Source organism: Mycolicibacterium septicum DSM 44393 (assembly GCF_000455325.1).
Classification (GTDB): Bacteria; Actinomycetota; Actinomycetes; order Mycobacteriales; family Mycobacteriaceae; genus Mycobacterium; species Mycobacterium septicum.
In genome coordinates this window covers 153,102-209,315 of record NZ_HG322952.1, presented here as the reverse complement: position 1 = coordinate 209,315, position 56,214 = coordinate 153,102, and the positions used below count along the sequence as shown (strand labels likewise).

The 56,214-nt window shown below is 68.2% G+C and carries 54 protein-coding genes and 3 pseudogenes (2 of these 57 running past the window's edge); 30 read left to right on the top strand and 27 right to left on the bottom strand.

Features of this window, described 5'->3' with window-relative positions; translation table 11 throughout:
- Positions 1-647, top strand: partial view of an N-acetyl-1-D-myo-inositol-2-amino-2-deoxy-alpha-D-glucopyranoside deacetylase gene (gene mshB, locus TX88_RS20925; protein WP_044519829.1) — the 3' portion only. Its footprint begins 211 nt before the window's first position; 647 of the gene's 858 nt are visible here — the last part of the coding sequence; the start codon falls outside the window, past its left edge; the stop codon is at positions 645-647.
- 112 nt (positions 648-759) lie between these two features.
- A complete protein-coding gene (locus TX88_RS20920; RefSeq protein WP_044519828.1) occupies positions 760-1,182 on the top strand; it encodes a hypothetical protein in 423 nt (140 codons plus the stop codon).
- Here TX88_RS20920 and TX88_RS32860 read toward each other — a convergent pair whose 3' ends face one another.
- A complete protein-coding gene (locus TX88_RS32860; RefSeq protein ID WP_162563191.1) occupies positions 1,183-2,502 on the bottom strand; it encodes a hypothetical protein in 1,320 nt (439 codons plus the stop codon).
- Between the two features lie 202 nt (positions 2,503-2,704).
- Here TX88_RS32860 and TX88_RS20910 point away from each other — a divergent pair, with 202 nt between their 5' ends.
- On the top strand, positions 2,705-5,296 hold the full coding sequence (locus TX88_RS20910) for a bifunctional FO biosynthesis protein CofGH (RefSeq protein ID WP_044519827.1): 2,592 nt from the start codon (positions 2,705-2,707) through the stop codon (positions 5,294-5,296).
- Positions 5,297-5,523: 227 nt separating this feature from the next.
- Positions 5,524-6,072 (top strand): YceI family protein, encoded by a 549-nt coding sequence (locus TX88_RS20905; RefSeq protein ID WP_044519826.1) that lies wholly within the window; start codon positions 5,524-5,526, stop codon positions 6,070-6,072.
- A gap of 82 nt (positions 6,073-6,154) precedes the next feature.
- On the opposite strand, the gene TX88_RS20900 is transcribed toward TX88_RS20905, so the two are convergent.
- Positions 6,155-8,170, bottom strand: a complete 2,016-nt coding sequence (locus tag TX88_RS20900; protein WP_110918115.1) for an NADPH-dependent 2,4-dienoyl-CoA reductase — start codon at positions 8,168-8,170, stop codon at positions 6,155-6,157.
- Positions 8,171-8,434: 264 nt separating this feature from the next.
- On the opposite strand from TX88_RS20900, the gene fdxA reads away from it, so the two are divergent.
- Both fdxA and dapC read left to right on the top strand, forming a co-directional pair.
- Positions 8,435-8,758, top strand: coding sequence for a ferredoxin (gene fdxA, locus TX88_RS20895; RefSeq protein WP_044519824.1), 324 nt, complete (start codon positions 8,435-8,437; stop codon positions 8,756-8,758).
- 29 nt (positions 8,759-8,787) lie between these two features.
- Complete coding sequence (dapC, locus tag TX88_RS20890; RefSeq protein ID WP_044519822.1) at positions 8,788-9,888, top strand: succinyldiaminopimelate transaminase; 1,101 nt, start codon at positions 8,788-8,790, stop codon at positions 9,886-9,888.
- A 6-nt stretch (positions 9,889-9,894) separates the two neighbouring features.
- Here dapC and TX88_RS20885 read toward each other — a convergent pair whose 3' ends face one another.
- The 4 genes from TX88_RS20885 to TX88_RS20870 all read right to left on the bottom strand — a co-directional run bounded on the left by TX88_RS20885 (position 9,895) and on the right by TX88_RS20870 (position 14,858).
- A complete protein-coding gene (locus tag TX88_RS20885) occupies positions 9,895-10,512 on the bottom strand; it encodes a response regulator (protein ID WP_044519821.1) in 618 nt (205 codons plus the stop codon).
- Positions 10,509-11,705, bottom strand: a complete 1,197-nt coding sequence (locus TX88_RS20880; RefSeq protein WP_049925235.1) for a sensor histidine kinase — start codon at positions 11,703-11,705, stop codon at positions 10,509-10,511. The genes TX88_RS20885 and TX88_RS20880 overlap by 4 nt, the downstream gene beginning before the upstream one ends.
- Before the next feature lie 9 nt (positions 11,706-11,714).
- Entirely contained in the window at positions 11,715-13,199 is a 1,485-nt protein-coding gene (locus TX88_RS20875) for a carotenoid oxygenase family protein (protein WP_044519820.1), read from the bottom strand.
- Positions 13,200-13,286: 87 nt separating this feature from the next.
- Positions 13,287-14,858 (bottom strand): helix-turn-helix domain-containing protein, encoded by a 1,572-nt coding sequence (locus TX88_RS20870; RefSeq protein ID WP_044519819.1) that lies wholly within the window; start codon positions 14,856-14,858, stop codon positions 13,287-13,289.
- A gap of 83 nt (positions 14,859-14,941) precedes the next feature.
- Between TX88_RS20870 and pruA the strand changes: the two genes are divergently transcribed.
- Positions 14,942-16,570: an L-glutamate gamma-semialdehyde dehydrogenase gene (pruA, locus tag TX88_RS20865; RefSeq protein WP_044519817.1), complete on the top strand. Its 1,629-nt coding sequence runs from the start codon at positions 14,942-14,944 to the stop codon at positions 16,568-16,570.
- Position 16,571: 1 nt separating this feature from the next.
- Positions 16,572-17,531 carry a proline dehydrogenase family protein gene (locus TX88_RS20860; RefSeq protein WP_044519816.1) on the top strand — a complete coding sequence of 320 codons (960 nt, stop codon included), beginning with the start codon at positions 16,572-16,574 and terminating at the stop codon, positions 17,529-17,531.
- 9 nt (positions 17,532-17,540) lie between these two features.
- On the opposite strand, the gene TX88_RS20855 is transcribed toward TX88_RS20860, so the two are convergent.
- The 3 genes and pseudogenes from TX88_RS20855 to TX88_RS35235 form a co-directional block, all read right to left on the bottom strand.
- Positions 17,541-18,572, bottom strand: coding sequence for an isopenicillin N synthase family dioxygenase (locus TX88_RS20855; RefSeq protein WP_049925232.1), 1,032 nt, complete (start codon positions 18,570-18,572; stop codon positions 17,541-17,543).
- Positions 18,573-18,606: 34 nt separating this feature from the next.
- The gene (locus TX88_RS35240; protein WP_044521480.1) at positions 18,607-19,161 is read right to left on the bottom strand and encodes an NUDIX domain-containing protein; all 555 of its coding nucleotides are present in this window, start codon (positions 19,159-19,161) and stop codon (positions 18,607-18,609) included.
- A 3-nt stretch (positions 19,162-19,164) separates the two neighbouring features.
- Positions 19,165-19,632 (bottom strand): annotated as a pseudogene (locus tag TX88_RS35235) (DUF309 domain-containing protein); the annotation flags it as partial.
- A 78-nt stretch (positions 19,633-19,710) separates the two neighbouring features.
- Here TX88_RS35235 and TX88_RS20845 point away from each other — a divergent pair.
- The 4 genes from TX88_RS20845 (at position 19,711) to TX88_RS20835 (ending at position 23,080) form a co-directional block, all read left to right on the top strand.
- A complete protein-coding gene (locus TX88_RS20845) occupies positions 19,711-21,117 on the top strand; it encodes an acyl-CoA synthetase (protein WP_044519813.1) in 1,407 nt (468 codons plus the stop codon).
- A complete protein-coding gene (locus TX88_RS20840; protein WP_044519811.1) occupies positions 21,108-21,455 on the top strand; it encodes a VOC family protein in 348 nt (115 codons plus the stop codon). Before TX88_RS20845 ends, TX88_RS20840 begins: the two co-directional genes overlap by 10 nt.
- Before the next feature lie 66 nt (positions 21,456-21,521).
- Positions 21,522-21,776 carry a hypothetical protein gene (locus TX88_RS33435; protein ID WP_084622036.1) on the top strand — a complete coding sequence of 85 codons (255 nt, stop codon included), beginning with the start codon at positions 21,522-21,524 and terminating at the stop codon, positions 21,774-21,776.
- Positions 21,777-21,823: 47 nt separating this feature from the next.
- Positions 21,824-23,080, top strand: coding sequence for a glycoside hydrolase family 27 protein (locus TX88_RS20835; protein ID WP_044519810.1), 1,257 nt, complete (start codon positions 21,824-21,826; stop codon positions 23,078-23,080).
- A 9-nt stretch (positions 23,081-23,089) separates the two neighbouring features.
- Here TX88_RS20835 and dapD read toward each other — a convergent pair whose 3' ends face one another.
- Positions 23,090-24,034, bottom strand: coding sequence for a 2,3,4,5-tetrahydropyridine-2,6-dicarboxylate N-succinyltransferase (gene dapD, locus TX88_RS20830; RefSeq protein WP_044521479.1), 945 nt, complete (start codon positions 24,032-24,034; stop codon positions 23,090-23,092).
- 34 nt (positions 24,035-24,068) lie between these two features.
- Here dapD and dapE point away from each other — a divergent pair, with 34 nt between their 5' ends.
- The 3 genes from dapE to TX88_RS20815 all read left to right on the top strand — a co-directional run bounded on the left by dapE (position 24,069) and on the right by TX88_RS20815 (position 27,287).
- Complete coding sequence (gene dapE / locus TX88_RS20825; RefSeq protein ID WP_044519809.1) at positions 24,069-25,133, top strand: succinyl-diaminopimelate desuccinylase; 1,065 nt, start codon at positions 24,069-24,071, stop codon at positions 25,131-25,133.
- Positions 25,130-25,495, top strand: a complete 366-nt coding sequence (locus TX88_RS20820; protein WP_044519807.1) for an Hsp15 family ribosome-associated heat shock protein — start codon at positions 25,130-25,132, stop codon at positions 25,493-25,495. The genes dapE and TX88_RS20820 overlap by 4 nt, the downstream gene beginning before the upstream one ends.
- A 169-nt stretch (positions 25,496-25,664) precedes the next feature.
- Positions 25,665-27,287: an ABC-F family ATP-binding cassette domain-containing protein gene (locus TX88_RS20815; protein ID WP_044519806.1), complete on the top strand. Its 1,623-nt coding sequence runs from the start codon at positions 25,665-25,667 to the stop codon at positions 27,285-27,287.
- Here the strand turns inward: TX88_RS20815 and TX88_RS20810 are convergent.
- The 4 genes from TX88_RS20810 to TX88_RS20795 all read right to left on the bottom strand — a co-directional run bounded on the left by TX88_RS20810 (position 27,268) and on the right by TX88_RS20795 (position 31,373).
- Positions 27,268-28,074, bottom strand: a complete 807-nt coding sequence (locus TX88_RS20810; protein WP_044519804.1) for a type VII secretion target — start codon at positions 28,072-28,074, stop codon at positions 27,268-27,270. The genes TX88_RS20815 and TX88_RS20810 overlap by 20 nt on opposite strands.
- Positions 28,075-28,149: 75 nt before the next feature.
- Entirely contained in the window at positions 28,150-30,237 is a 2,088-nt protein-coding gene (locus tag TX88_RS20805) for an ATPase AAA (protein WP_044519803.1), read from the bottom strand.
- Between the two features lie 10 nt (positions 30,238-30,247).
- The gene (locus TX88_RS20800) at positions 30,248-30,637 is read right to left on the bottom strand and encodes an anti-sigma factor antagonist (protein WP_044519802.1); all 390 of its coding nucleotides are present in this window, start codon (positions 30,635-30,637) and stop codon (positions 30,248-30,250) included.
- Positions 30,638-30,683: 46 nt separating this feature from the next.
- On the bottom strand, positions 30,684-31,373 hold the full coding sequence (locus TX88_RS20795) for a TetR/AcrR family transcriptional regulator (protein ID WP_209447079.1): 690 nt from the start codon (positions 31,371-31,373) through the stop codon (positions 30,684-30,686).
- 118 nt (positions 31,374-31,491) lie between these two features.
- Between TX88_RS20795 and TX88_RS20790 the strand changes: the two genes are divergently transcribed.
- From TX88_RS20790 to TX88_RS33430, 7 genes are all read left to right on the top strand, one after another.
- Positions 31,492-32,052 carry a cytokinin riboside 5'-monophosphate phosphoribohydrolase gene (locus TX88_RS20790; protein ID WP_044521473.1) on the top strand — a complete coding sequence of 187 codons (561 nt, stop codon included), beginning with the start codon at positions 31,492-31,494 and terminating at the stop codon, positions 32,050-32,052.
- Positions 32,053-32,144: 92 nt separating this feature from the next.
- Complete coding sequence (fadD6, locus tag TX88_RS20785; protein WP_044519801.1) at positions 32,145-33,923, top strand: long-chain-acyl-CoA synthetase FadD6; 1,779 nt, start codon at positions 32,145-32,147, stop codon at positions 33,921-33,923.
- A 118-nt stretch (positions 33,924-34,041) separates the two neighbouring features.
- Positions 34,042-34,866: a dihydropteroate synthase gene (gene folP / locus TX88_RS20780; protein ID WP_044521471.1), complete on the top strand. Its 825-nt coding sequence runs from the start codon at positions 34,042-34,044 to the stop codon at positions 34,864-34,866.
- Positions 34,863-35,813, top strand: coding sequence for a glucosyl-3-phosphoglycerate synthase (locus TX88_RS20775; RefSeq protein WP_044519800.1), 951 nt, complete (start codon positions 34,863-34,865; stop codon positions 35,811-35,813). The genes folP and TX88_RS20775 overlap by 4 nt, the downstream gene beginning before the upstream one ends.
- 30 nt (positions 35,814-35,843) lie before the next feature.
- Positions 35,844-36,221, top strand: coding sequence for a DivIVA domain-containing protein (locus TX88_RS20770; RefSeq protein ID WP_044519799.1), 378 nt, complete (start codon positions 35,844-35,846; stop codon positions 36,219-36,221).
- Positions 36,218-36,784 carry a DNA-3-methyladenine glycosylase I gene (locus TX88_RS20765; protein WP_044519798.1) on the top strand — a complete coding sequence of 189 codons (567 nt, stop codon included), beginning with the start codon at positions 36,218-36,220 and terminating at the stop codon, positions 36,782-36,784. Before TX88_RS20770 ends, TX88_RS20765 begins: the two co-directional genes overlap by 4 nt.
- 184 nt (positions 36,785-36,968) lie before the next feature.
- Positions 36,969-37,136 (top strand): DUF3117 domain-containing protein, encoded by a 168-nt coding sequence (locus TX88_RS33430; RefSeq protein ID WP_011211259.1) that lies wholly within the window; start codon positions 36,969-36,971, stop codon positions 37,134-37,136.
- A 20-nt stretch (positions 37,137-37,156) separates the two neighbouring features.
- Here TX88_RS33430 and glgA read toward each other — a convergent pair whose 3' ends face one another.
- Positions 37,157-38,320 carry a glycogen synthase gene (gene glgA, locus TX88_RS20760; protein ID WP_044519797.1) on the bottom strand — a complete coding sequence of 388 codons (1,164 nt, stop codon included), beginning with the start codon at positions 38,318-38,320 and terminating at the stop codon, positions 37,157-37,159.
- 100 nt (positions 38,321-38,420) lie between these two features.
- Here glgA and glgC point away from each other — a divergent pair, with 100 nt between their 5' ends.
- Positions 38,421-39,635, top strand: a complete 1,215-nt coding sequence (gene glgC / locus TX88_RS20755) for a glucose-1-phosphate adenylyltransferase (protein ID WP_044519796.1) — start codon at positions 38,421-38,423, stop codon at positions 39,633-39,635.
- A gap of 23 nt (positions 39,636-39,658) precedes the next feature.
- On the opposite strand, the gene TX88_RS20750 is transcribed toward glgC, so the two are convergent.
- Both TX88_RS20750 and TX88_RS20745 read right to left on the bottom strand, forming a co-directional pair.
- Positions 39,659-40,303 (bottom strand): DUF4126 domain-containing protein, encoded by a 645-nt coding sequence (locus tag TX88_RS20750; RefSeq protein ID WP_110918113.1) that lies wholly within the window; start codon positions 40,301-40,303, stop codon positions 39,659-39,661.
- Positions 40,304-40,349: 46 nt separating this feature from the next.
- Entirely contained in the window at positions 40,350-41,204 is an 855-nt protein-coding gene (locus tag TX88_RS20745) for a lysophospholipid acyltransferase family protein (RefSeq protein ID WP_044519795.1), read from the bottom strand.
- Between the two features lie 72 nt (positions 41,205-41,276).
- Between TX88_RS20745 and TX88_RS20740 the strand changes: the two genes are divergently transcribed.
- Complete coding sequence (locus TX88_RS20740) at positions 41,277-41,846, top strand: TetR/AcrR family transcriptional regulator (protein WP_044519793.1); 570 nt, start codon at positions 41,277-41,279, stop codon at positions 41,844-41,846.
- On the opposite strand, the gene TX88_RS20735 is transcribed toward TX88_RS20740, so the two are convergent.
- The 5 genes and pseudogenes from TX88_RS20735 to TX88_RS20715 form a co-directional block, all read right to left on the bottom strand.
- Positions 41,834-42,508, bottom strand: coding sequence for a methyltransferase family protein (locus TX88_RS20735; protein WP_044521469.1), 675 nt, complete (start codon positions 42,506-42,508; stop codon positions 41,834-41,836). The two genes, TX88_RS20740 and TX88_RS20735, sit on opposite strands and share 13 nt — an antisense overlap.
- Positions 42,509-42,528: 20 nt before the next feature.
- On the bottom strand, positions 42,529-44,148 hold the full coding sequence (locus TX88_RS20730; RefSeq protein ID WP_044519792.1) for an ABC transporter permease: 1,620 nt from the start codon (positions 44,146-44,148) through the stop codon (positions 42,529-42,531).
- A pseudogene (locus TX88_RS20725) lies at positions 44,145-44,966 on the bottom strand (ATP-binding cassette domain-containing protein); the annotation flags it as partial. The gene TX88_RS20730 and the pseudogene TX88_RS20725, both read right to left, overlap by 4 nt.
- A gap of 65 nt (positions 44,967-45,031) precedes the next feature.
- Positions 45,032-45,703: a TetR/AcrR family transcriptional regulator gene (locus tag TX88_RS20720; RefSeq protein ID WP_044519789.1), complete on the bottom strand. Its 672-nt coding sequence runs from the start codon at positions 45,701-45,703 to the stop codon at positions 45,032-45,034.
- A gap of 120 nt (positions 45,704-45,823) precedes the next feature.
- Positions 45,824-46,468 carry an O-methyltransferase gene (locus tag TX88_RS20715; RefSeq protein ID WP_044519787.1) on the bottom strand — a complete coding sequence of 215 codons (645 nt, stop codon included), beginning with the start codon at positions 46,466-46,468 and terminating at the stop codon, positions 45,824-45,826.
- A gap of 174 nt (positions 46,469-46,642) precedes the next feature.
- Between TX88_RS20715 and sigE the strand changes: the two genes are divergently transcribed.
- From sigE to tatB, 4 genes and pseudogenes are all read left to right on the top strand, one after another.
- Positions 46,643-47,422 (top strand): RNA polymerase sigma factor SigE, encoded by a 780-nt coding sequence (sigE, locus tag TX88_RS20710; RefSeq protein WP_044521466.1) that lies wholly within the window; start codon positions 46,643-46,645, stop codon positions 47,420-47,422.
- A gap of 77 nt (positions 47,423-47,499) precedes the next feature.
- Positions 47,500-47,898, top strand: coding sequence for an anti-sigma E factor RseA (rseA, locus tag TX88_RS20705; RefSeq protein WP_044519785.1), 399 nt, complete (start codon positions 47,500-47,502; stop codon positions 47,896-47,898).
- 78 nt (positions 47,899-47,976) lie between these two features.
- A pseudogene (gene htrA / locus TX88_RS20700) lies at positions 47,977-49,474 on the top strand (serine protease HtrA).
- Between the two features lie 2 nt (positions 49,475-49,476).
- Positions 49,477-49,905 carry a Sec-independent protein translocase protein TatB gene (gene tatB, locus TX88_RS20695; RefSeq protein WP_044519784.1) on the top strand — a complete coding sequence of 143 codons (429 nt, stop codon included), beginning with the start codon at positions 49,477-49,479 and terminating at the stop codon, positions 49,903-49,905.
- Here the strand turns inward: tatB and TX88_RS20690 are convergent.
- From TX88_RS20690 to TX88_RS20675, 4 genes are all read right to left on the bottom strand, one after another.
- On the bottom strand, positions 49,902-51,044 hold the full coding sequence (locus tag TX88_RS20690; RefSeq protein ID WP_044519783.1) for an Mrp/NBP35 family ATP-binding protein: 1,143 nt from the start codon (positions 51,042-51,044) through the stop codon (positions 49,902-49,904). The genes tatB and TX88_RS20690 overlap by 4 nt on opposite strands.
- A 60-nt stretch (positions 51,045-51,104) precedes the next feature.
- Positions 51,105-52,436, bottom strand: a complete 1,332-nt coding sequence (locus TX88_RS20685; RefSeq protein ID WP_044519781.1) for a lytic transglycosylase domain-containing protein — start codon at positions 52,434-52,436, stop codon at positions 51,105-51,107.
- A gap of 139 nt (positions 52,437-52,575) precedes the next feature.
- On the bottom strand, positions 52,576-53,121 hold the full coding sequence (locus TX88_RS20680; RefSeq protein WP_044519779.1) for a DUF1003 domain-containing protein: 546 nt from the start codon (positions 53,119-53,121) through the stop codon (positions 52,576-52,578).
- Positions 53,118-54,404, bottom strand: coding sequence for a magnesium transporter MgtE N-terminal domain-containing protein (locus TX88_RS20675; RefSeq protein ID WP_044519778.1), 1,287 nt, complete (start codon positions 54,402-54,404; stop codon positions 53,118-53,120). Before TX88_RS20675 ends, TX88_RS20680 begins: the two co-directional genes overlap by 4 nt.
- Positions 54,405-54,429: 25 nt before the next feature.
- On the opposite strand from TX88_RS20675, the gene TX88_RS20670 reads away from it, so the two are divergent.
- On the top strand, positions 54,430-55,395 hold the full coding sequence (locus TX88_RS20670; protein WP_084622143.1) for an HpcH/HpaI aldolase/citrate lyase family protein: 966 nt from the start codon (positions 54,430-54,432) through the stop codon (positions 55,393-55,395).
- A 41-nt stretch (positions 55,396-55,436) separates the two neighbouring features.
- Here TX88_RS20670 and TX88_RS20665 read toward each other — a convergent pair whose 3' ends face one another.
- Complete coding sequence (locus tag TX88_RS20665; RefSeq protein WP_044519774.1) at positions 55,437-56,066, bottom strand: DUF4190 domain-containing protein; 630 nt, start codon at positions 56,064-56,066, stop codon at positions 55,437-55,439.
- 128 nt (positions 56,067-56,194) lie between these two features.
- Here TX88_RS20665 and TX88_RS20660 point away from each other — a divergent pair, with 128 nt between their 5' ends.
- Positions 56,195-56,214, top strand: partial view of a YflT domain-containing protein gene (locus TX88_RS20660; protein ID WP_044521464.1) — the 5' end (the start) only. 487 nt of this gene lie beyond the right edge of the window; the window shows 20 of its 507 coding nt (coding positions 1-20); its start codon is at positions 56,195-56,197; its stop codon lies beyond the right edge, outside the window.

Here is a 56,214-nt window from a genome sequence, read left to right as displayed (position 1 = left end):
GCGAGCTGACCAAGGCGCTGAGCGCGCTCGGCATCGGCGCACCGCAGTTCCTCGGCGGCCCCGGTCGGTGGCGCGACTCGGGCATGGAAGGTTCACCGGCGCGCAAGCAACAGCGCTTCATCGACGCCGACTTCGGCGAGGCGGTCGGCGAACTGGTGCAGATCATCGAGAACCTGCGACCGCACGTCGTCGTCACCTACGACCCCGATGGCGGGTACGGGCACCCCGATCACAAGCAGGCGCACCGCGTCACCACCGCGGCCGTCGCGGCCGCCGGCTGGGACGTCCCCAAGTTCTATTGGACGGTCATGGCGAGCACCGCGATGCGGGCCGGGCTCAAGGGTCTGCAGGACGTACCCGAGGACTGGATCCGGATCGACGTGGGGGATGTTCCGTTCGGGTACGCCGACGATCAGATCGATGCGGTCGTCGACGCCACCGCGCAGCTGCCCGCCAAGGTCGCCGCGATGCGCGCCCACGCCACCCAGGTCACCGTCGCCCCCGACGGAGGCGTGTTCGCGCTGTCCAACAACCTTGCCCTGCCGCTGTTGGGCGAGGAGCACTACGTGCTGGTGTCGGGCAACCCGGGGGAGCGGGATGCGCGTGGGTGGGAAACCGACCTGCTGCACGGACTGAATCTGCAATAGCCAAAACTGGACGCGGTAAGCTCCGGTGAATCAGAGGCGTCGAAGGGACATTCATGGACCCCGATCTGGATCCGAACCTGCAGCACTGGCAGGACCGCGCGGACAACTTCCAGTGGGTGGTGGGTTCGCTTGTCGGTCTGCTCGACAGCATCCCGACCTGACCCCGCCCTCAGACCTTGTGCTGGGTCGCGTCGTCCTGGCACTCCTCGCGGTTGACGGCGTCATCTCGGCCGTCGTAGGCGCATTGCTGCTGCCGTCATATGTTGGGTCGATCCCGTTTCCGGTGAGTGCGTTGGTGGCCGGAGCGGTCAACACCGCCCTCGTGTGGGCGGCCATGTACTGGACCGATTCCATGCGGATGGCTGCGCTGCCGTTGTGGACCTGGCTGGCCACCGTCGTGGCGATGACCTTCGGCGGCCCGGGCGGAGACATCATTTTCGCCGGCCGAGGCGTGATGGCCTACGGCTCGCTGATATTCATCGCCGCCGGCGCGTTACCACCGGCGGCGATGCTGCGACTGAGTTACCGCCGCTGACTACTTCTTGTCGTTGTCCGACTTGCTGTTGTCCTTGGACTGCTGGGAATCCTTGGACGACACGGTCTTTTCCTTCTTGACCTTGGGCTTCGGCGCCACGTTCTTGACGGCGTTCTTGACCGCCTCACGGGTGTCGTCCGCGGCTTTCTTCACACCCGCCGCCGATTTGTCGACAGCAGAGCGGATGCCCTGTTTGCTTGAGACGACGGCGCGGCCCGGTGCCTTGTCGGCCGCTTCTGTCGTGTCGACCGCGGTTGCGTCCTGAGCCTTCCGCAGCGACTGGCGCACCGACTTGGGGACGACGCTGACGTCGTCGCTCTGTGCGGTCGTGATCTCCTGCGGTTCGGCGTCGTTCGAGACGGTCTTGGTGGTCTCGTCCAGGCCGTTGGTGAGGTGCTCCGATGCTTCCTTGGTGGTCGCGATGGTGCCTTCGATGGCCTTTTCGGCTTTTTCGACCGTGCTTCCGACGAGCTCGGTGATCGGATTCTCTCCATCGGCCGCCGCCTGCGCCTTGAGCCGGTCGGTGAGGGCCGCGAGGCCGGTTCCCTCGGTCAGCGACTTGACCGCCGTGGCGAAGTCGTCGCGAGCCTTGGTGATCGCATCGGTCAGGTGGGTGAGCGGGTTCTGGACGGCGCCTTCGAGGGCTGCTGTCGGTGCGGCGAGCGTGCTGGCCAGGAACGGTCCCTGCAGCGGCGGACGCGGCGGCAGTGGGATCGGGGGCAACGGGATGAATGTGCCGACGACGTCGATGCCCAGCCAGGCGACGGCCAGGACGGCATCCACGCCGAAGTCGGCGAGGTTCTGGATGATGCCGCCGTCACCGCGCAACCAGTCGGTGAAGTTGAAGACGCCGCTGGCGACGAGGGATTGGCCGAAGTTGTAGGCGTCCATCAGCAGGCCGCCGGCCCATCCGCCGACCCAGGGAATCCATCCGAGTGCGTATGCGCCGACTTCGAATCCCCACTGCACCCAGGGCTCGACCGTCACATAGACCTGGTCGATGGTGTTGGCCAGGTTGGGTGCGATCGCGATCGCGGTGGGCGCAGCCGTGGCACCGGTCGTGACGGCACCCGACGGAGCGACCCCCAGTGCCGGGGCGGCACCTGTCTGGTCGGGCAGCTTCGGGGCCACCGCAGCCGTCATCCGGCTGGCCGCGGCGAGCAGGTCGACCATGGCCTGGGTCAGCTGCGGCTGGGTGGAGGTCGGGTGTGCGGGGACGGCGATATCAGCAGGAGCTGCTTGTACCGGGGTGAGGGCGATGGCTGTGGCTGTCGCCGCGGCGGCTCCCGCGACCAGATACGAACGAACACTTGTAGACATCACGACTCCTCCGGTATCCCCTTCCCGACGGGAACAACTTACGTGGTCGGTAGCCCGTTGGTCGCTTCTTTAAGTTGTGTGTCCACTAAGGGCCTCACACCGTGCTGACACGCTGGGTCTATCGTGGCCGGTATGCCGGGCGCATTGGTTTCAGAATGTGAGACGCGTGGATGATTGTGCACAACGACGGGGTTACACGGGAGTGGCTCTGAACCCCCAGCACGGCGCCGATCTGCCCACCCCGGCCGTCCCACCGAAATCCACGGTGCCCAGCGCGCCGACGACTTCGGCCGCCCTGCGGCGGGTATTGCGCCGGGCCCGCGACGGCGTGACCCTCAACGTCGACGAGGCCGCCATCGCGTTGACGGCCCGCGGCGAAGATCTGGCTGATCTGTGTGCCAGCGCCGCCCGGGTGCGTGACGCCGGGCTCGAATCGGCGGGCCGGCGTGGAGCGAATGACCGGCTGCCGGTCAGTTACTCGCGCAAGGTGTTCATTCCGGTGACACACCTGTGCCGCGACACCTGCCATTACTGCACTTTTGTCACCGTGCCCGGCAAGCTGCGCGCACAGGGCATGGGCATGTACATGGAGCCCGACGAAATTCTCGACGTCGCGCGCCGCGGTGCCGAGCTGGGTTGCAAGGAAGCGCTGTTCACCCTCGGTGACCGCCCCGAGGACCGCTGGGACGAGGCCCGGCAGTGGCTCGACGAGCGCGGCTACGACTCCACGTTGGACTACGTGCGGGCCATGGCCATCCGGGTGCTGGAGGAGACCGGCCTGCTGCCGCATCTGAATCCGGGCGTGATGAGCTGGTCGGAGCTGTCGCGACTGAAGCCCGTCGCACCGTCGATGGGCATGATGCTGGAGACCACGTCGCGGCGCTTGTTCGAGGTCAAGGGCGAGGCCCACTACGGCAGCCCGGACAAGGATCCCGCGGTGCGGTTGCGCACGCTGGACGACGCCGGCCGGTTGTCGATCCCGTTCACGACCGGCTTGCTGGTCGGTATCGGCGAGACGCTGACCGAGCGGGCCGAGACCATGCATGCGATCCGCAAGTCCCACAAGGAATTCGGACACGTTCAAGAAGTGATCGTGCAGAACTTCCGGGCCAAGGACCACACCGCGATGGCGTCGACCCCGGATGCGGGGATCGACGACTTCCTGGCGACAATCGCGGTGACGCGTCTGGTGCTGGGGCCGAAGATGCGTATCCAGGCTCCGCCCAATCTGGTCTCGCGGGACGAATGCCTGGCCCTCATCGGTGCCGGCGTCGACGACTGGGGCGGCGTCTCACCGCTGACCCCCGATCACGTCAACCCCGAGCGGCCCTGGCCGGCGCTGGAGGATCTGGCCGACGTGACCGCCGAGGCCGGCTACGACCTGGTCCAGCGGCTGACTGCCCAACCCCAGTACGTGCAGGCGGGTGCGGCCTGGATCGACCCGCGGGTGCGTGGGCATGTGGACGCGCTGGCCGATCCCGACACCGGGTTCGCGCTCGACGTCAACCCGGTCGGACGCCCATGGCAGGAACCCGACGAGGCGTCCGAATCGCTGGGCCGTATCGATCTGCACTCCGCGATCGACTCCGAGGGCCGGCTCACCGAGACCCGCAGCGACCTGGACAGTGCATTCGGCGACTGGGAGTCGATCCGCGCCAAGGTGCACGAGCTGGCGGCCCGCGCGCCCGAACGCATCGACACCGATGTGCTGGCCGCCTTGCGCTCCGCCGAACGCGATCCGGGCGGCTGCAGCGACGACGAGTATCTCGCGCTGGCCACCGCGGACGGTCCGGCGCTGGAAGCCGTTACCGCACTGGCGGATTCGTTGCGCCGCGATGTCGTCGGGGATGACGTCACGTTCGTGGTCAACCGCAATATCAACTTCACCAACATCTGCTACACCGGCTGCCGGTTCTGCGCGTTCGCGCAGCGCAAGGGCGACGCCGACGCGTACTCGCTATCCACCGACGAGGTGGCCGACCGCGCCTGGGAGGCCCATGTCGCCGGTGCCACCGAGGTCTGCATGCAGGGCGGCATCGACCCCGAGCTTCCGGTCACCGGGTACGCCGATCTGGTGCGGGCCGTCAAGGCGCGGGTTCCGTCGATGCACGTGCACGCGTTCAGCCCGATGGAGATCGCGAACGGCGTGACCCGCAGCGGGCTGTCCGTCCGGGAATGGCTGACCAGCCTGCGCGAGGCCGGTCTGGACACCATTCCGGGCACGGCCGCCGAGATCCTCGACGACGAGGTGCGCTGGGTGCTCACCAAGGGCAAGCTGCCGACGTCGGAATGGATCAACGTGGTGACCACCGCGCACGAGGTGGGCCTGCGCTCGTCGTCGACGATGATGTACGGCCACGTGGACACCCCCAAGCACTGGGTCGGGCACCTCAACGTGCTGCGCGGCATCCAGGACAAGACCGGCGGATTCACCGAATTCGTGCCGCTGCCGTTCGTGCACCAGTCCTCGCCGCTGTACCTGGCCGGGGGCGCGCGTCCCGGGCCGACGCACCGTGACAACCGGGCCGTACACGCGTTGGCCCGGATCATGTTGCACGGCCGGATCCCGTCGATTCAGACCAGCTGGGTCAAGCTCGGCATCGAGCGCACGCAGGTGATGCTGCGCGGCGGTGCCAACGATCTGGGCGGCACGTTGATGGAGGAGACCATCTCCCGGATGGCCGGCTCGGAGAACGGCTCGGCCAAGACCGTGGCCGAACTCGTGGCGATCGCCGAGGGCATCGGCCGCCCCGCCCGTCAGCGCACCACTGACTACTCGCCCCTGGCGGCATAAGAAGGCATAAGAAGTAGCCCCTCTGCCCTTCTGCACCAGAAGTAGCCCCTCTGCACCGCGAGCGACCGTGTCTGTACGCCGACACGCCGCATTTTGCGTACCTGAGCGGTCGCTCGCGGAGCTGTGACAGAGAAAAATTCTGAATTTCGGGAATTGAATCGGACCACAGTCCGGTTAGTGCTTGGTGAAGGTGCCGGACCGACCGGCTCTCGAACCAAGGAGACATCATGACCGTCGCAGTAGCCACCGACCTGACCGCAGGCACCTGGGCCATCGACCCGGTCCATTCGTCGATCAACTTTTCGGTCCGCCACCTGATGGTGAGCAAGGTCCGTGGCAGCTTCGAGACGTTCAGCGGCGCCGTCACCGTTGCCGAGGATGGCACCCCGTCGGTCAGCGCCACCATCGACGTCAACTCGATCAACACCCGCAACGAGCAGCGCGACGCCCACGTGCGCTCCGCAGACTTCTTCGACGCCGAGCACTACCCGACCGCCACCTTCGTCTCGACCGCCGTGCGCCCCGATGGCGACGACTACGTCGTCGACGGCGACTTCACGCTCAAGGGTGTGACCAAGCCGGTTTCGCTCAAGCTCGAGTACAACGGTGTGAACCCCGGCATGGGCCAGGGCGCTGTCGCCGGGTTCGAAGCCTCGGTGGTGTTGAACCGCAAGGACTTCGGCATCGACATCGACATGCCGCTGGAGACCGGCGGCACCGTCGTCGGCGACAAGATCACCGTCACCCTGGAGATCGAAGCCCTCAAGCAGGCCTGATGCCCGCACCGTGAGCGACCGCAAAATGCCGAGAAATACGGCGTGTCTCCGTACAGACGCGGTCGCTCGCGGTGCAGGTGGACTACAGGCGAGCGGCCAACTCGGTGCCCTGACGGATCGCCCGCTTCGCGTCGAGTTCGGCTGCCACAGCGGCGCCTCCGATGATGTGGGGCTCGATGCCGGCGCCGCGCAACGCATCCTCAAGATCGCGGACCGACTCCTGCCCGGCGCAGATCACCACGTTGTCGACGGGGAGCACCCGCCGATCGCGGTGTTCGGAGCCGAAGCTGATGTGCAGCCCCTCGTCATCGATGAGCTCGTAGTTCACCTCGGAAAGTTGATGTACCCCTTTGGCTTTCAGCGAGGCCCGGTGCACCCAGCCGCTGGTCTTGCCGAGGTTGCGGCCCTGTGCGCCCTTGGTGCGCTGCAGCAGGTACACCTCGCGGACGGCCGGGGCGGGCAGGGGAGTGGTGAGCGCTCCGCGCGTTTCCTGCGGATCGGCCGCGCCCCACTCCGCCTTCCATTCCTTGAGGTTGAGCGTCGGTGACTCGTCGGTCGTCAGGAATTCGCTGACATCGAAACCTATTCCGCCCGCGCCGATCACCGCCACCGACTTGCCCACAGGCGCGCCGGTGATGGCCTGCGCGTAGGTGAGGACCTTCGGATGGTCGATGCCGGGAATGGCGGGTAGCCGCGGAGTAACCCCGCTGGCCAGCACCACGTCGTCGAAACCGGCCAGGTCGTCGAGCCCGGCCCGGACCCCCAGCCGCACGTCGACCTCGAGCTTGTCCAGCATCGTGGTGTAGTACCGGATGGTCTGGTTGAACTCTTCCTTGCCGGGAATCCTTCTGGCCAGGTCGAATTGGCCGCCGATCGCCGACCCCGCCTCGAACAGCGTGACCCGGTGGCCGCGCTGGGCGGCACTGACCGCGGCGGACAGCCCGGCCGGTCCGGCGCCGACGACGGCCACCGACCGGGCCCGGCGCGTCGGGCTGAGCACCAGCGATGTCTCCCGGCCGGCCCGCGGGTTGAGCAGGCACGAGACCTTCTTGTGCACGAAGGCGTGATCGAGGCAGGCCTGATTGCAGGCGATGCAGGTGTTGATCTCGTCGACGCGCTCCTCGGCGGCCTTGAGCACCCAGTCCGGATCGCTGAGGAAGGGCCGGGCCATCGAGATCAACTGCACGTGGGTATCGGCCAGCGTCTGTTCGGCGGTCTGCGGCATGTTGATCCGGTTGGAGGCCACCACCGGGATCGAGATGTGCTCGGCCAGCGCGCTGCTGATGTCGACGAATGCGCTGTTGGGTACCGAGGTGACGATCGTGGGCACGCGTGCCTCGTGCCAGCCGAATCCCGAGTTGACGATCGTCGCTCCGGCTGCCTCGACTTCGGTTGCCAGCGCGACGATTTCGTCCCAGCTCTGGCCGTCCTCGACGTAATCCGCCATCGACATCCGGTAGCAGATGATGAAATCGGAGCCCACCGCCTCGCGCACGCGGCGCACGATCTCGACCGGGAAGCGGCGTCGTTTCTCCGGGGTGCCGCCCCACGCGTCGGTGCGCTTGTTGGTCCGCGGTGCCAGGAACTGGTTGAGCAGATAGCCCTCGCTGCCCATGATCTCGACACCGTCGTAACCGCCCTCGCGGGCCAGCAGTGCGCAGCGGACGAAGTCGTCGATGGTGCCTTGGACATCGCGCAGCGCGCGTGGCCGGAATGGGTTGATGGGGGCCTTGATCGCGGACGCGCTCACCGAAAGTGGATGGTAGGCATAGCGTCCGGCGTGCAGGATCTGCAGCAGGATCTTGCCGTCGGCCTCGTGTACGGCGCCGGTGATCCGGCGATGCCGCCGTGCCTCTGACGAGGACACGAGCTGTGAGGCGAAGGGCAGCAGCCAGCCGGTCTTGTTCGGTGCGTAGCCGCCGGTGATGATCAGCCCGACGCCGCCGCGGGCCCGCTCGGCGAAGTACTCGGCCAGCTTCGCGGTGTCGCCGGCGCGGTCCTCCAGACCGGTGTGCATCGAGCCCATCACCACCCGGTTGCGCAGCGTGGTGAACCCGAGGTCCAACGGTGACAAAAGGTTCGGATAGGCCAACCCCATGTCGGCAGAGTAGGTGGGACCGGCGGTCCTATGCAACTAGTTGTATGGCGTCGCCGAAGGGGCAAGTAATAGGCCATGGCGACTAGGCGAGGTGTATCTGCGACGTTTAGTATCAGTTACTACGCGCCACCCTTAAATGGGTGGTGCGTGAAGTTAGGGCACACTGAGACGAGCGTCCAAGTATGGGCAACGCATACTGTGACGTCGAACTCATCAGAGTCCCGACCACCGAGCCCAGCAGCCCACTGGACAGGAGAGACATCAGTGACGTACGTCATTGCCGAACCCTGCGTCGACGTCAAAGACAAGGCATGTATCGAGGAATGCCCTGTCGATTGCATCTACGAGGGTGCACGCATGCTGTACATCCACCCCGACGAGTGTGTGGACTGCGGCGCGTGCGAACCGGTCTGCCCGGTCGAGGCCATCTACTACGAAGATGACGTGCCGGACCAGTGGAGCAGCTACGCGCAGGCCAACGCTGACTTCTTCTCCGAACTGGGCTCACCCGGCGGCGCTTCCAAGGTCGGCGAGACCGACAACGATCCGCAGGTGATCAAGGATCTGCCGGCCAAGGCCGAGGACTGAGCACAGTCGACACCGGCTTCGAGACTGACGTGGTGCGACAGCGTCGTTCGGCGGCACTGCCAGAGTTCCCGTGGGACACCCTGGCCGACGTCACGGCTCTGGCCCGGTCTCACCCCGACGGAATCGTCGACCTTTCGGTAGGCACTCCGGTTGACCCGGTGGCGCCGGTGATCCGGGATGCGCTGGCCGCCGCCAGCTCCGCCCCGGGCTATCCGACGACCGCCGGTACCCAGGCCCTTCGCACCGCCGCCGCCGCGGCACTGCAACGCCGCTACGGCATCACCGACCTGGCGCCGGACGCGGTGCTGCCGGTGATCGGCACCAAGGAGCTGATCGCCTGGCTGCCGACGCTGCTGGCGATCGGTGCAGGCGATACCGTCGTCGTCCCCGAACTGGCCTACCCCACCTACGAGGTGGGCGCCCTGCTGGCCGGGGCGCAGGTGCTGCGCGCCGATTCGCTGACCCAGCTGGGGCCGCAGCGTCCCGCGCTGATCTACCTGAACTCGCCCAGCAATCCCACCGGCCGCGTGCTCGGGGTGGACCACCTGCGCAAGGTGGTGGCCTGGGCCCGGGAGCGCGGCGTACTGATCGCGTCTGACGAGTGCTACCTGGGCCTGAGCTGGGAAGCCGAGCCGTTCAGCGTGCTGCACCCGTCGGTCTGCGACGGCGACCACACCGGCCTGCTGGCCGTGCACTCCTTGTCCAAGACCTCTTCGCTGGCCGGCTACCGCGCCGGTTTCGTCGCGGGGGACCCCGCCGTGGTGGCCGAACTGCTCGCGGTGCGCAAGCACGCCGGGATGATGGTGCCGACGCCGGTGCAGGGCGCGATGGTGGCCGCCCTCGATGACGACGAGCACGAAGCGATCCAACGCGAGCGGTACCTGAAGCGCCGTGCGGTCCTGCTGCCCGCCCTGCAGGCGGCCGGGTTCACCGTCGAGCACTCCGAGGCAGGCCTGTACCTGTGGGCCACCCGCGGTGAGCCGTGCCGCGACACCGTCAGCTGGCTGGCCGAGCGCGGGATCCTGGTCGCGCCGGGCGAGTTCTACGGGCCGGCCGGAGCGCGGTACGTGCGGGTCGCGCTGACTGCGACCGACGAGCGGATCGCCACCGCCGTGCAGCGGCTGGCCTGATCGGGCTCAGTCGAGCAATCCCAGAGACATCGCGGTGGTGACCGCTGCCGTGCGGTCGGACACCCCGAGCTTGTTGAACGCGCGCAGCAGATGCGTCTTCACCGTGGCCTCGCTGATGTGCAGGGCGCGGCCGATATCGGAGTTGGTAGCCCCCGTGCCCACCAGGGCCAGCACCTCCGCTTCGCGCGTCGACAGTGTCACCGACGGTGCACGGACCGCGTTCACCAGCCGGTCGGCCACGCCCGGGGCGAGTACCGTCTTGCCGCGCGCGGCGTCGCGCACGGCGCGGGCCAACTCGGCGCGGGACGCGTCCTTGAGCAGATAGCCGGTCGCCCCGGCCTCCACGGCGCGAAGGATGTCGGTGTCGCTCTCGTAGGTCGTGACCACGACGATGTGCGTCGACGGATTGTCGGCCAGGATCTGTGCGGTGGCGGTGACACCGTCGATCCCGGGCATCCGCAGGTCCATCAGGATGACGTCGGGTCGAAGCGTGTGGGCCAGCCCGATCGCCTCGGCCCCGGAGCCGGCCTCACCGATCACGGTCAGGTCGTCCTCGGCGTCGATCATGCCGCGCAGCCCCTCGCGGACCACCGGGTGATCATCGACCAGCAAGACGGTCGTCATGTCGGCACCGCCACGACCACCCGAACCCCGCCACCTTCCGGTGTGGACAGCGTCAGCGTGCCGCCGACCTGGTCGAGCCGGGCCCGCATCCCGCGCAGGCCGAACCCGTCGACGTGATCGGGTTGCAGGCCGATGCCGTTGTCGGACAAGGAAAGCCGCACCCCTCCCGCATCCGGTTGCAGCCGCACGTGCAGCACGCTGGCGTGGGCATGCCTGCGCACGTTCGCCATCGCCTCCTGCGCACTGCGCAGCAGCACCACATCGGCGGCCATGCCGAGCTGCGGTAGATCGTCGTCGATGCGGACGTCGACGGCGATCCCGGTCTCGGCGGCCAGGCCATCGGCCTGGCGGCGCAGGGCGGCGGACAGCGAGCCCTCCTCCAACGCGGCGGGCGTCAGCCCGGTCACCATCGTGCGGGCCTCGGCCAGGTTGTCCCGCGCGGTGCTGCGGATCAGCTCGACGTGGCGGGCGGCGGCGGCCGGATCGCTCTCGCTCTCGGCCTGCACGGCCTGGGCGAGCGCGACGATGCTGGTGAACCCCTGCGCCAGGGTGTCGTGGATTTCCCGGGCCAGCCGCTCCCGCTCGGTGGCCGCACCGGCCTCCCGCGAGAGCCGGGAGGTCTCGGCCCGGGTGGCCGCCAGTTCGGCGACTGTCTCTTCCAACTGCCTGCGCTGGCGCATGATGGTCATGATCGAGGTGCCGATGATGGGGGCCGCCACCGCCCCCGCCAGCGTTATCGCCGCCACTGCGGGCAGGCTCGACCACCCCAGCCCATGAACGGCCGCGGCCAGTGCCAGTGGAGCCAGGGTGACCAGGAAGGTGAGCGTCAGGGCAGCGGTGAGCGGGAGTGTGGCGAAGATCAGTGGGTACAGCGCCGGGATCGCCGTGACCGCCGCGTCGGCTGCCAGCATGGCGATGAGCCACAGTGCGATCATCACCGCGACGAACGCCGCGGCGCGAGCGCTCACCGGGCCGGCGGACGGATCCACATCACGAATAACGTTGCGGCCGAACGTCAGAACGATCACCACCATGGCGGCGAGTGCGCCGCAGGCCACAGGTACGTTCCCGCCGAGGGGCCGCTGCAGCACCACCACCGCCACCATCGCCGCGATGCAGAGGCCACAGACGTAGGCCTCCCACATCCAGTGCCAGCTCGACGGCTCACGCAGGCCAGGACCGTTCTCGGTCATCAGCCGATGCTAACGGTCCGACGCCACCCAATTGCCGTGGAAGCCGTGCGGAACCCTGACCGGAATATGCACGGTGCCAACAGGTGCCAGGGTCTGCCCGTCGAGCAGCACCAGATCGCTGCGGTTCTCGGCGCGGTCGTAGACGAATCCCATCAGCACACCCTCGTTCTCGGCGGCGTCCGGACCGGCCGGCACGAAGACGAACTCGCCGGGCTCGCGTCCCGGCCCGAACTCGACGCGCTCTGTGCCGCCCTCCCGAAGGTCGTGGCGCAGGACGGCAGTCGGCGCTCCGTCCGGCCCGACATTGATACCGACGGTGTAGCCGTACCGGTGGGGTAGGCCGACAAGCCGCTCGTCGACGCGGGGGAACTCCTGTGACTCGTCGTGAAGCCGCTGCTCGCGCACCCGGCCGGTTTTCAGGTCGATGGTCCAGCGGTCCAACGTGACCGAGTCGGTGAACAACTGATCCCCGGTGGTGAACACCGCTGGATGCCGCACCACATCGAGGACGATCTGCTCGCCGTCGGCCCCGGTGTGGTCGTAACCGTTGAGGGCGTGGAACACATAGCATGTCGGCACCTCGAACCACCGGATGTCGGCAGCCGAGCCCTCCCGCGGCATCACCCCCACGCGGGCGCCGCGCTCGGGTGCCCACCGGTAGGGCATCCCCGAAAACGGCAACCCCCGGTGTTCGGAACCGCGCATCGTTGCACGCAGCAGGAAGTCCGGCGCCACGTGCGTGGCGGCGAACTTGGTCAACAGCCGCGTCACGGTGCGGGCCGGGGCGCTCTTGACCACAGCGGACAGGTCCAGCACCACCGGCAGGTCGTAGAGCACGACGTAGTGTTCGGTCAGGGTGAAGTCGTGCATCATCGTCTGTGTGGGCAGGGGAATGTCGACGGCTCGCCGGACCTTTCCGTCCACCCCGGTGACGGTGTAGCTGACCAGGTTGCCGCGCATCGGGTTGTATGAGACCGCATGCAGCTCACCGGTTTTCGGGTCGTGCTTGGGGTGTGCGGTGAAGCCGCCGAACAGGGTGCCGCAGAAATCGGACGGGCCCACGGTGTCGAGTTCTTCGGTGAGTTCGTAGGGCCGCACGCCGGCCTCGGTGAGGACGAAGGTCTTGCCGGCGTGGCCGATGATGTTGGTGTTGGCGGCGAAGTCGAATCCCGCCGCGTGTGCGCCGCCCGCCCATTTCTCGCCGAGCTCGCGGGCCACCGACGACGACCGCACCCATCGGTTGCGGTACCAGGTCGCCGCGCCGTCGCGCAGCCGGATCCCGTGCGCCATGCCGTCGCCGAAGAACCAGTGGTAGCGCTGCGGATCGGGAGCTCGCAGCGGGTTGGGTCCGGTGCGCAGATAGCGCCCGTCGAGGTAGTCCGGAATGGTCCCGGTAACGGTGAGGTCGGTGACGGTGACCTCGTCGTGCACCGGTGCGAAGTTCCCGCTGAGATACGGATGCTCGGATTCCTGCTGGACCGCTTCGGTTGTCATACCCCCACGGTGCTCCTCCGGGGGCCTCCGCGCGACGACTTCACGGCTGATTCGTCTGTCAACCGAACGATGGACACCGGCCCGGCCTCAAACGGTCGCGCGCAGGCTCAACGAGAGCAGCAGTCGCACGTCGGCATCGTTGAGTGAGGCCGCCAGCAACTGCTCGACCCGGCGGATCCGGTAGCGCACGGTGTTGGGGTGGACATGTAGATGCTGTGCCGCCGCAGCGACATCGCCGAAGCAGTCCAGGTATACGCCCAGGGTTTCGGCGAGCACCGGCTCGTCGGCGCGCAGTGTCCGCACCCGCGGATCGATCAGCCGCTCGTCCGAGGCGATCGCGGTGACGATCTCGTCGAGCAGCACCGTGGTGCGCGCCTCGGCCAGTGAGGTGACCGCGGCCAGCGTTCCGGGATGACGCTCGGCCGTGTCGAGCACGCGGTCCACATCGATGCGGGCACTCGCGGCGCCGGCCAGGCCGGCCACCGGGCTGGCGATCACCGCGTGCAGCTGCAGTCCCAATTCGGCCCGCAGCGCCGACACCGTGCCGCGCACCCACGAGGTCACCGCCTTGCCGGTGCTGGGGAACAACACGTAGACACGGGACCCCGCCGACGCCATCTGCGCGTCGTGGCGAAAAGCGCTGGCGCTCAATGCCAGCACATCGGCCGGCCGGGTACCCGCAGCGCCGCCGGCGAAGCCGATCACCGCGGCTCGGCCGTCGACGGCCACACCCAACTCTCTGGCGATCAACTCCACCTCGACCGGAGCGCCTGCCTCGCCCAACCCCAGGAGCTCCTGCACCCGCACGGCGTGCGTCGACGGGGCGGAGGCCAGCCGGGCGATGATGCGCGCGGCCAGGACCGCGGCGCCGCGCAGCACGTCCTCGGCATCCTCGGCCAGCGGACGGCTGCCCTGCTGAACCCAGATCGTGCCGACGAAGGCAGGGGCCCGACGCTCGTCGACGGCGGGTGCGAAGATGCCGATGGCCAACCGGGGGCGCAACCCCAGTTCGGGACGCTCGGCCACCCGCACCGCCTCCGGTCGGGAGCGCAAGGCGTCGAAGATGCCCCACTGTGCGATCCAGGCCAGATGCTCCGGCGGGCCCGCGCGGCCGAGAATCGACAACCGCCGCAACTCGTCCGCCTCGTCGCTGGAGGCCGAATAGGCCAGCACGTGCGACTGGGCATCCTCGATGCTGACCATGCCGTGGGAGCGTTCGGCAACGGACTGGGCCAGGCCGAACAGATCGGTGTCCGAAGCGTGCAGCGCGCCGTCGCCGTGATGCTCGAAGACGTGGTTGACCAAGCGGTAGAGCCGTTCCCAACGGGCCCTGGGATCGACTGCCACCACCGCGGTGCCCGCCGCCACCGCGTGGCTGACCACCGCCGCCGACGGTTCCTTGACGAAGATGGCCGCGGGCGCCCGTCGCGCGGTCTGTTGCTCGACCCAGCGCAGCGCATCCTTCTCGGAGACCCCGAGCAGGAAGAACACGTCGGCAGCCCCCGCGGACGGCGCCAGACCCAGGCGCACATCGTCGGAGTCGATCAGTGCCGCCGAGGCCACGGCCAGGTCCAGACCGCGTGGCGCCTGGATCAGCCGCACCAGCGTGGCATCCAGCGCCAACAGCAGTTGGCCCAGGCTGACACCCGTAGTCCGCATGTTGTCCGATTCTACCGACTAGCGGCTCAAGGCTTGTCTGATCGGACAAGTGTTGCGTGGGTCACGTCGGGGATTCTTGACTCATGGATGCCATCACCGACGTGCCCTCGCCGGCCAACGAGCCGGTCCACGACTACGCGCCGGGCTCGGGGGAACGCACCCGGCTCGCCACCGCGCTCGGCGAACTGGCCGGCGCCCCGATCGACCTGCCGCACGTCATCGGCGGCAAACACACGATGGGCAGCGGCGCACGCATCGACGTGGTGCAGCCGCACTGCCACAGCGCGCGGCTGGGCACCCTGACCAACGCCGAACATGCCGACGCCCGCGCGGCCATCGATGCCGCGCTGGCCGCCAAGCACGAATGGGCGGCGATGCCGTTCGACGAACGCGCCGCCGTGTTCCTGCGTGCGGCCGACCTGCTGTCCGGGCCGTGGCGGGAGAAGATCGCCGCGGCCACCATGCTCGGCCAGTCCAAGACCGCCTATCAGGCCGAGATCGACGCGCCCTGCGAGCTGATCGACTTCTGGCGGTTCAACGTCGAGTTCGCCCGCCAGATCCTGGCCCAGCAGCCGGTCAGCAGCCCCGGCGTCTGGAACCGCACCGACCACCGGCCGCTCGAGGGCTTCGTCTACGCCATCACCCCGTTCAACTTCACCGCGATCGCGGGCAACCTGCCCACCGCGCCCGCGCTGATGGGCAACACCGTGGTGTGGAAACCCTCACCCACCCAGACCTTCGCGGCCTACCTGACCATGCAGCTGCTGGAAGCCGCCGGGCTGCCGCCAGGGGTGATCAACCTGGTGACCGGTGACGGGATCGCGGTTTCCGATGTGGCACTGACTGATCCGCGACTGGCCGGCATCCACTTCACCGGGTCGACCGCCACCTTCCAGCACCTGTGGCGTGAGGTCGGCGCCAACATCGACCGCTACCACACGTATCCACGGTTGGTCGGCGAGACCGGTGGCAAGGACTTCGTCGTCGCGCACGCCTCGGCCCGCCCGGACGTGCTGCGCACCGCCCTGATCCGCGGGGCCTTCGACTACCAGGGGCAGAAATGCTCAGCGGCCTCCCGGGCCTTCATCCCGCGTTCGGTGTGGCACCAGATGGGTGACGACTTCCTCTCGGCCACATCGGACCTCAAGTACGGCGATGTCACCGACCTGACCAACTACGGCGGGGCCGTGATCGACGAACGCGCCTTCGCCAAGAACGTCGCGGCCATCGAACGGGCCAAGGGTGCCGCGGGCGTCACCATCGCGGCCGGCGGCGAGTATGACGACAGCGAGGGCTATTTCGTCCGGCCCACCGTCCTGCTGTCCGACGACCCGACCGACGAGGCCTTCTCCACCGAATACTTCGGACCGATCCTGGCCGTGCACGTGTATCCGGACGCGGAGTACGAGCGGATCCTCGACGTCGTCGACACCGGCGCCCGCTACGCCCTGACCGGCGCGGTGATCGCCGACGATCGCGCGGCGGTGCTGACCGCCCAAGACCGGCTGCGGAACGCGGCAGGCAACTTCTACGTCAACGACAAGCCGACGGGTGCGGTCGTCGGCCAGCAGCCGTTCGGCGGATCGCGGGCGTCGGGCACCAACGACAAGGCCGGTTCGGCGCTGAATCTGTTGCGCTGGACCTCGGCCCGCTCCATCAAGGAGACGTTCGTGCCGCCGACCAACCACACCTACCCGCACATGGAGGCCTGAGATGGGCGTGTTCCAGCGGGTTGCCCGCCCCGCGATCCTGGCCGCTTCGCACTCGCCGCGGCTGCGCCACACCGCTGAACGCCTCCCCATCACCCGCAAGGTGGTCGACCGTTTCGTCGCGGGGGAGACGGTGCCGGATGCGCTCGACACCGTTGGTGCCCTGCGCGATTCGGGTCGCTTCGTCACCGTCGACTACCTCGGCGAGGACACCACCAGCAACGAGGACGCCGAACGCACCGTGCAGGCCTACCTGACCCTGCTCGAGGGGCTGGCGCAGCGCGGTGACGCCGACGCGGCAGTGCGGCCGCTCGAGGTATCGCTCAAGCTCTCGGCCCTCGGCCAGGCACTGCCGCGCGACGGCGAGAAGATCGCCTACGAGAACGCGCACACCATCTGCGCCAAGGCCCGTGAGGTGGGAGCCTGGGTGACCGTGGACGCCGAGGACCACACCACCACCGACTCGACCCTGTCGATCGTGCGTGACCTGCGTACCGAATTCGACTGGCTGGGCACGGTTCTGCAGGCCTACCTGCACCGTACCGAGGCGGATTGCCGAGAGTTCGCCGCAGCCGGAGCCCGGATCCGGCTCTGCAAGGGCGCCTACGACGAACCCTCCTCGGTGGCCTACCGGGACGCCGAGGAGGTCACCGACTCCTACCTGCGGTGCCTGCGGGTGCTCATGGCCGGATCTGGCTACCCGATGGTGGCCTCACACGATCCGGTGATCATCGACGCGGTACCGGCACTGGTCGACGAGTTCGGCCGCGGGGTGGACGGTTTCGAGTACCAGATGCTCTACAACATCCGCGACGCCGAACAACGCCGGTTGGCCGATGCGGGCAACCATGTGCGGGTGTACGTCCCGTTCGGCAACGAGTGGTACGGCTACTTCGTGCGGCGGTTGGCCGAGCGTCCGGCCAACCTGATGTTCTTCCTGCGTGCCCTGGCCGAGCGGCACTGAGCCCCAACCTCAGCCGGGACTCAGGTCGTAGGCGACCTTGAACTTGTTGAGCAGGTACGGTCCCGACACCACCGGCTCGTACCGCGCTGGGTTGTCCGCTGAGGCGCAGGTGGGGATGCACTCGATCACCGCGTCGTAATTCGGCTGGTGGAAGAACGGAAGGGTGAACCGCTCGGCGGTCGGCGCTCCGGTGCTCACCACGCGGTGCACGGTGCTGACCCACCGGTCGTTGGTCCACCGTGCCAGCAGGTCACCGATGTTGATGACGAACGCACCAGGAACCACCGGCACGTCGAGCCACTCACCACGATCGTTGAGAACCTGCAGCCCGCTCTGGGATTCGTCCTGCAGCAGGATCGTCAGGTTGCCCCAGTCGCTGTGCTGGCTCAGCCGGATGTGGCCTTCCGGTTGGTCGTCGGCCGGGTAGTGGTTGGCCATCAGGTTGGAGTTGTGCCGGTCGATCGAGGTGTCGAACCAGTCTTCGCGCAGGCCCAGGGCCAGGGCGAAGAGCCGCGCCAATTCGGTGGCGAGGGAAGACATCTCGTCGTAGTACCGTTGGTAGGCCGTTCGGAATCCGGGCACCTCGGGCCATCGTTCGGCGACGAAGACGCGCTCGTCTGACCATCCGGGTCCGTCGTATCCCTCCGGGTTGCCCAGCGGGAAGTGCACGAATTTCTCTACGCGGTCCGGTGATTCGTGCTCGGCCGCGCGGTCGGCTCCGTCGTTGGTGGCCGCGAGGTTGCCTGCGCTGCTGAACCCGCGGGCCAGCGGATCGGTGGGATCCGCCCCGATCTGTTCTTTCACGGCCTGCGGCAGCGAGAAGAACTCGCGCAGCGCGCGGTTGACGTCCTCGATCACGTCATCGGGCACTCCATGGCCGACGAGCAGTAAAAAGCCGCTGTTCTCGCAGCATCGGCCGATGGCGTCGGCCACCGCCTGGCGTTGGCGTGGGTCGCCATTGCGGGCGCTGCTGATATCGATCAATGGGACGAAGCCGTCTCGAAGGACGACCTGGTCGACTATCACCTCTGGTTGGCTCACGCGCTCGACGCTAGAACCTCAACCTAAGTTGATGTCAACGCTGAATTCCGCTCTCGCGCAACAGCAGAAATGTCAGCGCCGCGAGGCTCTGGGCATCGGTGATGTCACCGTTGCGGATCATGCGGTCCAGCTCGGCACGGGAGAACCACGCGCTGTGCATGTCCTGTTCCTCGTGCTCGCGTTCGTGTTCACCCTCGGTGAGGCCGGTCGCCAGGAACACCCAGCCCCGCTGGCTGCTCATCCCGGCGGCCACATCGAGCTGGCCCAAACGTTCCATGTGCTCGGCGCGCAGCCCGGTTTCCTCCCGAAGCTCGCGGTGGGCCAACGCAGTCGGGTCCAGATGCTCCTGTTCGGGCGCGGTGCCCTGGGGAAACTCCCAGCGCCGCAGTCCGAGTGGGTAGCGGAACTGTTCGACGAGGTGGAACCGATCCTGAACGGGGTCGTACGGGATCACCAGCGCGTAGGTCGGCTTGTCCACCACGGCGTAGACGCCGGTGCTGCCGTCGGGCCGGACGATGTCGTCCTCGCGCAGCGTCAACCAGTTGTTCCGGTACACCTCGCGCGTCGCGGTCTGCCGGATCGTGTCCACGCGCAGGCGGATGTGCAGGCGCTCCGCGTCGACGTCTCCCTCGTCGATCTCATCGGCGAGCGTGGCGGCGAACTCGACCAGGTGGGCCACGTCGATGTCGTAGGGCGCCGGTCGGTCGACCAGCGACAGCCGTGCCGACGCTCGTCTCAACAAGGTGGCGGCACCGGTCCGGTTGCCGCGCTGGACATGGGTGATGCCCACGGCCAGCTGTGCCAGTCCCTGCCAGAGCGCACGTTCATGCTCCGGGCCGTTCTTCCACGCCGCCTCGAGTACTTCGTGGGCGCTGAACGCCTGGCCGTCGTCGAGCAGATCCTGGGCGTAGGCGAGAGTTTCGGCCGGTGAGAGCTCCAGGTCGTCAGGAATCCGGGCGACGCCCTCACTGCCGTAGGGCAACGGCCGGCCGAGTGCGTCACGCGGGCGAGTGCTGCGGGGCCGGCCTGAGTCGTCGCGGTCGCGCGCAGCTGTGCCCATGGGCACCAGCCTGTCGCCAACTCCGCGTCCTGTCGAGTGGGTGGGATCGCCGGACGGCACGCCGGTAGCCTCACAAGAGTGTTGCTGGCCTCCCTGAACCCCGCGGCCGTCGCCGCCGGCGCCGAGCTCGACGATGCCGTTTCCATCGACGGTGCCGTGCTGAGCCGCAGTGATCTCGTCGGCGCCGCCACCTCGGTGGCCGAGCGGGTGGCTGTCGCGCAACGTATCGCCGTCCTGGCGACCCCGACCCCGACGACGGTCCTCGCCATCATCGGCTGCCTGATCGCAGGTGTGCCGGTGGTCCCGGTACCCGCCGACGTCGGCGCGGCAGAACGTCGGCACATCCTCGCCGACTCCGGCGCCCAGGCCTGGCTGGGGGAGCGGCCCGAGGAGACCGAGGGGCTGCCACACATCCCGGTGCGGCTGCATGCCCGGTCCTGGCACCGCTATCCCGAGCCGGCGCCGAGTTCGACCGCGATCATCATGTACACGTCCGGGACCACCGGAGCGCCCAAGGGCGTGCCGATCAGCCGCCAGGCCATTGCCGACGACATCGACGCCCTGGCGGCGGCGTGGGAGTGGACCGCTGCCGACACCCTGGTGCACGGGCTGCCGCTGTTCCACGTGCACGGCCTGGTGCTGGGCCTGCTCGGCTCGCTGCGGATCGGAAACCGCTTCGTGCACACCGGGAAACCGACACCGGCCGCGTACGCGCAGGCCCAGGGCACGCTGTACTTCGGGGTGCCCACGGTGTGGTCGCGGGTGGTCAAGGATCTCGACTCGGCGCTGGCCCTGGCCACGGCCCGGCTGCTGGTCTCCGGCAGCGCGCCGCTGCCGGTGCCGGTGTTCGACGAGTTGGTGCGGCTCACCGGACATGCACCCGTCGAGCGCTACGGCAGCACCGAATCGCTGATCACGCTGAGCACCCGGGTCGACGGTGAGCGCAGGCCGGGCTGGGTCGGGCTGCCCGTGGACGGGGTGCAGACCCGGCTCGTCGACGACGACGGCGCACCGGTGCCGCACGACGGTGAGACCATCGGGCAGCTGCAGATCAAGGGCCCCATGGTGTTCGGCGGCTACCTCAACCGGCCGGAGGCCACCACCGACGCGTTCGATCCCGACGGCTGGTACCGCACCGGCGATGTCGCGGTCATCGACGCCGACGGCATGCACCGCATCGTCGGGCGGGAGTCGGTGGACCTGATCAAGTCGGGCGGCTACCGCATCGGCGCCGGTGAGATCGAGACAGTGCTGTTAGGCCATGACGGCGTCGACGAGGTGGCGGTCGTCGGTGTTCCCGACGACGATCTCGGGCAGCGCATCGTCGCGTTCGTCGTCGGCACCGCTGCGCCCGACACGCTGATCGACTTTGTCGCCCAACAACTTTCAGCGCACAAACGGCCTCGCGAAGTGCGGCTGGTAGACAGCCTGCCCCGAAACGCCATGGGCAAGGTGATGAAAAAGGAACTGGCGCAATGGGGTTGAGGTTCTCCGAGATCTGCATCGACGCACATGACCCCGAAGCGTTGGGGGCCTGGTGGTCGGAAGCGCTCGGCTGGCCCGTGCACACGGATGCCGACGGCGACGTGATACTCACCCCACCACCGGGTGCAGGCCCGACCTGGTTGTTCACCGCCGTGCCGGAGGACAAGGTGGTCAAGAACCGTCTGCATCCGGACTTCACGCCGGAGGATCAGCAGGTCGAGGTGGACCGCTTGATCGGCCTCGGCGCCCGTCACGTCGACATCGGCCAAGGCGAGGAGACATGGGTGGTGCTGGCCGACCCGGAGGGCAACGAGTTCTGCGTGCTCGCCGCCGAGTAGGGGTACGTTGGTTACTGACGGGGCGTTTATCGCACGTCAGCGCCCTGCCTCGGTTTGGAGGCACGTATGAATCTCAAGAAAGCCGCTGGAACGGCGATGATCGCCGGTGCGCTCGGCCTTGGCTCCCTCGGATTGGGTGCGGGTTCGGCACAAGCTGACCCCGGATGGGGTCCCAACATCCCGTGGATTCCGGGGCCCGGGTGGGTTGACTGGAATCCGGGGGTCAACATGGGCCCGCCCGGACAGATCAAGAAGTGGTGCCCGTGGCAGTCTCCACCAGGTCACTGGGTGGGTGGCCCGCACGGGATTCCTTGCACCTGAGTTGAGCGTCAAAGTGAGTTGCCAGGCAACGATGCCACCATGACCGCATGCGCGGACTCGGTCGCCTGGTGGCTTGCGTCGCCGTGCTGGCCGCGTGCAGTGCGCCGGCCCCGCCGTCGCAGCCGCAGGTGCCGCCACTGGGCTGGAACTCCTGGAACTCCGGCATCACGCTGACCGAGCAGAGCGTGCGCGAGACCATCGACGCGATGGTCTCCTCGGGCATGCGCGATGCCGGATACCGCTACGTCAACCTGGACGCCGGTTGGGCGGCGCCGACCCGGGGCGCCGACGGCTCGCTGCAGGCCGACCCGGACCGCTTCCCGCACGGCATCGCCGCGTTGGCCCAATACGCGCATGACCGCAGCTTGCTGCTCGGGATCTACCACAGCCCCTTCAACCAGGGCTGCGGGCAGGATCCCCGGATCGGTGCTGCGGGGCACGAGCAGGCCGATGCCAAGACGTTCGCCGACTGGGGCGTCGACTACCTCAAGTACGACTGGTGCCGGATGGAGGCCGGCCACGACGAGCAGGTCCAGTACTTCACCGCGATGCGAGATGCGTTGCGTGCCAGCGGTCGTCACATCGTCTACAGCATCAACCCGAACAGCTCCGGCGACCCGGGAGCCGGCCTGGCTTACGACTGGTCGCACATCGCCGACATCACCCGCGACGCCGTCGACCTGGTTCCCGCATGGGGCGATGCCGCCTTGTGGCGGGAGGGTCTGGCCGGGGTGAGTCAGGCGTTCGGTCAATCGGGTCCGCTTGCGCCGCACAGCAAACCGACCCACGTCAACGACCCCGACATGCTGGTGGTCGGGGTCGGCTGGAACCAGTTCGTCGTCGGGCATCCGACCATGGCGTTGGGTGCGCCGCGGCCTGATCTGACCGAAACGGAGCAGCGCGCCCACTTCTCACTGTGGGCGATGCTGGCGGCACCTCTGTTGGCCGGCAACGATATTCGCGCCATGACGGACGAGACGAGAGGCATCCTGACCAACCGGGACGTGATCGCCGTCGACCAGGATCCGTTGATGGTGCAGGGGCAGCCGCTCAGCGATGATCCGCGGGTGGTGGTCAAAAGGTTGACCGACGGCGCGGTGGCGCTGGCCCTGTTCAATCAGTCCGACGGGCCGCAGCCCATCCGCACCGACCTGGACGCCATCGGATTGGCCGACGACAACTGCGCGACCGTGCGCGATCTGTGGCAGCACACCGAAACCACCGCGACCGGCACCATCGAACGGCAGGTGCCCGGTCACGGTGTGGTGATGCTGCGGGTGACGCCGGACTGCGGCGCGAACTAGGAAACGGTCCTAGTTGGCGTGCAGCGCCTCGTTGAGCGTGATGCCGGTGCCGTCACGCTTGACGACCTCGACCGCACCGGAGAGCGAGTTGCGGCGGAACAGCAGGTTGTTGGCGCCGGACAGCTCGACGGCCTTGGTGGTCTGCCCGTCGGCGGTGGTCACCTTGGTGCCCCCGGTGACATACAGCCCGGCCTCGATCACGCAGTCGTCGCCGAGCGAGATGCCGAGGCCCGCGTTGGCGCCCAGCAGGCAGCGCTTACCCACCGAGATCACCTCTTTGCCGCCACCGGACAGCGTGCCCATGATCGACGCGCCGCCACCGATGTCGGAGCCGTCGTCCACCACGACACCGGCCGAGATCCGGCCTTCCACCATCGAGGTGCCCAGGGTGCCGGCATTGAAGTTCACGAAGCCTTCGTGCATGACCGTCGTGCCGGCGGCCAGGTGTGCGCCCAGGCGGACGCGGTCGGCGTCGGCGATCCGCACTCCGGACGGCAGCACGTAGTCGACCATGCGGGGGAACTTGTCGACGCCGTAGACCGCGACGGCTCCGCGGCGACGCAGCTTGCCGCGCACCGTCTCGAAGCCCTCGACCGCGCACGGCCCGAAATTCGTCCACACCACGTTGGCCAGCGCTCCGAAGATGCCGTCCATGTTGGCGCCGTGCGGGGCCACGAGCCGGTGCGAGAGCAGGTGCAGCCGCAGGTAGGCGTCATGCGCGTCGGCGGGCTTGTCTGCGAGGTCGGTGATCGTGGTGCGCACCGCCACCACCTCGACACCGCGGTCGGCATCGGGGCCGGTCAGACCCGCGAACTCGGCGGGGATGTCATCGCCGGTGAGCTTCACCGTGCCGGCTTCGCCGGAGGCGCTCAGCTCGGGGGCGGGAAACCAGGTGTCCAGGACGGTCCCGTCGGCGGTGATGGTGGCCAGGCCGACGCCAGATGCTGCAGTCACGTTGGCCAAGGTTACTGGACTAGCCTCGGAGACCATGGGGCTAGACCTGCGTGCTGATCCGATCGCCCTGACCGCCGCGCTGGTGGACATCCCCAGCGAGTCGCGTCACGAGCAGCGCATCGCCGACGAGATCGAGGCCGCGCTCCGGACACAGGCACCGTGGTTCGAAGTAATCCGCAACGGCGACGCAGTCCTGGCCCGTACCGATCTGGGCCGCCCGTCGCGAGTACTGCTGGCCGGGCACACCGACACCGTGCCCGCTGCCGACAACCTGCCCAGCCACATCAAGAACGGCGAGATGTGGGGCTGCGGCACCTCGGACATGAAGTCGGGTGACGCGGTGTTCCTGCATCTGGCGGCCACCATTGCCGAGCCGAGCCACGACATCACCCTGGTGATGTACGACTGCGAGGAGATCGAGTCCAGCGCCAATGGGCTGGGCCGTATCGAACGCGAACTCCCGGACTGGCTGCAGGCCGACGTCGCGATCCTCGGCGAACCCTCCGGCGGATTCATAGAGGCAGGCTGCCAGGGCACTATCCGCGTCGTCGTCGGCGCCACCGGCACCCGCGCGCATTCCGCGCGTTCCTGGCTGGGCGACAACGCCATTCACAAACTCGGCGCGGTGCTCGACCGGCTCACGGCCTATCAGCCCCGCAGCGTCGACATCGACGGCTGCGTATACCGGGAAGGGCTTTCGGCGGTACGCATCGACGGTGGCATCGCCGGCAACGTCATCCCCGACGCCGCGTCGGTGACCGTCAACTTCCGGTTCGCCCCCGACCGCAGTGTCGAGGCGGCCGTCGCCCACGTGCACGAGGTGTTCGACGGTCTCGACGTCGACATCGAACTGACCGATGCCGCCGCCGGCGCACTGCCGGGGCTGGCCAAACCCGCGGCCGCCGCCCTGGTCGCCGCGGCCGGGGGACAGGTCCGCGCCAAGTACGGCTGGACGGATGTATCCCGGTTCGCCGCGCTGGGGATCCCCGCCGTCAACTACGGGCCGGGCGATCCCAACCTCGCCCACAAGGTCGACGAGCGGGTCGAGGTCGCCCAGATCACCGCGGTCACCGACATGTTGCGGCGCTATCTGACATGAGCACCGTCCGCGTCGACAGCTGGATCTGGGCCGTGCGCATCACCAAGACCCGGTCCGCGGCGGCGGCCGCCTGCCGGGGCGGACACGTCCAGGTCAACAACGTGCCCGCCAAACCGGCGCAGCACGTCAGCCCCGGCGACGAGGTGCGGATCCGGCTCGACGGACGTGACCGGATCGTGGAGGTCATCCGGCCCATCGCCAAACGCGTGGGCGCATCGGTGGCTTCGGAATGCCTGATCGACCGCAGTCCGCCACCGCCGCCCAAGGAGATGGTGGCTTCGGTTCCGGTGCGCGACCGAGGAGCCGGTCGGCCGACGAAACGTGAACGGCGACAACTGGATCGGCTGCGCGGAACGTTCTGAGCCGAAAATCGGTTGCAGGCGTGCGTACTATGGATTTCGCATCTGCTGTCAACCGAGGTGGGCTGAAAACATGCTGGGAGAAGACGACATCTCCGGGTGATCCCGAGAGTTGATTCGTTCCTGTCCCTCAATGCGGTGCCTGCTGCCCGCATCACCTTGGAGTACCAGCATGTCTGTTGTCTGTTCCCATTTGTCATTCTCCTGGCCCGATGATGTCGAGCTGTTCTCGGACCTGTCGTTCTCCGTCGGACCGGGGCGCACCGGACTCGTCGCACCCAACGGTGCCGGAAAGAGCACGCTGCTCAAGCTGATCGCCGGGGAGTACCGACCCTCGGCGGGCTCGGTGACGGTCGACGGCGCCGTCGGCTATCTGCCCCAAAGCCTGCCGTTCACCGCCGATCTCACCGTCGCCGCGGTACTGGGGGTGGCCCCGGTGCTCGACGCATTGGCGGCACTGGCCGACGGTGACGCCGGCGAAGACGTGTTCGCCACCATCGGCGACGACTGGGACATCGAAGAACGCTCCCGCGCCCAGTTGGACCGGCTCGGGCTCGACGGCCTGGCCCTGGACCGCCGGTTGGGAACGTTGTCCGGCGGCGAGGTGGTGTCGCTGGGATTGGCGGCCCAACTGCTGAAGCGGCCCAGCGTGCTGCTGCTCGACGAGCCCACCAACAACCTGGACAGCGGGGCCAGGAACCGCCTGTACGACGCGATCGACAGCTATTCCGGGTGCCTGCTGGTGGTCAGTCATGACCGGGTACTGCTGGACCGGATGGATCAGATCGCCGAGCTGTACCGGGGCGAAATCATCTTCTACGGAGGCAATTTCACCGCCTATCAGGAGACCGTGGAGGCTGCGCAGACTGTGGCCGAGGGCAACATCCGCAACGCCGAACAGCAGCTCAAGCGGGAGAAGCGACAGATGCAGGAGGCACGTGAGCGGGCTGCGCGACGGTCGTCGAACGCCGCGCGCAACGTCAAGGACGCCGGGCTGCCCAAGATCGTGGCGGGCAAGCTGAAACGCGATGCCCAGGAATCGGCGGCCCGCGCCGACGACGTGCACGCCCGGCGGGTCGATGACGCGCGCTCCCGGCTCGACGAAGCCGAACGAGCGTTGCGTGACGACAAGGTGATTGCGTTGGACCTGCCCGACACGGTGGTGCCTGCCGGGCGGACGGTGTTCACCGGGGAAGGCCTTCAGATCAGCCGTGGTGGCCGGAAACTGTTCGCCGACAACGGGATCGACCTCTCGATTCGAGGTCCCGAGCGTATCGCCCTGACCGGTCCCAACGGGGCGGGCAAGTCGACCCTGCTGCGGATCATCGACGGCTCGCTGGAACCCGACTCCGGGACGGTGCAACGGGTGGACGGGCGCATCGCCTCGCTGTCGCAGCGACTGGACCTGCTTGCCGAGGACCGCACGGTGGCCGAGAGCCTGGCCGCGGCCGCGCCGAGTCTGCCGCACACCCGGCGCATGCATCTGTTGGCGCAGTTCCTGTTTCGCGGCGACCGGATCCATCTTCCGGTGGCTGCCCTGTCGGGCGGGGAGCGGTTGCGGGCGACGCTGGCATGCGTGCTCTACGCCGAACCTGCGCCTCAGTTGCTGCTGCTGGACGAGCCGACGAACAACCTCGATCTTGTCAGCGTCGGCCAACTGGAATCAGCGCTGAACGCCTACCGGGGGGCGTTCGTGGTGGTCAGCCACGACGAACGGTTCCTGGATGCCATCGGCATCGACCGTTGGCTGCGGCTGGACAGTGGAGAGTTGAGCGCTACATCCGCCGCGGGTTGATGTTGTGGACCTGGGTTGGCACCGGTCCGAAGCCGTCCTCAGCTGCCGCACCGGCTGACGCGCGGTTGCCGAGTTGTTCGGTGTGCCGATCCGCACCGGCCCCGGCTTCGTCCTTCGGGTCGTCCCTGCCGTCGTGCTCGCCATCGCCGGGACCTTGGTGGTCGGCTGCCTTGACGGCCTCCTCGGCCCCGGTGCCACCGGCGTCCGCCGCCAGCGAGGCGGCTTCGCCGCCGCCTCCCGCTGCCTGGGTCGCGCTTTCGACGATGCTCTGCACGCCTTGCATGACCTGCTGCGGCACCTGCGTCATGGCCTGGGTCAGGCCTTGGAGCGGCTGGGTGATCGACTGCGCCATCTGCCCGGCCATCTGGCTCATCTGGCCCATCATCTGGCCTGCACCGCCGGCTCCCGAACTGGCGGCTCCCGAACTAGCGGCTTGGGAGCCGCCGCCGCCCGCGGACGCCGAGGAGCTTCCGCCGCCGAGTGCATCGGCCTGGGCTTTGAGCCGCTCGGCGGCATCCGTGTCACCGCGTGCGTATGCCTGCGAGGCCTTGCCGAGCAATTCGGCCATCTTGCCCGCGGCGACCTGGGTCGCGCCCAGGGCACCATCGCGGGAGGACGAGGCACCGTCGAACGCGTTCTGCATCGGAAAGCCGATCGCGCCGTGGCTGGACGCGAGATCCGACGGGCCGGCGAACGAATTCTTGAAGCTGCTGATGTCACCGCTGACTCCGTCGACGATGCCTTGCAGGCCGGTGATGGCACTTGTGTTGGCGACGAGCTGGTTCATCGAGCCCCCTGGAGATCGTGCGGTCTAACTGCGCATTCTACTGTCGGCGCGGGTGGGTGCTGAGCGGCAAGTTGGTCATCCGGAGGCCTGACGGGCGGCGTCGAGGGCAGCGGCCGACATCCCGACGGCTTCGTACCGGGCCGACACGTCCCGCAACGCCGCGCCATCCCCGGCCGCCAGCGCGCGGGCGTGGTCCAACGTCAGCTGACCGAACACGCAATCCAGATCTACCCTCACCAGCGCATCGACGGCGCGGGTGTCGCCCATCCGCACGCCATCGTGCAGCGCCCGCAGCATCACCGCGTATTGGTAGCCGCGCTCAGCGGCCTTGGCGGCCTCGCGGGCCGCGGTCACCGCACCCACCGAATCCTTCCGGGCCTGGCAGGTCCAGGCTCGCGCCAGCGCCAGTTCCGGGGCGAACAGCATCGACTTGAGCCCGTGCCGGGATTCCGCCCGGGACAGTGCTTTTCCGGCCTCGACGGGCATACCGCGTTGACCGAGGGCCTGCGCCAACAGCATCCAGCCCAGTGGTCCCCAGGAGTATCCGGTCGGCGCGAGCGCAGCGGTTGCCTTGCGCAACAACGCAATCGCCTCCTCGTGTTGACCGCGGACCAGCAGCACGTCGGCCGTCAACACCTCGCCGATCGCGCGACCGGGCTGCAGCAGTTGGGTGAAATCGGTGATGCTGCGGGCCATGTCCTGGGCCTGATCGAGCCGGCCGGTCATCAACAACGTCGTGGTCTGACCGAATCCGCTGGTGAACCGCAGCAGGCCGGGATGCCCCGCCGCCAGCGCCCGCTGCGCCATCGCGTCGACCTGATCGAAAAGCCCGGTCCGCGCACAACTCAGCGCCGCAGTCGACCCGGCCCAGCCGAGCGCCGTGTCATCGGCCGCGGGGGAGGCCAGGACCTCCTGCGCGAGGCCCAGTGCGCGTTGTGGCGCACCGGCATTCATCGCGAACGTCGCCGCCAGCGCGTCGAGCGTGGTCTGCGCCGCCGGCGTCGACACCCGGCGGCGGGTGGCCCGCAGGAATGCGGTGGCGCGCTCGGGTTCCGACAGCATCCAGAACTGGTTGGCCGCCTGAGGCAGTGCCCACGCCATCAACTGATCCTCGGGCAGGCCGGCCGGGTCGATCTGCCCGAGGACGGCATCAGCCTCACGGCCGCGGCCCTGCCAGGCCAGCGCATATGCCAGGGTGAGCAGCCCCGTGAATTCCGACCCGGAACCGGCTCCAGAAGCCAAGGCGGCCCGGGCCAGTCGCTCACTCAATTCCAGGTCGCCCAGGCGAAGCGCCTCACCGGCCGCGTCGACGAGCTCGTCCGCGGGCAGCAGGACATCGCTGTCGAGTGCCAGCACCGCCACCCGCAGCCGGTCCACCACGCCGGGGCGAGGCGCCGCGGACAACCGCTCGACCAGGGCGCTGCGCAGCCGCCGCATGCCGGGCCCGCCGATCGTGGTTCGCATGGCGGTGAGAAACAGCGGATGCACACACCGCGCGACGGCTTCATCGACGCGCACGACGCCGCATCGTTGCGCCTCCTGGACGGCCTCGTCGCTGGTCAACGCCGTCAGGTCGGCGAGTGGGAGCGGATCGTGGACCGCGAGTTGCCGCACCACGGCAACGGCACCGTCGGGCAGCTCGGTCAGAAAAGTGGCCACCTGATCGGCCAGCCGGGCGTCGTCGTGGCCCGCCGGGGACATCTCGACGCGATTCACCAGGCCGTCTACCCACAACGCCGCGACGTCATCGGGTGCCTGTGCCGCGACGGCGGTGACGATGAGTTTGGCCGCGCCGCTCACCGCGAGTTGGTACACCAGGGCGGCCGACAACCGGTCCAGCAGATGTGCGTCGTCGACGACCAGCAACAGCTCGGACCCGAGTGCTTCACGTGCGGCCCGCAGGACGTCGGCGGTCCTGCCCGCCGAGGGGATGTCGATCAGGTGCGCCACCGCCGCGAACGGAATCGCGGCGGCCGATTCGGTGCCGGTGATCCATACGACCCGCCGGAAATCGGTCGCGAGATGTTCGGCCGCGGTGCGGGCCACAGACGTCTTCCCGACACCTGTCGGGCCGAGTAACGCTGCGCCGCAGCGTTCGTGCAGGCCGGCCTCCAGGCCGTCGAGTACGCGGTCACGCGGTGCGATCACCCAGTCGACAGCCATCCACCGAATCCTATGGGGGGCCGTGCCCGTTCAACGCCGAATCGAGGTCTGGATGCGCCGACACCGCGTCGTCCATGCCGCATTCGGCGATGATTCGCCGGATGCTCGGCTGACGGATGACCAGACGTACCGTGACCCCGCGCTGGCGACTGTCGACGCTCTGTTTGGCCAGCGCGACCAGTGCCCCGCAGCTCATGAATTCCAGGGATCCGGCGTCGACGATGAGTATGGAGGATTCAGGAACGGCGTCGGCCGACTCGCTGAGCATGCGCTGCCAGACGGATTCGTTGTGCGCATCGACCTGTCCGGAGACCTGAACGATGAGGCCTTCGGGTGCGGTGCGAGCTGTCCAGTGCAGCTCGCGATTCTGCTGGGTCGATTCCACGATGAAATCGAGCATAACCGTCGAAGTTTACGTTGTAAACGCGATTGATCATGAACTTTGGTCAGGGACCTTCCAGCCAGGTTTCGATGCGGTCGAGCAGGGCCTCCAACGCTTCCTCGAACTCGTCGGTGCTGTGGTCCTCGGCCAGCATCGGTTGGAGCCGTCGCAGGTTCGGGTAATCGGCCAGCGAGGTGTCGGGTCGCGGCTCGCTGTCGAGAACGGCCTCGTCAGGGCTGAGCGCGACACCGCGCGCGGACACCTCCAGTAGCAGCTGGCCCACCAGGAACGTGGTGTACGTCCGGTAGGCCGCCACGGCGGCGTTGTCGCTGAACCCGTAGGAGATCAGGGTCTCCAGGAACGTCTCCATCCAACGCAGGCTGCGCAGCGGCGGCCGCACCCAGGGGGCTTCCGGCGCCTCGGTCGCCACCAGCGGGAACACCTCGGGATGCTCGATGGCGATCTGGCGCACGCCGTGACCGAGTCGGAGCAGGAAGTCCTGCCAGCCGTCCTCCTGCCGGCGCGCGGCGAGCTGATCGATGTAGAGGCGGTCAACGATGTGGTTGACGACGCCGGTCAGCAGGTCGCCCCGGCTGTGCACATAGCGATAGAGCGCCATCGCCTCGACACCGCAGGCCGTGCCCAGCCGCCGCATGGTCAGTTTCGTCAGACCGTCGCGATCGATGAGCTCGATCGCGGTGTCCAGAATGAACTCGCGGCTCAACCGTGCCGGTTGATCGACGTCGTCAGTCACCAGGTTCGCCCCTCCGCGTTCCGTCCAGTGTCCCCTGCGCGGCGGGGCTGAGTCCATCACCCGACGGACATCGCCCACCGGACATCGGCGGTTCACCAGCAACCTCTACCGTGTGTACGTGTCCGGTGAAACTGACCGCGAGTTTGCGGTGTGTGTCTATTGCGCTTCTGGCCCCACCCACCCCGAGCTGCTGGCCTTGGCCAGCGAGGTTGGGGTGGCGATTGCCAAGCGTGGATGGACGTTGGTGTCCGGCGGCGGCAACGTCTCGGCGATGGGCGCGGTCGCGCGTGCGGCACGCTCGTGCAACGGCCGCACGGTCGGCGTGATCCCCAAGGCGCTCGTGCACCGCGAACTCGCCGACGTGGACGCCGCAGAACTGGTGGTCACCGACACCATGCGCGAACGCAAGAAGGTGATGGAAGGCCGCTCCGACGCATTCATCGCGCTGCCCGGTGGTATCGGCACACTGGAAGAGTTCTTCGAGGCCTGGACGGCGGGCTACCTGGGGATGCACGACAAGCCCGTGGTGCTGCTCGATCCGTTCGGCCACTACGACGGATTGTTGAACTGGTTGCGCGGACTCGTCGACTCTGGCTATGTGAGTAGCCAGGCCCTCGACCGGCTGATCGTCGTCGACGAGGTCGCCGCAGCGCTCGACGTGTGCGCGACGCTTACCTAGAACCGGCGGTAACGGCGGTTACCAGCGCGGTTATGGTGTTGGCCACACGAGAGCCATCTCGAGACCCATAACAACGCGCAGGGGGAGACCGCATGACCGACCAGAAATCGGGCACCAGGAGCAGCGTCGGCCTACTCGACCTCGCCAGCCAGGTACCCGGTCTGCTGATGGATGCGCCGGTCATCGCACGGGGCGTGCTCACCGGAATGATGGCTCGGCCGACGGCCAAGACCTCGATCGGCAAGGTGTTCCAGGAGCGGGCCGCCCAGTACGCCGACCGGGTTTTCCTCAAGTTCGGCGACGAGCGCATCACCTATCGCGAGGCCAACGAGACGGTCAACCGCTACGCGGCCGTCCTCGCCGCCAAGGGCGTCGGCCACGGTGACGTCGTCGGGGTGATGCTGCGCAACTCGCCCGACGCCGTGCTGCTGATGCTCGCGATCGTCAAGTGCGGTGCCGTCGCGGGCATGCTCAACTACCACCAGCGCGGCAAGGTGCTGGCCCACAGCTTCGGGCTGCTCAAGGCCGCGGCCGTGGTGGCCGAGTCAGATCTGGTCGAGCACGTCACCGAATGCGGGGCCGAGCCCAACGGCCTGATCACGGTCGAGGAGCTGCGCCGGCTGGCGTCCACCGCGCCGACCACCAACCCGGCCAGCACGTCGGCCGTCCTGGCCAAGGACAAGGCCTTCTACATCTTCACCTCGGGTACCACCGGCATGCCCAAGGCCAGCGTCATGACGCACTACCGCTGGCTGCGCGCCCTGGCCGGATTCGGCGGTCTGGGGCTGCGGCTGCACAGCGACGACACCCTGTACTGCTGCTTGCCGCTCTATCACAACAACGCCCTGACCGTCTCGGTCGGATCGGCGCTGAACTCGGGTGCCGCGCTGGCCCTGGGCAAGTCGTTCTCGGCATCCCGGTTCTGGGACGAGGTCATCGCCTACGACGCCACCGCGTTCGTCTACATCGGCGAGATCTGCGGCTACCTGCTCAACCAGCCGCCCAAGCCGACCGACCGCGCCCACAAGGTGCGAGTGATCGTCGGCAACGGGCTGCGGCCGGCCATCTGGGACGAGTTCACCCAGCGGTTCGGCATCCCGCGCGTCTGCGAGTTCTATGCCGCCAGCGAGGGCAACACCGCCTTCGTCAACGTCTTCAACGTCTCGAAGTCCACCGGCATCTGCCCGAGCCCGGTCGCCTTCGTCGAATACGACGCCGACAGCGGAGAACCCGCCCGCGGCGCCGACGGCCGGCTGCGCAAGGTCAAGCGTGGCGAGCCGGGGCTGATGCTGTCGAAGATCAACGCGCTGCAGCCGTTCGACGGCTACACCGACAAGGCCGCCAGCGAGAAGAAGCTGGTGCGCAACGCCTTCAAGGAAGGCGACGTCTGGTTCAACACCGGCGACCTGATGCGCTCCCAGGGGCTGGGCCACGCCGCGTTCGCGGACCGGCTCGGTGACACCTTCCGGTGGAAGGGCGAGAACGTGGCCACCACCGAGGTGGAGGCCGCCGTCGCCAGCAATCCGCTGATCGAGGAGTGCACCGTGTTCGGCGTCGAGGTGCCCGGCGCCGGCGGCCGCGCCGGGATGGCCGCGGTGCAGCTCAAGGACGGCAAGGAATTCGACGGCAAGGAGCTGGCCGCCGCGTTCTACGGGCATCTGCCGTCCTACGCCGTGCCGTTGTTCGTCCGCGTCGTCACCGAACTGGCCCACACCTCGACGTTCAAGAGCCAGAAGGTCGACCTGCGCAAGCAGGGCTACGGGTCCGACATCAAGGATCCGCTGTACGTGCTGGCGGGCCGCGAGGACGGCTACGTGCCCTTCTACCCGGAGTACCCGGACGAAGTGACGGCCGGTAAGCGGCCCAAGTAGCAGGCCGCGGGAGCCGCCGGGCCGCAGTTTGCACGGCACCAGGCACTATGGAGGCGTGTTGTCGACGTTCAACGGCCAGTTCTGCGGGCGCCCGGTTGCGGGCGACCGTGCGCTGATCATGGCCATCGTCAACCGGACGCCGGACTCGTTCTATGACCGCGGGGCCACCTTCAGCGACGACGCCGCCAAGGCCGCGGCGCAGCGTGTGATCGACGAGGGCGCCGACGTGATCGACGTCGGCGGGGTCAAGGCGGGCCCGGGCAGCATGGTCGACGCCGACGAGGAGATCGCCCGCGTCGTGCCGTTCATCGAATGGCTGCGCAGCACCTATCCCGACCAGCTGATCAGCGTCGACACCTGGCGCGCGGCGGTGGCCAAGCAGGCCTGTGCGGCCGGGGCGGACCTGATCAACGACACCTGGGCGGGGGCGGATCCGGGACTGCCGGAGGTGGCCGCCGAATTCGGCGCAGGCCTGGTGTGCTCGCACACCGGCGGCGCGGTGCCGCGCACCCGGCCGTTCCGGGTGAACTACGGGATCACCGAACGCGGCGTCGTCGACGACGTCATCGCCGAGGTGACCGCCGCGGCCGAGCGGGCGGTAGCAACGGGAGTCCCGCGGGACCGGATCCTGATCGACCCAACCCATGATTTCGGTAAAAACACTCATCACGGTCTTAGTTTGTTGCGCCACGTAAAAGATCTTGTTAAGACCGGATGGCCAGTCCTGATGGCGCTGAGCAACAAGGATTTTGTCGGGGAGACTCTGGGTGTGGATCTGACCGAACGCCTGGAGGGCACCCTGGCAGCGACGGCACTGGCCGCCGCGGATGGTGCCGCGATGTTCCGGGTACACGAGGTCGGACCCACACGGCGCGTGCTGGAGATGGTCGCGTCGATCCAGGGAGTGCGGGCACCCGCACGAACAGTGAGGGGACTGGCATGACTGCACTGCCTGAACTGTCCATTGCCGACGGCGTCGTTGGACACCGCTGGCTGACCGACCACAGCTGGAACCGGCCGAGCTGGACCATCGCCGAGCTGGAGGCCGCCAAGGCCGGCCGCACGGTCTCGGTGGTGCTGCCCGCCCTCAACGAGGAAGAAACCGTCGCTTCCGTCGTGGAGACCATCACCCCGCTGCTGGGCGGGCTGGTCGACGAGCTGATCGTGCTCGATTCGGGTTCCACCGACGACACCGAGATCCGTGCGGTCGCCGCCGGGGCCCGGGTGATCAGCCGCGAGGTCGCGCTGCCCGAGGTCGCGCCGCAGCCGGGCAAGGGCGAGGTGCTGTGGCGCTCTCTCGCCGCCACCACGGGCGACATCATCGCCTTCGTCGACTCCGACCTGATCGACCCCGACCCGATGTTCGTCCCCAAGCTTCTGGGCCCGCTGCTCACCGCCGACGGGGTGCACCTGGTCAAGGGGTTCTACCGGCGACCGCTCAAGGTCAGCGGCGCCGAGGACGCCAACGGCGGTGGCCGGGTCACCGAACTGGTGGCGCGTCCACTGCTGGCCTCGCTGCGCCCCGAGCTGAACTGCGTGCTGCAGCCGCTGGGCGGCGAATACGCGGGCACCCGCGAGCTGCTGACCTCGGTGCCGTTCGCGCCCGGCTACGGCGTGGAGATCGGCCTGCTGGTCGACACCTACGACCGGCTCGGCCTGGACGCCATCGCGCAGGTGAACCTGGGCGTACGGGCGCACCGCAACCGTCCGCTGACCGAGCTGGCCTCGATGAGCAGGCAGGTCATCGCGACCCTGCTGTCGCGCTGCGGGATCGCCGATTCGGGGGTGGGGCTGACGCAGTTCTACGCCGACGGTGACGACTTCACCCCGCGGGTGTCGTCGGTCTCCCTTGCCGACCGCCCGCCCATGGTCACCCTGCGCCCGCGCTAGGTGTCACATGCGTGAGGCAGTATCGAGGGCGTGACACTGATACTGCTGTACCTGGTGGTGCTGGTTCTGGTGGCCACGGTGCTGTTCGGTCTGGGCAGCGTCATCTTCGGCCGGGGTGAGACGCTGCCGCCGCTTCCACGCGGCACGACCGCCACGGTGCTGCCCGCCTCGGGCGTCACCGGTGCCGATGTGGATGGGCTCAAGTTCGCCCAGGTCGTCCGCGGTTACAAGACCAGCGAGGTGGACTGGGTCCTGGATCGGCTCGGCCGTGAACTGGACGCGGTCCGCGGGGAACTTGCCGCGGTACGCGCGGCTTACGGTGTGCCCGACGATTTCGACGACGAGGACTCCGACGACGAGGAGGTGTCGGCCACCGCAGGCGAGGTCCGCACCCCGGAGGAGCCATGACCGAGGACGGCCGCATCCGGTGTGGCTGGGCCGTGGACGCCGCGGGGGATTCCACGCTCTACCGTGACTATCACGACTCGGAGTGGGGCCGGCCGCTGCGGGATTCCGGTGCGCTGTTCGAGCGGATCAGCCTTGAGGCCTTTCAGAGCGGGCTGAGCTGGTTGATCATCCTGCGTAAGCGGGGGAATTTCCGCGCCGCGTTCGACGGGTTCGACGCCGACACGGTGGCGAAGTACACCGACGACGATGTCGAGCGGTTGATGGCCGACACCGGCATCGTGCGCAACCGGGCCAAGGTCCTCGCGACCATCGCCAACGCCAGGGCGGTCACCGAGCTCGATGTCGATTTGGCCGAGCTGCTGTGGTCGTTCGCCCCGCCGGCCCGGCCGCGGCCCGCTGACCTGGCCCAAGTGCCTGCGGTGACCCCGGAATCGACCGCCATGGCCAAGGAACTCAAGCGCCGGGGCTTCAAGTTCGTCGGCCCCACCACGGCGTATGCGTTGATGCAGGCCACCGGGATGGTCGACGACCATATCGCGGCCTGCTGGGTGCCTGCGCAGTAATTGTGACCGGTAAAACATGCCTTCGGTCGGTATCCGACGGGTCTTTGCACAACCACCGCCGCGGATAAGGAACAATAGGGGTAGTTCAGTAGCAGTTCAATGCCGGGTGCCGCCAACGAGTGGGCGGCTTCGGCCCCAACCTGGCCCGCTGACGCGGGTCCGGCACTGTTGGAGGGAGCACTCGATGGCGGCGATGAAGCCCCGGACTGGTGACGGTCCACTGGAAGCAACCAAAGAGGGGCGAGGAATCGTTATGCGAGTACCGCTGGAAGGCGGTGGGCGCCTCGTTGTCGAACTGACTCCCGACGAGGCCGCTGCGCTGGGCGACGAACTCAAGTCCGTTACCAGCTGATCGACCTGCAAGGTGTCCGCTCAGGCGGACACCTTGCGGTATATCTCCAGGGTCTGTTCTGCGATGTGCGCCCAGGAGAACTCCGCGATGCACCGCTGGCGTCCGGCCTCGCCGTACTTACGGGCGGTTTCCGGCTCGGCCACCAGTGAGTTGACCGCGTCGGCCAGACGCATCTCGAAGAAGCGCGGGTCCGTGGCGTCGTAGTGCACGAGCAGTCCGGTCTGGTGGTCGGCGACGACCTCAGGGATACCGCCGACGTCGGAGGCGACCACCGCCGTCGAACACGCCATCGCTTCCAGGTTCACGATACCCAACGGCTCGTACACCGACGGGCACACGAAAACTGTTGCAGCGGAGAGTATTTCCCGAATCTTGTTGATCGGCAGCATTTCGCGTACCCAGAACACCCCGGAGCGGGCCCGCGCCAGCTCGGCCACCGCCGAGGACACCTCGGCGGCGATCTCGGGGGTGTCGGGGGCGCCCGCGCACAACACCAACTGCACCTCGGGGCTGAACCGGTGGGCCGCGGCCACCAGGTGAGCCACCCCCTTCTGGCGGGTGATGCGCCCGACGAACGCCACGATCGGGCGGCTCAGGTCGACCCCGAGCTCGGCGAGCACCGAGTCGGTGTCGGCAGGCGGAGTCGGGTACCAGACGTCGGTGTCGATCCCGTTGCGCACCACGTGCACCCGGCCAGGGTCCAGCGCCGGATAGGTCCGCAGCACGTCGTCGCGCATACCGGAGCTCACCGCGATCACCGCGTCGGCGGCCTCGATCGCGGTGCGCTCCACCCATGACGACACCCGGTAGCCACCGCCGAGTTGCTCGGCCTTCCACGGGCGCAGGGGCTCAAGTGAGTGCGCGGTCAGCACGTGGGGGATGCCGTAGAGCAGCCCCGTCAGGTGCCCGGCCATCCCGGCATACCAGGTGTGCGAGTGCACCACCGTGGCCGCCGCCGCGGAGTTGACCATGTTGAGGTCCGCGGACAGCGTCGACAACGCCGCGTTGGCGCCGCGCAGCGCGGGATCGGGTTGCGCCACGAAGGCCCCGTCGCGCGGGGCCCCCATGCAATGGACGTCGACATCGCACAGCTGACGCAACTGCGCGACGAGTTCGGTCACGTGCACCCCGGCACCGCCGTACACCTCGGGTGGATATTCCCGAGTCATCATGGCCACCCGCATATCCGAGACGGTAGTAGGTCGCGGTGGGTCCAGCTACACGCCGGACACTTCTGTTGCCATTGGCTGGCCGCGTTGCTGGTTGGCAGATAGGTTTGGACCCATGAGGGAGTTGCCACATGTGCTCGGCATCGTTCTGGCCGGGGGAGAGGGCAAACGGCTGTACCCGTTGACAGCCGATCGCGCCAAGCCGGCAGTTCCCTTCGGCGGTGCCTACCGGCTGATCGACTTCGTGTTGTCGAACCTGGTGAACGCCCGATACCTACGGATCTGCGTTCTGACGCAATACAAGTCGCATTCACTGGACCGTCACATATCGCAGAACTGGCGGCTCTCGGGTTTGGCCGGTGAGTACATCACCCCCGTGCCGGCCCAGCAGCGGCTCGGTCCGCGCTGGTACACCGGGTCGGCGGATGCGATCTACCAGTCGCTCAACCTGATCTACGACGAAGATCCGGACTACATCATCATCTTCGGCGCCGACCACGTGTACCGCATGGATCCCGAGCAGATGCTGCGGTTCCACATCGACAGCGGGGCCGGGGCCACCGTGGCCGGGATCCGGGTGCCGCGCGCCGAGGCCAGCGCCTTCGGCTGCATCGACGCCGACGACTCCGGGCGCATCAGGGAATTCGTCGAGAAGCCCGCGGATCCACCGGGTACGCCCGACGATCCCGAGCAGACCTTCGTGTCGATGGGCAACTACATCTTCACCACCAAGGTGCTGATCGACGCGATCCGCGCCGACGCCGACGACGACCACTCCGACCACGACATGGGCGGCGACATCATTCCCCGGCTGGTGTCCGACGGAATGGCGGCGGTCTACGACTTCAACAACAACGAGGTGCCCGGGGCCACCGAACGCGACCACGGCTATTGGCGCGACGTCGGAACCCTGGACGCGTTCTACGACGCGCACATGGACCTGGTGTCGGTGCACCCGGTGTTCAACCTCTACAACAAGCGCTGGCCGATCCGCGGAGAGTCGGAGAACCTGGCGCCGGCCAAATTCGTCAACGGCGGTTCGGCGCAGGAGTCGGTGGTCGGTGCGGGCAGCATCATTTCGGCTGCCTCGGTGCGCAATTCGGTGTTGTCCTCCAACGTGGCGATCGACGACGGCGCCATCGTGGAGGGCAGCGTGCTGATGCCGGGTGTGCGGATCGGCAGGGGCGCGGTGGTACGCCACGCCATCCTGGACAAGAACGTGGTGGTCGGTCCGGGCGAGATGGTCGGCGTCGACCTCGACAAGGACCGGGAGCGGTTCGCGATCAGCGCGGGCGGCGTCGTCGCCGTCGGCAAGGGCGTGTGGATCTGACGCGTCGCGTCGTCAGTCCGGGTTCACTCCCAGGGGTCTACCGCGGCGGGTCGGGGCGCCGCATTCGTGCGTGCGTTGGCGCCGATCTTGGCCTCGCCCCGTCGCTTGCGCCACCGCCATAGCCGGAAGGCGCCCCAGATCAGTGCGAGCAGCGCAACGAGCACCAGGATCGGCAGCAGGATCGCCACGAAGACCAGTCCGATGCTCGTGACGTCCTCGACGGTGGACAGCACGGGTGCCGCGACCCCGGCAGTGGCGACATTGGCGGCCGGTCTCACCGTCGACTTGGTCAGCGAGACCACCAGTGCGGTGACCGCACCGATCGCCACCGGAATCCATTGACCGGACTGCGCGAAGGCGCCCGGGTCTGCCACCGCGGCGGTCTGCGACGCGGTGCCCGACCCGAACACGATGCCGCCCGCGGTCGGGCGGACGAACGTCTGGATGGTGTCGTTGACGGAGTCGAGTGCCGGGATCTTGTCGGCGACCACCTCGACGATCAGCAGGAGCGCGACGATCGCCATGACCCAGCCGTTCTCCAGCCAGGACCACCCCGCCGGCAGTGACACCAGATGGGTGAAGCGTGACAGCAGGCCCAGGGCCAGCAACGGGATGTAGGCGTTGAGCCCCGCCGCAGTCGCCAGGCCAAAGCCGGTCAACAGTTCCATTACTGCAGTATGCGGCGAACTCCGCCCGGGCCCGGGCGGTTCGCCGTTATCCGCTCTGGGCCGCGTTGCGCCAGGCCAGTGGGTTCAGTTCGCGGTATGGGTCCTCGCGGCGGATGGTCAGCAGTTCGTCGAGGCTCTGTTCCAGCGATTCCTGGGTGCGGTGCTTGACGGTCTCGACCCATTTCGCGTCCGAGACCCGCGCCGGTTTGGCGGTGCCGATCGGCTCGGCGAACTGGAGGTACATACGCTGCGGACGCGGGATCAGGGTGGGGCCGATTCCGCGGACCAGCGGCATGGCCATGTCGCGCTGACCGGTCAGCTTCTCGCTGACCGTCTGGCTGATCCGGCCGAGCCAGTGGTCCCGGGTGGTCACGCCCACGTAGACGTCGTCGCCGCCGACCAGCGCGACGGGGACGATGGGGTAGCCGTGTTCGATGGCGACGCGCGCGAACCCGGCACGGCCCTCCCAGCGCAGCTTGTACTGCTCGCCCTTGAACTTGCCGATCTCGCGGCCACCGCCGGGAAAGACCATGACGGGTTCGTCGTGCTCCATCAGCTCGCCGGCCCCCTCGGGGGACCCGACGACGGCCCCGCAGGCCGCCATGAGATCGGAGACGGGCCGGGGCATGTCGCCGAAGCGGCGGTCGGTGAGCGGGCGCACCCGCATCCCGATCTCGCGGCGCACCACGTACGGAATCAGCAGGGTCTCGGTACCGAACTGGGTGTGGTTGCCCACCAACAGGAATCGGCCGTCGCGGGGCAGGTTCTCCAGGCCGTCCACATAAGGCCGGTAGAGATTGACCAGCGGGTCGACGCCGTCGGCGACGGCTTCCACCGCCCGGCGCAGGGTCTGGACGTGGCTGGGTTGATTCATGATCTCGTCGATCTTGGTGACTGACATGGGCTGTGCTCCTCGTGGCGCTGTTGACTCCGATCCTACCGAACGAACTAGTTCGTCTGTTAAAATATTCCTGTGAGAAGCACGACGGAACTGCGTGACGAGATCCTGGCCGCCGCGCGGGCCGAGTTCGCCCGGTACGGCCTGGCCGGTGCCCGGGTCGACCGCATCGCCCGTACGGCGCACGCCAGCAAGGAACGGCTGTACGCACACTTCGGGGACAAGGAGACCCTGTTCCGCGAGGTGTTCGCCGCCGATGCGGCCGAGTTCTTCCGGTCCGTCACCCTGCGACCGGAGGCGGTCCCCGAATTCGTCGGTGAGATCCACGACCTGGCCTGCCGCCGGCCCGAACATCTGCGCATGATCACCTGGGCCCAACTCGAGGGGTTCAGTCTCGACGAACCCGAGACCGGCGGGCCGCCTGCGCATGCTCAAGCCGTCGCCGCGATCGAAGCGGCCCAGGCCGGCGGTCACGTCGACCCGGCCTGGAACCCGAGCGATCTGATCGCGATGCTGTTCGGGATCGGTCTGGCCTGGGCTCACCTACCGCATCCCGACGTGGCCACCGACGATCCGGCCGTCCTGGCCGCGCGGCGGGCGGCGGCCGTCGAAGCCGCCGCCCGCGTCGTGGCTCACCAGACGTAGGGCAACAGCCGGTAGCGGACCTTCCGGGTGTACTCGTCGTAGCCGTCGAGTTCGGCGCGCAGCATCTTCTCCTCGTCGGTGATCCGCACCCCGAACACCGGTATCGAGACGATGGACACGAGCAGGGCCCAGTAGGACCCCAGCGCCAGCGGGGTGCCGAACATCATCAACACCGCGCCGAAGTACATCGGGTGACGCACCAGGCCGTAGAGACCCGTCGAGACGAGATGCTGTTCGTCCTCCACCTGAATGCTGGCGCCGGCGAAGCTGTTCTGGAAGACCACCGTCTGCGCCAGGATGAGGCCGACCGCGACCAGGACGTTGCCGAGGACCACCACCGCGGTCGGCACGCTGGACCAGCCGAACCGGTGATCGAGGGCGCTGAGGACGAACGCCGCGATGGCCGAGCCCGTGACCGCCCAGATGACGATCTTCTGCACGATGCGCGTTTCCGCGGTCGGCCCGCCGTGCAGGCGCCGTTGCAAGGCTGCGGGGTCCCTGACCGCCAGGTACATGCTCGGCACCACGGTGGTGGCCATGAACACGGCGATGAAAACCCAGGCCTGCCAATAGCGGAACGTGCCTGCCGGCCAGAACAGCGTCGCGGCGAAGAACACCAGGCCGAGCACGCCCGATGCGATTGTCTGAAGTGCGAGTTTCATCGTCTGACTCCTGTTCGGGTTCACACCGCGTCGCGGTTGCGATAGATCCAGCCCGCAACGGCCGCCAAAGCCGTTGCGGCGACGAGCATCACCACCAGCGCCATGGCGGGGAACTGGCTCGGCACGGTGGTCTGTCCCACCGGGGACAGCTCGATCAGCCAGCGCGGCAGGCGCAGCAGCGCTCCGAGGTACAACGCGGTGATCACGAATGTGACTGCCAGCCAGGCGATCCACGGCGCACGCAGCGCCACGGCCAGCGCAGCGATCGCGGCCACCACGGCGAGCGCGGGCAGATAGGCGAGCGCGGCCAGGGTGAGGCGGGCGATCGTACCCGGCTCTCCCAACGTCAGTCCGGCGCCCAGTCCGTTGCCCAGCCCGGCGCAGAACATCAGGACCGCCGCTCCCGCCAGCGCGCAGCAGACCGCTCCCAGCAGCCAGCGCCAACGCGACACCGCACCGGCCAGCACCGGCTCGCCCAGCCCGTTCTGCTCGTCGGTGTACACCCGCAGCACCACCGACGTGACGTAGGCGGTGGCCGCCGCGGCGAGGAACTGGGTCATGGTGGTGTAGATGCCGTCGTTGCCTGTCGTGGAGAGCAACCGGGCGATCAACTCGTTGGTCTTGGCCGCGTCCAGCAGCGCCTTGGTCATGGAGCCGAATACCAGCCCGGCCATGAACAATCCGACCGCCCAGCCGATCGTCTGGCCGCGCTGCAGCGTGAGGTGCAGTCGCAGCGGGCCGGTGATGGTGGGGGCGTCGGGCTTCTCGCCCGCGGAGGCGATGGTGCCCGCGTCGTATTGGCGACGACGCTCCAGCACCGCGGCCACGGCCATCAACGCGACGGCCAGGACGACCAACAAGCCGAACGGCCACCAGCGCAGGTCGGTGAACGGCCGCATCTGCTGTGCCCAGGCGATCGGGGAGAACCAGCTCAGGACGCTGCCCGAGTTGTCGATCACGTCACCGGCCCCGCGCACCAGTGCGGCCAGCGCCAGCGTCGCCATCGCGGCGCCCGACGCCGTGCGGGCCTGCCGCCAGAGTTGTGCGGTCACCGCGGCGACGGCACCGAAGACCATGGCCACCCCGGTGATGCCCAGGCACATCGCGGCGGTGTCCACGACTGCGAAGCCTGTGGACGCCATGGCCAGCGTCATGGTGAGCGCGAGGACGGCGTTGAGGCCGCCGACCAGGATCAGGGCCGCAGCAGTCCGGGCGTAGCGGCCCACCACCGAGGAGAGCACCAGTTCGGCGCTGCCGTTCTCCTCCTCGGCCCGGGTATGACGAATCACGGTGAGAATCGCCAGGATCGAGGTCGCGATGGTCAGCGTGAGTGTCAGCTCGTTGGCCATCATCACGCCGAGGTCGGTCTCGTTGACGCCGAACATGGGCCCGCCGAGCATCATCCCGGCCGGTGTCTTGAGCAGGTTGACCCTGGCAAGTCTCTGATCCTCACCCGGGTAGGCCAGCCGAATTGCATTGGGGGCGTACACCATCATCAGCGTCAGCACCGCCAGCCACACGCCGAGGCGTACCCGGTCACGGCGCAGTGCCAGCCGCAACAGCGTCGCGGTGCCCGTGAACGGTGACGTGGCCGCGCGCGCCGGGGCCGACGGCCGGGCCGCAGCGGTTGCCGTTGTCATCGGGCCCCCTGGTACTCGCGCAGGAACATGTCCTCCAGGGAGGCCGGCGCGACCGTCAGATCCGCGATGCCCAGATCTGTGAGGTGTTCGAGGGCGAACTCGAGGTCGTTGCGGTCCACCGAGAAGCTCACCGCCCCGTCGTGACTGGAGAAGTCGTGAACGTAGGGCGTGTTCTGCAGTGCCCGGCCGTCGGAGCGGGTACGGGCGATGACCTTGGTGCGCATCAGGTGCCGCAATTCGGCCAGGGTCCCGGACCGCACCGTGCGTCCGGATCGGATGATCGTCACGTTGTCGCAGAGCTTCTCGACCTCGGCCAGGATGTGGCTGGACAGCAGGACCGCGGCGCCGTGGCCGGCTACCTCGGTGACGCATTGCTGAAATGCCTTTTCCATCAACGGATCCAGCCCCGAGGTCGGCTCGTCGAGAATATAGAGCTCGGAATGACAGCTGAACGCCGCGACGATGGCGACCTTCTGTCGGTTGCCCTTGGAGTAGGTGCGGGCCTTCTTGTGCGGGTCCAGTTCGAACCGTTCGATCAGTTCGTCGCGGCGCCGAGTATCGACGCCGTTGCCGCGCAGCCGGCACAGGAAGTCGATGGCCTGCATCCCGGTCAGGTTGGGCCACAACGTGACATCGCCGGGAACATAGGCGATGCGGCGGTGCAGGGCGACGGCGTCGCGCCACGGGTCGCCGCCCAGGAGCCGTACGGTGCCCCCGTCGGCGCGCAGCAGACCCAGCAGCACCCGGATCGTGGTCGACTTGCCCGCGCCGTTGGGTCCGAGAAAGCCGGTGACGTCGCCGGGGGATACGGTCAGGCTCAACCCGTCGAGCGCCTTGGTGCGCCCGAAAGATTTTGACAGTCCGCGGATTTCGACGGAGTTCTTCACGCTGGCTCCTTGGTGTCGGTGTTGGGATCGGAACTGAACGGAATGCCTTGTTCGCGCTGATGCAGGAAGGCGTCGTACATGGTCGAGTCGGTCATGAGGCCCTCGGAGTAGAGCTCAAGGGCGGGCAGCATCATGTCCTCGCCGTAGTCGCGCAGCACCCGGCGCAGATCCGTCGGGTCGTCATGCATCTGCAGGTACAGCAGAAACCCGCCGCCACTGCATATCGCCATGAACCGCGCCCGGGCCCGCGGGTCACGGCTGGGTTTGAGCAGTCCGGTGCGGACACCTTCTTCCAGGTACCCCTCGGCGTTGTCGACCATGGTGCGCCAGAACGACTTCGCCAGATCGCTGCCGGACTGCATGCTGCGGACCAGATAGGCCATCAAGGGCGCGTAGGACTCGATCTCGGCCATCTGGGCCAGCCAGGTCGCGGGATCAGTGCTCTGCAGGGACTCGGTCTTGGCCTCGCGCACCACCTCGGCCACATAGGCATCGCACGCCTTGCGCAGGCCTTCCTTGGAACCGAAGTGGTGGATCACCAGGGCGGCGCTGACGCCGGCGGCCTCGGCGATGGTGCGTAGCCCCACGCTGAATCCGTGTTGCCCGAACTGCTCGATCGCTGCGTCGCGGATCCGGGCCATCGCTGTTCGATCGTCGATTGAACGCATGTTCAATACGCTAAACATGCGTTCAGTGCGCGGTCAAGGGGGCGGGCGTCAGGAATCCGTAAAGAAAAAAATCGGCCCCACCCCGCAGGTGGGGGTGAGGCCGGAAGGAGGCGGGGAAAGTCAGTCGCGAGCGGCGGCCAGCAGGCCATCGCCCAACGGGATCAGCACCGGGGTGAGACGCTCGTCCTCGGCGATGAGCCGGGCCGCTTCACGCACGGCGCTGACCTCGGCGTCGTTGGCCGAGGCGTCGCCGGCCCGGCCGCCGAGCGCGGCCCGGTGCAGAACGATCGCACCGCCGGAACGCAGAAGGCGCACTCCTTCGGCCACGAACTGCGGCTGGTCGATCGGTTCGGCGTCGATGAACACCAGGTCGTAGGACTCGTCGGCCAGGCGGGTCAGTACCTCCTGGGCGCGCCCGCTGATCAGGCGGGTCCGCCCCGGGCCGACGCCGGCCTCGGTGAAACCCTGCTTGGCGATGCGCTGGTGCTCGGGTTCGACGTCGATCGTGGTCAGCACGCCGTCGTCGCTCATGCCGGACAACAGCCACAGCCCGCTGACGCCGGCCCCGGTGCCCACCTCGACCACCGCCCGGCCGCCGGTGAGCCGCGCGAGGACGCTCAGCAGCGCTCCCACCGCCGGCGTGACCGCACCCGCGCCGAGTTCTTCGGCCCGCTCACGGGCAGCCGCGACGATCTCGTCCTCGGAGATCGACCGTTCGGCATGCGTGACGATCGCCTCTGCGCGACCGGGGTTGGAGCTGACCATGCCCGCAGCGTAGGCCAGACCTGGAAGGCGCTGTCGCGACACGCCCGTGCGTGGCGGTTATCACCAACGGAAATTCGCTGGTTCCGGCAGGTAACCGGACGTATCGTCGGCATTCTCAGGGAAAGTTCAGATTGCTCATATCTCTGCCTCACCGGGATCAGGAACGGTATGCGCATGGAACACGGCGCCCGCTGGCGCACTGCCCAGCACAACCAGGACAGCAATCGGAATAACGAAGTGATCAGTCGTGTTGAGCTGAGTGAAATCTGTGATCAGGAGGATCCGACGAGCGCGAACGCTGTTACCTCGAACCCTGCCACCCAGGCCGCCCCGGTGTCCATGGCACATCTGGAACAGTTCACCACCGGTGAATGGGTCGAGCCGTCCGAGGAATTGACCGGTACCGCGGTATTCGACGCCACCGGCGATCAGGCCGCGATGCCGTCGTGGGACGAGCTGGTGCGCCAACATGCGGACCGCGTCTACCGGCTGGCTTACCGCCTCTCGGGTAACCAGCACGATGCCGAGGACCTGACGCAGGAGACCTTCATCCGGGTGTTCCGCTCGGTGCAGAACTACCAGCCGGGAACCTTCGAGGGGTGGTTGCACCGCATCACCACCAACCTGTTCCTGGACATGGTCCGTCGCCGTGGCCGCATCCGTATGGAAGCGCTGCCCGAGGACTACGACCGGGTGCCGGCCGACGACCCGAACCCCGAGCAGATCTACCACGACTCGCGGCTGGGAGCTGATCTCCAGGCCGCCCTGGACTCGCTGGCCCCGGAGTTCCGCGCCGCGGTGGTCCTGTGTGACATCGAGGGTCTGTCCTACGAAGAAATCGGCGCCACGCTGGGCGTGAAGCTCGGCACCGTGCGCAGCCGCATTCACCGCGGTCGGCAGGCGTTGCGCGAGTACCTGGCGAAGCACTCGCCGGAAACCGCCAAATCCGCCTAGCGGTGGTTGGTGTTCAGCGCGCCCGGTCGCGCTACATTCGGGTCAGGACATTTGGTCGTGGCGAGAGGAGCTGGGCGATGGTCGACCCGGGACATGTGTTCCGTCGGGCATTCTCCTGGTTGCCTGCGCAGTTCGCCTCGCAGAGCGACGCGCCCGTCGGCGCGCCTCGGCAGTTCCGTTCCACCGAGCATCTCTCGACCGAGGCCATCGCGGCCTTCGTCGACGGTGAGTTGCGGATGAGCGCTCACCTGCGCGCCGCACACCACATGTCGCTGTGCCCGGACTGTGCGGCCGAGGTCGACGCCCAAGGCCAGGCCCGGGCCGCATTGCGGGACTCCTGTCCGATAGCCATTCCGAATTCCCTTTTGGGGCTGTTGTCCCAGATACCGCACCACAGTCCGCAGCCCTCGGCCGAGGCCGGTGAACAGCCTCCGTTAGCTGACGACCCGACGCGGAGCCGGCGCAAGCGCCGGTAGGCTTGACCACAAGGCGATCAGTGACCGGCGTCGGCCTATCTGGCTGGGGCGGGCGCTCTGACAGAGAGTGATACACCGGTGACCAACCAGGACCAGTCCGACGAGAGCGGCCGTCTGGAACCGCGCCCTGTCGATCGGCCACCTGTCGACCAATTGTCGCAGCGCACATTCGGCCGGCCCGCCGGTGTCGACGGCTCGTTCCTCGGTGCTGAGAAGTATCAGGACCAGGGCGAATACGCCCCGAAAGACCAACCGCCCGATCCCGTCCTCGCCGAGGCCTTCGGCCGTCCCGGGGGCGCGGGCGACTCACTGCAGCGCCACCCGACCGACGCCGGCGCGCTGGAGGACGAGAAGAACTCCGGTGACGACGATTTCGACGATCCCTGGCGCGATCCGGGCGCCATCCCGGCGCTGGGCACGCCCGCGCAGGCACCGGCCGCACCGGTGATCGTGGCGGCCCCGATCGGCAAGCTGGGCGCCCGCGAGGTGCTTTTCGGCGGCCGGGTCTCGTGGCCGTCGCTGGCCATCCTGTTCATCGTCGCCGGATTGATCGCTTTCATCGGCGGCTGGGTCGGACAGAAGACGGCAGGCACCGTGCAGGCGTTCACCACCTCCAAGGTGACGCTGGAGACCGGTGACCTCCCGTCGCCGGACGCCGGGCGGTTCGCCACGGTCGCCTCGGCGGTCGAGGACTCGGTGGTGACCATCGAGGCCAAGAGCAAGACCGAGGGCTCACAGGGCTCCGGCGTCGTCGTCGACGGCAAGGGCTACATCGTCACCAACAACCACGTGATCTCCGACGCCGCGAGCAAGCCGGCCGACTACCAGATCACCGTCGTGTTCGAACGACGGCAAGGAAGTACCGGCCAACCTGGTCGGCCGCGACCCCAAGACCGACCTCGCGGTGCTCAAGGTCGACAACGTCGACAACCTCGTCGTGGCGCGGATGGGCGACTCCGAGAAGGTGCGTGTCGGTGAGGAAGTCATCGCGGCCGGCGCCCCGCTGGGGCTGCGCAGCACCGTCACCCACGGCATCATCAGCGCGCTGCACCGGCCCGTGCCGCTGTCGGGTGAAGGTTCCGACACCGACACCGTGATCGACGGCCTCCAGACCGATGCCTCGATCAACCACGGCAACTCCGGTGGCCCGCTGATCAACATGTCCTCCGAGGTGATCGGGATCAACACCGCTGGAAAGTCCTTGTCGGACAGCGCCAGCGGCCTCGGTTTCGCGATCCCCGTCAACGAGGTCAAGCAGGTCGTCGAGAACCTGATCAAGGACGGCAAGGTCGCGCACCCGACGTTGTTGCTCAGCGCCGTCACGGTGAGCAACAGCGTGGCCTCGGGTGCTCAGGTCCGCAACGTCAACGCCGGTGGCCCTGCCGACAAGGCCGGCATCCTGGAGAACGACGTCGTGGTCAAGGTCGGGGACCGCAAGGTCGCCGACGCCGATGAGATGGTGGTCGCGGTGCGTCAGCTCAAGATCGGGCAGGAAGCCCCGATCGAGGTGCTTCGCGACGGTCGGCCCATGACATTCATGGTCACGCCGATCGGCGACGATCAAAAAGCGCAGTAGCGATGTTCGCGAACATCGGGTGGGGAGAGATGCTGGTCCTGGTGATCGCCGGTCTGGTGATCCTGGGGCCCGAGCGCCTGCCCGGTGCCATCCGCTGGACGTCGGGTGCCCTGCGTCAGGCACGTGACTACGTCAGCGGTGCCACCAGCCAGTTGCGCGAGGACCTGGGTCCGGAGTTCGACGATCTTCGGCAGCCCCTCGCCGATCTGCAGAAGCTCCGCGGCATGACGCCGCGGGCCGCGATCACCAAGCATCTGCTCGATGGTGACGACTCGTTCCTGACCGGTGCCTTCGACGACCGCAAGAATGATCAGCCGTCGGTGCCGGGGGACCGTCCGGCGGATGCCGTCAACGGGCAGCCCGCGACAGATCCGCTCGCCAAGCCGGCCGCCAAACCGGCTGAAACGACGTTCGACCCCGACGCCACCTAGCGGCGAGCGGTATCCAGGCCCAGCGACATCCCGGCCAGGCCGCGCTTGCGAGCCGACAATCCCTCTGCGATCTTGCGCAGCTCGGCGCCCGCAGCCGACTCGGGTGCCGACAACACCAGCGGAACACCGGAGTCACCGGCCGCAACCAGCGCCGGGTCCAGCGGGACCTGGCCCAGCAGCGGCACCTCGGCGCCCACGGAGCGGGTCAGCGAGTCGGCCACCTGACGGCCACCGCCCTCGCCGAACAGCTGCATGACCGTGCCGTCGGGCATCTGCAGGCCCGACATGTTCTCGACCACGCCCGCGATGCGCTGACGGGTCTGCAGCGCGATCGCGCCGGCCCGCTCGGCCACCTCGGCCGCAGCCATCTGCGGAGTGGTCACCACGAGGATCTCGGCACCCGGGATCAACTGGGCCACCGAGATGGCGATATCGCCGGTGCCGGGCGGCAGGTCGAGCAGCAGCACGTCCAGATCGCCCCAGTACACATCGGCAAGGAACTGCTGAAGGGCCCGGTGCAACATCGGCCCGCGCCACACCACAGGCGTGTTGCCCTGGGTGAACATGGCGATCGAGATGACCTTCACGTCATGGGCGATCGGCGGCAGGATCATCGAGTCGACCTGGGTGGGCCGGTCGGCGGTGCCCATCATGCGCGGCACCGAATGGCCGTAGATGTCGGCGTCGAGCAGGCCGACCGACAGGCCGCGGGCGGCCATCGCGGCGGCCAGGTTGACCGTCACGCTGGACTTGCCGACGCCACCCTTGCCGGAGGCCACTGCGTAGACCCGGGTCAGGGAGTTGGGTTGGGCGAACGGGATCACCGGTTCGCGGGAATCGCCACGCAGCAGCTTGCGCAACTCGGCGCGCTGCTCGTCGTCCATCACGTCCAGGGTCACCTTGACGGCGCCGGTGCCGGGAACATCGGTGGCGGCAGCCTTCACCAAGTCGGCGATCTCGTTCTTCTTCGGACAGGCCGCGGTGGTCAGGTAGATCTCGACGTGCACGCCGTGGTCGGCCTCGATCGAGATGTTCTTGACCATGCCGAGTTCGGTGATCGGCCTCCGCAATTCGGGGTCGATCACCTTGGCCAGCGCGGTGCGGACCGCGGATTGCAGCTCAGTGGCAGATTCGGACATCACTGCCGAGTCTACGGCGGCGGCACACGTCCCCGGATCCAGGCCGGGTTCAGGCCTGCGTCAGGCCGGGCCCGGGGCAGGCCCAGGGGCAGGGCCGGGGACCGGTCCCAATACCGGAGCCGGCGGCGCTGCCTCGATCGGCGGGCCGATCGGCGCGGGTGCGGGTCCTGGGGGAGGAGCCTGCTGCGGTGCCGGAATGAGCCCGGGGCCGGGTCCGGGCGGCGGAAGCTGCTGCGGCCCAGGAGCGGGCGCTGGCGGAGGAAGCTGCTGCGGTCCGGGAGCGGGCGCCGGCGGCGGAGCCTGCTCACCCAGGCAGAAGACCACGCATGCGGGCTGACGCGGCTGCTCCCACGGCGGGACCCATGGGGGCGGGGCGGCCGGGGTCTCCGACGGGATGGCCTGCGCCGGGCCCGGCAACGGGCCGAGCACCTGCCCCGGCGCAAAACCGGGAACGTTCTGCGTGCCGGTCTCATTGCGGTTGAGCAGCGGAATCAGGGCCAGCGGATCGCCCGCGGGCAACCCGGTGGCATCGGCGGGCAGGCCCGGGCCGAGACCCTCCGGGTTGTCCAGATGGGAATCGCCGATCGGGGGGATGGACCCGGTGATCTCGGGAAGGTCGACCGGCACCACGCCTGTGGCGTACGCCGCCGCCCAGCCCAATACGTTGCGGGCGTAGGCCACGGAGTTGTTGTACCGGAGGATGGCCGTCATGACCTGGGACTGTTCGCGCAGGTTGAGCCCGCCGCTGCACAGGTAGCGGGCGGCGGCCAGCGCCGAGTCGAACACGTTCTGCACATCGGCCTTGCCGTCACCGTCGCCGTCGGAGGCATACCGGGCCCAGGTTCCGGGCAGGAACTGCATCGGCCCCATGGCCCGGACGTACGAGACCCGTCCGGCCTGCGCGCTCTGGATGATGATCTCGTTGCCGGGCAAGGTGCCGTCGAGGGCGGGGCCGTAGATCGGGCGGACGGCGGTGCCGCGGGCATCGGTGGCGCCGCCGTTGGCGTGCCCCGACTCGATCCGTCCGATACCGGCCAGCAGATTCCAGCTGATGCCGCAGCCGGGGTAGGCGGCGGCCATCATCCGCTCGGCGTTGCGGTACGCCTTCAGTGATGTTCCTGGAATCCCGAGGGCGCCAGGGCTGTTGACGACGAACGCGGGCGGGGGAGCCGATATCGTCGTCATCGACTTGATGCGGAAGTTCGTCGGGGGCCTGGTCGCTGCCACCACCGCGGGACCGGAGCGGTCGATCCGGGGCGCGACGGCGGCCAGTGGGGTGACCGCGGTGTTGGACACCTCGGGGCCCGGGGCGGCCGATCCGGCACCGGCGACGAGAACGATGGGGGCCAGGACGGCGACGCCGAGTGCGGGCGAGCGCACGAGCTGGCTCATACGGCGCCGAGCGGTTGCGATAGCCGCTCCTCCCCCTACGCGCACTTACCCGTCCTTAAATCAGCTTTGACCATGTTGTGAACCAAGTCACCATACATAGTCCCGGTTTCCGTTGTTACGACAATGGTCGACAGCGTTATCAACCACCGCGTTTGGACCGGCGCTCGCCGACATCGGCTTTGCTCGGAGTGGCTCGGTCGGCATCGGCGGGTGGGACGAGTTCGGCGAGCAGGTCGCGCAGTTCCTCCAACTCGCGGCGCAGGTAATCGCGCGTGACGACCTCGCCCACCGCCAGTCGCAGCGATGCCAGCTCGCGGGCCAGGTACTCGGTATCGGCCTTGGTCCGTTCGGCCCGGCGCCGGTCCTCCTCGAGCGAGACCCGGTCCCGGTTCTCCTGGCGGTTCTGGGCCAGCAGGATCAGCGGGGCGGCATAGGCGGCCTGGGTCGAAAAGGCCAGGTTGAGCAGGATGAAGGGGTACGGATCCCACTGGAAGGCGAAGACGCCGATGTTCAGCGCGATCCAGACCACCACGATGATCGTCTGGATCGCCAGATACCGGCCGGTGCCGAGGAACCGGGCGATGGACTCTCCGACCTGACCGACCGCCTCGACGTCGACGTGCAGGCCGAAACCGCGCGTGCCACGGGGGGTGTCCAACCGCTGACGCGCTGTCGATTCGCTCATGAGCCCGCCACCGGGAGCTCGGGCTCGTCGCGCTCGCGCCAGTCGTCGGGCAGCATGTGGTCGAGCACGTCGTCCACCGATACCGCCCCCAGCAGGTGGTTCTCCTCGTCGACCACCGGCCCGCACACCAGGTTGTACGCGGCGAAATAGCGGGTCACGGCGGCCAGGGAGTCGGCCGGACTCAGGCTGGGCAGGTCGGTGTCGATGATGCCGCTCACCAGGGCCGCGGGGGGCTCGCGCAGCAGCCGCTGCAGGTGGACGCAGCCCAGGTACTGACCGGTCGGGGTGGCGCTGGGGGGCCGGGTGACGAAGGCCATCGAAGCCAGCGCGGGGGTGAGGTCCGGGTCGCGTACCTGCGCCAGCGCCTCGGCGACGGTGGTGTCGGGCGCGAGGACCACCGGTTCGCTGGTCATCAGGCCGCCCGCGGTGTCGGGCGAGTGGGACAGCAGCCGTCGCACGTCCTCGGAATCCTCGGGGTCCATCTTCCGCAGCAGGGTCTCGGCGTCGGCCGGCGTCATGGAGCCCAGCACGTCGGCGGCGTCGTCGGGGTCCATCGCCTCCAGCACGTCGGCGGCGCGCTCGGTGTTCAGCTGGCGCAGCACCGCGGCCTGCTCGTCCTCGGGCAGCTCCTGCAGCACGTCGGCGAGCCGCTCGTCGTCGAAGGCGCGGTACAACTCGTAGCGCCGTTTGACCGGTAGCTCGCGCAAAGCCTCGGCCACCTCGACCGGGCGCTGGCCCTCGAACTGCTCGAGCAGCGAGGCCACGCCCTGGTCGGGCATCGCGAGGCCCGACGGGGTCAGCCCGTGCACGTTCTGCCACGCGACGACGTGGATGTTGCTGCGCCGCCCCAGACGTCGCTGTGGACGCACCGCCACCCGGGTCACCACCCAGTCCCGGGTGCGGGTCTGTTCGATGCCCAGATCGACTACCACGACGTCGATTCCGGCCAGCTGTTCCAGATCCGGATCGTCGACCCGCACGCGGGTCTCCAGTACCTGGCCCAACACCAGGACCTCGCCGGGGCGTTGGGCGAAGCGGCGCAGCGACACACTGCCGGTGGCCAGTGTCACCGAACCGGGCTCGATTGCGGTCACCCTCAGGATCGGAACGAAAATTCTTCGACGGGTGAGCAATTCGACCACCAGGCCGAGAACCCGCGGCTGCTGGCGGACGATGCTGATGCTGATCACCACATCGCGGACACGGCCGATGGACTCCCCGTCGGGGCCCAGCACCACCATCCCCGCTAGCCGGGCCGCGTAGACCCTGTTCACCGCCGCCATGAATTAAAGGGTAGAGACTGTGGTCGTGGAGAACACGTATCGACCCCGTAGAACGTGCCTCTCGGTTCCGGGAAGCAGCCTGAAGATGATCGAGAAGGCCAGAAGCCTGCCCGCCGACGAGGTGTTCCTCGACCTGGAGGACGCGGTTGCGCCCGACGCCAAGGAATCGGCCCGTGCGCAGGTGGCGGAGGCACTGGCCGACGACGGCTGGGCCGGACAGCTGCGCGGGGTGCGGGTCAACGACTGGACCACACCGTGGACCTACGCCGACGTGATCGAGGTGGTCACCGGGGTTGCGGCCGCCGGCACCACCTTGGACCTGATCGTGTTGCCCAAGGTGACCGAGGTGGCTCACGTCCAGGCGCTCGATCTGCTGCTCAGCCAGCTGGAGGCCACGCACGGCCTTGAGCCCGGCCGGATCGGCATCGAGGCGCAGATCGAGAACGCCCAGGGGTTGACCAACATCGACGCGATCGCGGCGGCCCCACGCGTGCAGGCGCTGGTCCTCGGCCCCGGGGACATGGCGGCCAGCCTCAACATGCGCACGTTGGAGGTCGGTGGGCAGCCCGACGGCTACGACATCGGCGACGCCCACCACCACGTGCTGATGCGCATCCTGATCGCGGCGCGCAACCGCGGTATCAACGCGATCGACGGGCCGTATGTGAAGGTGCGCGACGTCGACGGGTTCCGCCGGGTGGCCGGCCGTTCAGCCGCGCTGGGCTACGACGGCAAGTGGGTCCTGCATCCGGACCAGATCGAGGCGGGCAACGAGATCTTCAGCCCACGCCAGGCCGACTACGACCACGCCGAACTGATCCTGGACGCCTACGAATGGCACACCTCGCAGGCGGGTGGGGCCAGGGGAGCGGTGATGCTGGGTGACGAGATGATCGACGAGGCCAGCCGCAAGATGGCGCTGGTGGTCGCGGGCAAGGGCCGCGCGGCGGGGATGAGCCGGCTGGCTGAACCCTTCCGGCCGCCGAGCTGACCCGGGTGGTGCAGTGCCGCACCGCAATTCGGTGCGGCCCGCTACGAGGAGAGCACGCCGATCACGAAGAGCAGGATCCATCCTCCGTTGAGGAGGGTGCCGAATGCGCCGATGGTGATCCCCGCGATCGCCAGGCCCCGGCCCGATTGCCCGGTCTTCTTGATCTGATTGAGGGCGTTGATCCCGAGCCCGATTCCGACCAGGGCGGCGAGCAGGCCGATTCCGCACATCGCGAACAGCGGCAGCGACATGATCGAGGCCACGAGCGCCCCGATGGCCACCGTGTTGGTGGTGCCGGACGGCGACATCCCGTAGCCGCCGGGGTATCCGGGATATCCCGGCGGGCCGTAACCTGGCGGCGGATAGCCGGGCGCCGGCGGGGGATAGGGCGGCGGATAGCCGGAGCCATACGGGAACGGCGGCGGGTAACCGGACGGCGGCGGATAGTCGGGCGGGATGTCCGCGGGGTAGTCGATCGCGGGCGGATACGGCGGGTTGACCTCGTAGCCGGGCGGCCCGAACTCGTATGACGGTTGCGCCTGGGCGGAATGCGGCAGATCCTGGGAATGCTCGATGGAAGGTGCTTCGTAGCCGCTGGACAACGGTTCCGACGGCTGCGAGCCGGGGTCGGATGGCGGCGTTTCGCCCGCGTTGCCGTCCGCGTTTGTCATGCTGATCAACCTAGCGCACGGACAGCGACGCCCCGGGCGCGTGACGTCGGCACCAAATCCGGTGTGAGGGCGTTGCTGTAACGAGAGCAGCCGCCGAGGGGGCGGTGCGGAGGAGAGTGAAGTTCGACATGACGAGCCCATTTCAGTC

Excerpts from the sequence above, each read along its gene's own strand:
- TX88_RS32860 (WP_162563191.1), bottom strand. The coding sequence starts at position 2,502 with ATGTCTACAAGTGTTCGTTCGTATCTGGTCGCGGGAGCCGCCGCGGCG.
- TX88_RS20905 (WP_044519826.1), top strand. The coding sequence starts at position 5,524 with ATGACCGTCGCAGTAGCCACCGACCTGACCGCAGGCACCTGGGCCATC.
- TX88_RS20900 (WP_110918115.1), bottom strand. The coding sequence starts at position 8,170 with ATGGGGTTGGCCTATCCGAACCTTTTGTCACCGTTGGACCTCGGGTTC.
- TX88_RS20885 (WP_044519821.1), bottom strand. The coding sequence starts at position 10,512 with ATGACGACCGTCTTGCTGGTCGATGATCACCCGGTGGTCCGCGAGGGG.
- TX88_RS20880 (WP_049925235.1), bottom strand. The coding sequence starts at position 11,705 with ATGACCGAGAACGGTCCTGGCCTGCGTGAGCCGTCGAGCTGGCACTGG.
- TX88_RS20875 (WP_044519820.1), bottom strand. The coding sequence starts at position 13,199 with ATGACAACCGAAGCGGTCCAGCAGGAATCCGAGCATCCGTATCTCAGC.
- TX88_RS20870 (WP_044519819.1), bottom strand. The coding sequence starts at position 14,858 with ATGCGGACTACGGGTGTCAGCCTGGGCCAACTGCTGTTGGCGCTGGAT.
- pruA (WP_044519817.1), top strand. The coding sequence starts at position 14,942 with ATGGATGCCATCACCGACGTGCCCTCGCCGGCCAACGAGCCGGTCCAC.
- TX88_RS20860 (WP_044519816.1), top strand. The coding sequence starts at position 16,572 with ATGGGCGTGTTCCAGCGGGTTGCCCGCCCCGCGATCCTGGCCGCTTCG.
- TX88_RS20840 (WP_044519811.1), top strand. The coding sequence starts at position 21,108 with ATGGGGTTGAGGTTCTCCGAGATCTGCATCGACGCACATGACCCCGAA.
- TX88_RS33435 (WP_084622036.1), top strand. The coding sequence starts at position 21,522 with ATGAATCTCAAGAAAGCCGCTGGAACGGCGATGATCGCCGGTGCGCTC.
- TX88_RS20835 (WP_044519810.1), top strand. The coding sequence starts at position 21,824 with ATGCGCGGACTCGGTCGCCTGGTGGCTTGCGTCGCCGTGCTGGCCGCG.
- dapE (WP_044519809.1), top strand. The coding sequence starts at position 24,069 with ATGGGGCTAGACCTGCGTGCTGATCCGATCGCCCTGACCGCCGCGCTG.
- TX88_RS20820 (WP_044519807.1), top strand. The coding sequence starts at position 25,130 with ATGAGCACCGTCCGCGTCGACAGCTGGATCTGGGCCGTGCGCATCACC.
- TX88_RS20815 (WP_044519806.1), top strand. The coding sequence starts at position 25,665 with ATGTCTGTTGTCTGTTCCCATTTGTCATTCTCCTGGCCCGATGATGTC.
- TX88_RS20810 (WP_044519804.1), bottom strand. The coding sequence starts at position 28,074 with ATGAACCAGCTCGTCGCCAACACAAGTGCCATCACCGGCCTGCAAGGC.
- TX88_RS20805 (WP_044519803.1), bottom strand. The coding sequence starts at position 30,237 with ATGGCTGTCGACTGGGTGATCGCACCGCGTGACCGCGTACTCGACGGC.
- TX88_RS20800 (WP_044519802.1), bottom strand. The coding sequence starts at position 30,637 with ATGCTCGATTTCATCGTGGAATCGACCCAGCAGAATCGCGAGCTGCAC.
- fadD6 (WP_044519801.1), top strand. The coding sequence starts at position 32,145 with ATGACCGACCAGAAATCGGGCACCAGGAGCAGCGTCGGCCTACTCGAC.
- folP (WP_044521471.1), top strand. The coding sequence starts at position 34,042 with ATGGCCATCGTCAACCGGACGCCGGACTCGTTCTATGACCGCGGGGCC.
- TX88_RS20775 (WP_044519800.1), top strand. The coding sequence starts at position 34,863 with ATGACTGCACTGCCTGAACTGTCCATTGCCGACGGCGTCGTTGGACAC.
- TX88_RS20765 (WP_044519798.1), top strand. The coding sequence starts at position 36,218 with ATGACCGAGGACGGCCGCATCCGGTGTGGCTGGGCCGTGGACGCCGCG.
- TX88_RS33430 (WP_011211259.1), top strand. The coding sequence starts at position 36,969 with ATGGCGGCGATGAAGCCCCGGACTGGTGACGGTCCACTGGAAGCAACC.
- glgA (WP_044519797.1), bottom strand. The coding sequence starts at position 38,320 with ATGCGGGTGGCCATGATGACTCGGGAATATCCACCCGAGGTGTACGGC.
- glgC (WP_044519796.1), top strand. The coding sequence starts at position 38,421 with ATGAGGGAGTTGCCACATGTGCTCGGCATCGTTCTGGCCGGGGGAGAG.
- TX88_RS20750 (WP_110918113.1), bottom strand. The coding sequence starts at position 40,303 with ATGGAACTGTTGACCGGCTTTGGCCTGGCGACTGCGGCGGGGCTCAAC.
- TX88_RS20745 (WP_044519795.1), bottom strand. The coding sequence starts at position 41,204 with ATGTCAGTCACCAAGATCGACGAGATCATGAATCAACCCAGCCACGTC.
- TX88_RS20735 (WP_044521469.1), bottom strand. The coding sequence starts at position 42,508 with ATGAAACTCGCACTTCAGACAATCGCATCGGGCGTGCTCGGCCTGGTG.
- TX88_RS20730 (WP_044519792.1), bottom strand. The coding sequence starts at position 44,148 with ATGACAACGGCAACCGCTGCGGCCCGGCCGTCGGCCCCGGCGCGCGCG.
- TX88_RS20720 (WP_044519789.1), bottom strand. The coding sequence starts at position 45,703 with ATGCGTTCAATCGACGATCGAACAGCGATGGCCCGGATCCGCGACGCA.
- TX88_RS20715 (WP_044519787.1), bottom strand. The coding sequence starts at position 46,468 with ATGGTCAGCTCCAACCCCGGTCGCGCAGAGGCGATCGTCACGCATGCC.
- sigE (WP_044521466.1), top strand. The coding sequence starts at position 46,643 with ATGGAACACGGCGCCCGCTGGCGCACTGCCCAGCACAACCAGGACAGC.
- rseA (WP_044519785.1), top strand. The coding sequence starts at position 47,500 with ATGGTCGACCCGGGACATGTGTTCCGTCGGGCATTCTCCTGGTTGCCT.
- tatB (WP_044519784.1), top strand. The coding sequence starts at position 49,477 with ATGTTCGCGAACATCGGGTGGGGAGAGATGCTGGTCCTGGTGATCGCC.
- TX88_RS20690 (WP_044519783.1), bottom strand. The coding sequence starts at position 51,044 with ATGTCCGAATCTGCCACTGAGCTGCAATCCGCGGTCCGCACCGCGCTG.
- TX88_RS20685 (WP_044519781.1), bottom strand. The coding sequence starts at position 52,436 with ATGAGCCAGCTCGTGCGCTCGCCCGCACTCGGCGTCGCCGTCCTGGCC.
- TX88_RS20680 (WP_044519779.1), bottom strand. The coding sequence starts at position 53,121 with ATGAGCGAATCGACAGCGCGTCAGCGGTTGGACACCCCCCGTGGCACG.
- TX88_RS20675 (WP_044519778.1), bottom strand. The coding sequence starts at position 54,404 with ATGGCGGCGGTGAACAGGGTCTACGCGGCCCGGCTAGCGGGGATGGTG.
- TX88_RS20665 (WP_044519774.1), bottom strand. The coding sequence starts at position 56,066 with ATGACAAACGCGGACGGCAACGCGGGCGAAACGCCGCCATCCGACCCC.